The sequence below is a fragment of the Desulfuribacillus alkaliarsenatis genome, assembly GCF_001730225.1.
Lineage (GTDB): Bacteria > Bacillota > Bacilli > Desulfuribacillales > Desulfuribacillaceae > Desulfuribacillus > Desulfuribacillus alkaliarsenatis.
This window is the reverse complement of sequence record NZ_MIJE01000035.1, coordinates 56,990-114,660: the sequence shown is the minus strand read 5'-3', so window position 1 is coordinate 114,660 and position 57,671 is coordinate 56,990. Positions and strand designations below refer to the sequence as shown.

General features: G+C 39.3%; 61 protein-coding genes (1 of these 61 cut by a window edge). 4 read left to right on the top strand and 57 right to left on the bottom strand.

Annotated features, from left to right (window positions below):
- The 15 genes from BHF68_RS14320 to nadA form a co-directional block, all read right to left on the bottom strand.
- Nucleotides 1-133 carry the 5' end (the start) of a hypothetical protein gene (locus tag BHF68_RS14320; protein ID WP_069644356.1) on the bottom strand. The gene continues 203 nt to the left of window position 1, outside the view, so the window shows 133 of its 336 coding nt (coding positions 1-133); the start codon lies at nucleotides 131-133; the stop codon falls past the left edge of the window.
- Nucleotides 134-155: 22 nt separating this feature from the next.
- Nucleotides 156-398, bottom strand: a complete 243-nt coding sequence (locus tag BHF68_RS14315; RefSeq protein WP_069644355.1) for a hypothetical protein — start codon at nucleotides 396-398, stop codon at nucleotides 156-158.
- 12 nt (nucleotides 399-410) lie between these two features.
- Entirely contained in the window at nucleotides 411-944 is a 534-nt protein-coding gene (locus tag BHF68_RS14310; protein ID WP_069644354.1) for a hypothetical protein, read from the bottom strand.
- 223 nt (nucleotides 945-1,167) lie between these two features.
- Nucleotides 1,168-2,169 carry a hydrogenase expression/formation protein HypE gene (gene hypE, locus BHF68_RS14305; protein WP_069644353.1) on the bottom strand — a complete coding sequence of 334 codons (1,002 nt, stop codon included), beginning with the start codon at nucleotides 2,167-2,169 and terminating at the stop codon, nucleotides 1,168-1,170.
- Nucleotides 2,170-2,174: 5 nt separating this feature from the next.
- Nucleotides 2,175-3,290, bottom strand: a complete 1,116-nt coding sequence (hypD, locus tag BHF68_RS14300) for a hydrogenase formation protein HypD (RefSeq protein ID WP_069644352.1) — start codon at nucleotides 3,288-3,290, stop codon at nucleotides 2,175-2,177.
- A complete protein-coding gene (locus tag BHF68_RS14295; protein ID WP_069644351.1) occupies nucleotides 3,271-3,501 on the bottom strand; it encodes a HypC/HybG/HupF family hydrogenase formation chaperone in 231 nt (76 codons plus the stop codon). Before BHF68_RS14295 ends, hypD begins: the two co-directional genes overlap by 20 nt.
- Before the next feature lie 33 nt (nucleotides 3,502-3,534).
- The gene (gene hypF / locus BHF68_RS14290; protein WP_069644350.1) at nucleotides 3,535-5,895 is read right to left on the bottom strand and encodes a carbamoyltransferase HypF; all 2,361 of its coding nucleotides are present in this window, start codon (nucleotides 5,893-5,895) and stop codon (nucleotides 3,535-3,537) included.
- Entirely contained in the window at nucleotides 5,868-6,521 is a 654-nt protein-coding gene (gene hypB / locus BHF68_RS14285; protein WP_069644374.1) for a hydrogenase nickel incorporation protein HypB, read from the bottom strand. The genes hypF and hypB overlap by 28 nt, the downstream gene beginning before the upstream one ends.
- The gene (gene hypA, locus BHF68_RS14280) at nucleotides 6,511-6,873 is read right to left on the bottom strand and encodes a hydrogenase maturation nickel metallochaperone HypA (RefSeq protein WP_069644349.1); all 363 of its coding nucleotides are present in this window, start codon (nucleotides 6,871-6,873) and stop codon (nucleotides 6,511-6,513) included. Before hypA ends, hypB begins: the two co-directional genes overlap by 11 nt.
- Before the next feature lie 24 nt (nucleotides 6,874-6,897).
- On the bottom strand, nucleotides 6,898-7,329 hold the full coding sequence (locus tag BHF68_RS14275; protein WP_069644348.1) for a Rieske (2Fe-2S) protein: 432 nt from the start codon (nucleotides 7,327-7,329) through the stop codon (nucleotides 6,898-6,900).
- Between the two features lie 191 nt (nucleotides 7,330-7,520).
- Nucleotides 7,521-7,772 (bottom strand): glutaredoxin 3, encoded by a 252-nt coding sequence (grxC, locus tag BHF68_RS14270; RefSeq protein WP_069644347.1) that lies wholly within the window; start codon nucleotides 7,770-7,772, stop codon nucleotides 7,521-7,523.
- Nucleotides 7,773-7,786: 14 nt separating this feature from the next.
- Nucleotides 7,787-8,575 (bottom strand): type III pantothenate kinase, encoded by a 789-nt coding sequence (locus BHF68_RS14265; RefSeq protein WP_069644346.1) that lies wholly within the window; start codon nucleotides 8,573-8,575, stop codon nucleotides 7,787-7,789.
- Nucleotides 8,576-8,636: 61 nt separating this feature from the next.
- Nucleotides 8,637-9,452 carry a carboxylating nicotinate-nucleotide diphosphorylase gene (gene nadC, locus BHF68_RS14260; protein WP_069644373.1) on the bottom strand — a complete coding sequence of 272 codons (816 nt, stop codon included), beginning with the start codon at nucleotides 9,450-9,452 and terminating at the stop codon, nucleotides 8,637-8,639.
- A 10-nt stretch (nucleotides 9,453-9,462) separates the two neighbouring features.
- A complete protein-coding gene (nadB, locus tag BHF68_RS14255) occupies nucleotides 9,463-11,076 on the bottom strand; it encodes an L-aspartate oxidase (RefSeq protein WP_069644345.1) in 1,614 nt (537 codons plus the stop codon).
- 1 nt (nucleotide 11,077) lies between these two features.
- Nucleotides 11,078-11,992, bottom strand: coding sequence for a quinolinate synthase NadA (nadA, locus tag BHF68_RS14250; RefSeq protein ID WP_069644344.1), 915 nt, complete (start codon nucleotides 11,990-11,992; stop codon nucleotides 11,078-11,080).
- 154 nt (nucleotides 11,993-12,146) lie between these two features.
- Here nadA and BHF68_RS14245 point away from each other — a divergent pair, with 154 nt between their 5' ends.
- Entirely contained in the window at nucleotides 12,147-13,613 is a 1,467-nt protein-coding gene (locus BHF68_RS14245) for a CPBP family intramembrane glutamic endopeptidase (RefSeq protein WP_069644343.1), read from the top strand.
- Nucleotides 13,614-13,682: 69 nt separating this feature from the next.
- On the opposite strand, the gene BHF68_RS14240 is transcribed toward BHF68_RS14245, so the two are convergent.
- The 9 genes from BHF68_RS14240 to spoIIE form a co-directional block, all read right to left on the bottom strand.
- Nucleotides 13,683-15,353, bottom strand: a complete 1,671-nt coding sequence (locus BHF68_RS14240) for a formate--tetrahydrofolate ligase (RefSeq protein ID WP_069644372.1) — start codon at nucleotides 15,351-15,353, stop codon at nucleotides 13,683-13,685.
- Nucleotides 15,354-15,478: 125 nt separating this feature from the next.
- Nucleotides 15,479-17,500 (bottom strand): ATP-dependent zinc metalloprotease FtsH, encoded by a 2,022-nt coding sequence (gene ftsH / locus BHF68_RS14235; RefSeq protein WP_069644342.1) that lies wholly within the window; start codon nucleotides 17,498-17,500, stop codon nucleotides 15,479-15,481.
- A 90-nt stretch (nucleotides 17,501-17,590) separates the two neighbouring features.
- Nucleotides 17,591-18,133 (bottom strand): hypoxanthine phosphoribosyltransferase, encoded by a 543-nt coding sequence (gene hpt / locus BHF68_RS14230; protein ID WP_069644341.1) that lies wholly within the window; start codon nucleotides 18,131-18,133, stop codon nucleotides 17,591-17,593.
- 16 nt (nucleotides 18,134-18,149) lie between these two features.
- Complete coding sequence (gene tilS / locus BHF68_RS14225; protein WP_069644340.1) at nucleotides 18,150-19,544, bottom strand: tRNA lysidine(34) synthetase TilS; 1,395 nt, start codon at nucleotides 19,542-19,544, stop codon at nucleotides 18,150-18,152.
- Entirely contained in the window at nucleotides 19,510-19,977 is a 468-nt protein-coding gene (locus BHF68_RS14220; protein ID WP_069644339.1) for a threonine/serine exporter family protein, read from the bottom strand. The genes tilS and BHF68_RS14220 overlap by 35 nt, the downstream gene beginning before the upstream one ends.
- Nucleotides 19,978-20,002: 25 nt before the next feature.
- Nucleotides 20,003-20,776, bottom strand: coding sequence for a threonine/serine exporter family protein (locus BHF68_RS14215; RefSeq protein WP_069644338.1), 774 nt, complete (start codon nucleotides 20,774-20,776; stop codon nucleotides 20,003-20,005).
- Nucleotides 20,777-20,797: 21 nt separating this feature from the next.
- Nucleotides 20,798-21,796: a protein kinase domain-containing protein gene (locus tag BHF68_RS14210; RefSeq protein WP_069644337.1), complete on the bottom strand. Its 999-nt coding sequence runs from the start codon at nucleotides 21,794-21,796 to the stop codon at nucleotides 20,798-20,800.
- Nucleotides 21,786-22,478, bottom strand: coding sequence for a VWA domain-containing protein (locus BHF68_RS14205; protein ID WP_069644336.1), 693 nt, complete (start codon nucleotides 22,476-22,478; stop codon nucleotides 21,786-21,788). Before BHF68_RS14205 ends, BHF68_RS14210 begins: the two co-directional genes overlap by 11 nt.
- A gap of 115 nt (nucleotides 22,479-22,593) precedes the next feature.
- Nucleotides 22,594-25,032, bottom strand: coding sequence for a stage II sporulation protein E (gene spoIIE, locus BHF68_RS14200; protein WP_069644335.1), 2,439 nt, complete (start codon nucleotides 25,030-25,032; stop codon nucleotides 22,594-22,596).
- Between the two features lie 253 nt (nucleotides 25,033-25,285).
- On the opposite strand from spoIIE, the gene BHF68_RS14195 reads away from it, so the two are divergent.
- Nucleotides 25,286-25,732: a ComE operon protein 2 gene (locus BHF68_RS14195; RefSeq protein WP_069644334.1), complete on the top strand. Its 447-nt coding sequence runs from the start codon at nucleotides 25,286-25,288 to the stop codon at nucleotides 25,730-25,732.
- A gap of 55 nt (nucleotides 25,733-25,787) precedes the next feature.
- Here BHF68_RS14195 and BHF68_RS14190 read toward each other — a convergent pair whose 3' ends face one another.
- From BHF68_RS14190 to BHF68_RS14070, 25 genes are all read right to left on the bottom strand, one after another.
- Nucleotides 25,788-26,168 (bottom strand): S1 RNA-binding domain-containing protein, encoded by a 381-nt coding sequence (locus BHF68_RS14190; RefSeq protein WP_069644333.1) that lies wholly within the window; start codon nucleotides 26,166-26,168, stop codon nucleotides 25,788-25,790.
- Nucleotides 26,169-26,247: 79 nt separating this feature from the next.
- Complete coding sequence (locus BHF68_RS14185; RefSeq protein ID WP_069644332.1) at nucleotides 26,248-26,607, bottom strand: FtsB family cell division protein; 360 nt, start codon at nucleotides 26,605-26,607, stop codon at nucleotides 26,248-26,250.
- 14 nt (nucleotides 26,608-26,621) lie between these two features.
- Nucleotides 26,622-27,140 (bottom strand): spore cortex biosynthesis protein YabQ, encoded by a 519-nt coding sequence (yabQ, locus tag BHF68_RS14180; RefSeq protein ID WP_069644331.1) that lies wholly within the window; start codon nucleotides 27,138-27,140, stop codon nucleotides 26,622-26,624.
- 13 nt (nucleotides 27,141-27,153) lie between these two features.
- Nucleotides 27,154-27,456, bottom strand: a complete 303-nt coding sequence (gene yabP / locus BHF68_RS14175; RefSeq protein ID WP_069644330.1) for a sporulation protein YabP — start codon at nucleotides 27,454-27,456, stop codon at nucleotides 27,154-27,156.
- 88 nt (nucleotides 27,457-27,544) lie between these two features.
- Nucleotides 27,545-27,832, bottom strand: coding sequence for an RNA-binding S4 domain-containing protein (locus BHF68_RS14170; RefSeq protein WP_069644329.1), 288 nt, complete (start codon nucleotides 27,830-27,832; stop codon nucleotides 27,545-27,547).
- Between the two features lie 2 nt (nucleotides 27,833-27,834).
- Nucleotides 27,835-28,107: an HU family DNA-binding protein gene (locus tag BHF68_RS14165; protein ID WP_069644328.1), complete on the bottom strand. Its 273-nt coding sequence runs from the start codon at nucleotides 28,105-28,107 to the stop codon at nucleotides 27,835-27,837.
- A gap of 143 nt (nucleotides 28,108-28,250) precedes the next feature.
- The gene (yabN, locus tag BHF68_RS14160; RefSeq protein ID WP_069644327.1) at nucleotides 28,251-29,723 is read right to left on the bottom strand and encodes a bifunctional methyltransferase/pyrophosphohydrolase YabN; all 1,473 of its coding nucleotides are present in this window, start codon (nucleotides 29,721-29,723) and stop codon (nucleotides 28,251-28,253) included.
- Between the two features lie 10 nt (nucleotides 29,724-29,733).
- Nucleotides 29,734-31,371 carry a putative polysaccharide biosynthesis protein gene (locus BHF68_RS14155; protein ID WP_069644326.1) on the bottom strand — a complete coding sequence of 546 codons (1,638 nt, stop codon included), beginning with the start codon at nucleotides 31,369-31,371 and terminating at the stop codon, nucleotides 29,734-29,736.
- A gap of 161 nt (nucleotides 31,372-31,532) precedes the next feature.
- Nucleotides 31,533-32,075, bottom strand: a complete 543-nt coding sequence (gene spoVT / locus BHF68_RS14150; RefSeq protein ID WP_069644325.1) for a stage V sporulation protein T — start codon at nucleotides 32,073-32,075, stop codon at nucleotides 31,533-31,535.
- 197 nt (nucleotides 32,076-32,272) lie between these two features.
- On the bottom strand, nucleotides 32,273-33,205 hold the full coding sequence (locus BHF68_RS14145) for a peptidylprolyl isomerase (RefSeq protein ID WP_069644324.1): 933 nt from the start codon (nucleotides 33,203-33,205) through the stop codon (nucleotides 32,273-32,275).
- Between the two features lies 1 nt (nucleotide 33,206).
- Nucleotides 33,207-36,722: a transcription-repair coupling factor gene (mfd, locus tag BHF68_RS14140; RefSeq protein WP_069644323.1), complete on the bottom strand. Its 3,516-nt coding sequence runs from the start codon at nucleotides 36,720-36,722 to the stop codon at nucleotides 33,207-33,209.
- Nucleotides 36,723-36,778: 56 nt separating this feature from the next.
- The gene (locus BHF68_RS14135) at nucleotides 36,779-37,012 is read right to left on the bottom strand and encodes an anti-sigma-F factor Fin (protein WP_069644322.1); all 234 of its coding nucleotides are present in this window, start codon (nucleotides 37,010-37,012) and stop codon (nucleotides 36,779-36,781) included.
- 110 nt (nucleotides 37,013-37,122) lie between these two features.
- A complete protein-coding gene (pth, locus tag BHF68_RS14130; RefSeq protein WP_069644321.1) occupies nucleotides 37,123-37,680 on the bottom strand; it encodes an aminoacyl-tRNA hydrolase in 558 nt (185 codons plus the stop codon).
- 101 nt (nucleotides 37,681-37,781) lie between these two features.
- Nucleotides 37,782-38,735, bottom strand: coding sequence for a ribose-phosphate diphosphokinase (locus BHF68_RS14125; RefSeq protein ID WP_069644320.1), 954 nt, complete (start codon nucleotides 38,733-38,735; stop codon nucleotides 37,782-37,784).
- Between the two features lie 57 nt (nucleotides 38,736-38,792).
- Nucleotides 38,793-40,157, bottom strand: a complete 1,365-nt coding sequence (gene glmU, locus BHF68_RS14120; protein ID WP_069644319.1) for a bifunctional UDP-N-acetylglucosamine diphosphorylase/glucosamine-1-phosphate N-acetyltransferase GlmU — start codon at nucleotides 40,155-40,157, stop codon at nucleotides 38,793-38,795.
- 120 nt (nucleotides 40,158-40,277) lie between these two features.
- The gene (spoVG, locus tag BHF68_RS14115; RefSeq protein ID WP_069644318.1) at nucleotides 40,278-40,571 is read right to left on the bottom strand and encodes a septation regulator SpoVG; all 294 of its coding nucleotides are present in this window, start codon (nucleotides 40,569-40,571) and stop codon (nucleotides 40,278-40,280) included.
- Between the two features lie 110 nt (nucleotides 40,572-40,681).
- Nucleotides 40,682-41,497 (bottom strand): pur operon repressor, encoded by an 816-nt coding sequence (gene purR / locus BHF68_RS14110; protein WP_436796444.1) that lies wholly within the window; start codon nucleotides 41,495-41,497, stop codon nucleotides 40,682-40,684.
- A 69-nt stretch (nucleotides 41,498-41,566) separates the two neighbouring features.
- Nucleotides 41,567-42,421: a 4-(cytidine 5'-diphospho)-2-C-methyl-D-erythritol kinase gene (ispE, locus tag BHF68_RS14105; protein WP_069644316.1), complete on the bottom strand. Its 855-nt coding sequence runs from the start codon at nucleotides 42,419-42,421 to the stop codon at nucleotides 41,567-41,569.
- Between the two features lie 118 nt (nucleotides 42,422-42,539).
- A complete protein-coding gene (gene veg, locus BHF68_RS14100; RefSeq protein WP_069644315.1) occupies nucleotides 42,540-42,815 on the bottom strand; it encodes a biofilm formation stimulator Veg in 276 nt (91 codons plus the stop codon).
- 103 nt (nucleotides 42,816-42,918) lie between these two features.
- Nucleotides 42,919-43,845 (bottom strand): 16S rRNA (adenine(1518)-N(6)/adenine(1519)-N(6))-dimethyltransferase RsmA, encoded by a 927-nt coding sequence (rsmA, locus tag BHF68_RS14095; RefSeq protein ID WP_069644314.1) that lies wholly within the window; start codon nucleotides 43,843-43,845, stop codon nucleotides 42,919-42,921.
- Nucleotides 43,838-44,431: a ribonuclease M5 gene (gene rnmV / locus BHF68_RS14090; RefSeq protein ID WP_069644313.1), complete on the bottom strand. Its 594-nt coding sequence runs from the start codon at nucleotides 44,429-44,431 to the stop codon at nucleotides 43,838-43,840. Before rnmV ends, rsmA begins: the two co-directional genes overlap by 8 nt.
- A 168-nt stretch (nucleotides 44,432-44,599) precedes the next feature.
- The gene (locus BHF68_RS14085; RefSeq protein ID WP_069644312.1) at nucleotides 44,600-45,517 is read right to left on the bottom strand and encodes a resuscitation-promoting factor; all 918 of its coding nucleotides are present in this window, start codon (nucleotides 45,515-45,517) and stop codon (nucleotides 44,600-44,602) included.
- 32 nt (nucleotides 45,518-45,549) lie between these two features.
- Complete coding sequence (locus BHF68_RS14080; protein WP_069644311.1) at nucleotides 45,550-46,323, bottom strand: TatD family hydrolase; 774 nt, start codon at nucleotides 46,321-46,323, stop codon at nucleotides 45,550-45,552.
- A 1-nt stretch (nucleotide 46,324) separates the two neighbouring features.
- Nucleotides 46,325-48,328, bottom strand: a complete 2,004-nt coding sequence (gene metG, locus BHF68_RS14075; protein ID WP_069644310.1) for a methionine--tRNA ligase — start codon at nucleotides 48,326-48,328, stop codon at nucleotides 46,325-46,327.
- A gap of 114 nt (nucleotides 48,329-48,442) precedes the next feature.
- Complete coding sequence (locus BHF68_RS14070) at nucleotides 48,443-49,696, bottom strand: EAL domain-containing protein (RefSeq protein WP_084019484.1); 1,254 nt, start codon at nucleotides 49,694-49,696, stop codon at nucleotides 48,443-48,445.
- A 214-nt stretch (nucleotides 49,697-49,910) separates the two neighbouring features.
- Between BHF68_RS14070 and BHF68_RS14065 the strand changes: the two genes are divergently transcribed.
- Nucleotides 49,911-50,150: an AbrB/MazE/SpoVT family DNA-binding domain-containing protein gene (locus BHF68_RS14065; RefSeq protein ID WP_069644309.1), complete on the top strand. Its 240-nt coding sequence runs from the start codon at nucleotides 49,911-49,913 to the stop codon at nucleotides 50,148-50,150.
- A gap of 88 nt (nucleotides 50,151-50,238) precedes the next feature.
- Here the strand turns inward: BHF68_RS14065 and rsmI are convergent, their stop codons facing one another.
- From rsmI to BHF68_RS14025, 8 genes are read right to left on the bottom strand one after another with little or no spacing between them, the layout of a single operon-like run.
- Nucleotides 50,239-51,150, bottom strand: coding sequence for a 16S rRNA (cytidine(1402)-2'-O)-methyltransferase (gene rsmI / locus BHF68_RS14060; protein WP_069644308.1), 912 nt, complete (start codon nucleotides 51,148-51,150; stop codon nucleotides 50,239-50,241).
- 9 nt (nucleotides 51,151-51,159) lie between these two features.
- Nucleotides 51,160-51,921 carry a tRNA1(Val) (adenine(37)-N6)-methyltransferase gene (locus BHF68_RS14055; RefSeq protein ID WP_069644307.1) on the bottom strand — a complete coding sequence of 254 codons (762 nt, stop codon included), beginning with the start codon at nucleotides 51,919-51,921 and terminating at the stop codon, nucleotides 51,160-51,162.
- A 7-nt stretch (nucleotides 51,922-51,928) separates the two neighbouring features.
- The gene (gene yabA / locus BHF68_RS14050) at nucleotides 51,929-52,285 is read right to left on the bottom strand and encodes a DNA replication initiation control protein YabA (protein ID WP_069644306.1); all 357 of its coding nucleotides are present in this window, start codon (nucleotides 52,283-52,285) and stop codon (nucleotides 51,929-51,931) included.
- 24 nt (nucleotides 52,286-52,309) lie between these two features.
- Nucleotides 52,310-53,116 carry a PSP1 domain-containing protein gene (locus tag BHF68_RS14045; RefSeq protein ID WP_069644305.1) on the bottom strand — a complete coding sequence of 269 codons (807 nt, stop codon included), beginning with the start codon at nucleotides 53,114-53,116 and terminating at the stop codon, nucleotides 52,310-52,312.
- The gene (gene holB, locus BHF68_RS14040; protein WP_069644304.1) at nucleotides 53,104-54,057 is read right to left on the bottom strand and encodes a DNA polymerase III subunit delta'; all 954 of its coding nucleotides are present in this window, start codon (nucleotides 54,055-54,057) and stop codon (nucleotides 53,104-53,106) included. The genes BHF68_RS14045 and holB overlap by 13 nt, the downstream gene beginning before the upstream one ends.
- Nucleotides 54,054-54,710 carry a dTMP kinase gene (tmk, locus tag BHF68_RS14035; protein WP_069644303.1) on the bottom strand — a complete coding sequence of 219 codons (657 nt, stop codon included), beginning with the start codon at nucleotides 54,708-54,710 and terminating at the stop codon, nucleotides 54,054-54,056. The genes holB and tmk overlap by 4 nt, the downstream gene beginning before the upstream one ends.
- Before the next feature lie 2 nt (nucleotides 54,711-54,712).
- A complete protein-coding gene (locus BHF68_RS14030; RefSeq protein WP_069644302.1) occupies nucleotides 54,713-56,212 on the bottom strand; it encodes an aminotransferase class I/II-fold pyridoxal phosphate-dependent enzyme in 1,500 nt (499 codons plus the stop codon).
- Nucleotides 56,206-56,964: a hypothetical protein gene (locus tag BHF68_RS14025; RefSeq protein ID WP_069644301.1), complete on the bottom strand. Its 759-nt coding sequence runs from the start codon at nucleotides 56,962-56,964 to the stop codon at nucleotides 56,206-56,208. The genes BHF68_RS14030 and BHF68_RS14025 overlap by 7 nt, the downstream gene beginning before the upstream one ends.
- 82 nt (nucleotides 56,965-57,046) lie before the next feature.
- Here BHF68_RS14025 and BHF68_RS14020 point away from each other — a divergent pair, with 82 nt between their 5' ends.
- Nucleotides 57,047-57,610: a DUF3267 domain-containing protein gene (locus BHF68_RS14020; protein ID WP_069644300.1), complete on the top strand. Its 564-nt coding sequence runs from the start codon at nucleotides 57,047-57,049 to the stop codon at nucleotides 57,608-57,610.
- Nucleotides 57,611-57,671: the final 61 nt, after the last annotated feature.

Genomic DNA, 57,671 nt, shown 5'->3' with positions numbered 1-57,671 from the left:
CCAGTGTGAAAACCATAATAGCTACAGAATTTTTATGTTCATGGATTCCAGTTGCAATCATTATTATGCTCGTTGCTAGCACTGGCAACCCATAACCAATCAGTAAGTATAAAAGCTTCGCTTTATTCATCATGCACTCTTACTCCTTATATATATCAATTTTCTAAATCATTGAGCGGTACCTCTGACAGCTTCGTCTCTCCATAATACCTATCACATGCCTTTATCAATCGTATATTTACGGTAGACATGATAAGCAACGCTAATATAGCAATCTTATGCATGTTATAATCCCAAAATATCGTCCCAAAAATATATACAGCAAGTGCCAGGCCTATTAAATTGCAAAGGACGGTAAATGCACTAAATGTCTTTTTCCATTTCAATACCAAATCCATAACAGAGCTCCCCTAGTCAAAATCTTGTTTCATCTTACGTATTTTATACCTTTTTATAAAACCGCTTGTGTAAGCACTAATTAAACCTATAGACAATAAAATCTGAAGAGGTAGCGGAAAGACTGATAAGTTTCCCATCCTATTGTGTTCCTCGATTGTTAGTTCTTGAGTACTAATTTCAACATGATATGTGCCAGTGAAATGCCTGAATTGTCTTCTTATCGATGTATCTTCATAAAACGGACTATAGGAATGCAATATACTATGGTCATTTAAAGCATATCGATTACTGATTAGACCTTTTGGGAAAAAAATATATCGACACATTGAGTCTGTTCTAAAAACAAATACTTTATTGCCATTCAAATCCCATTCGTTAACTATTTCTGCAGTTGGCCAAATCTCCTCTATAGCTGCCTCTAAATCCGCATACTCAAGTCTATATTCCTTGAAATAAAAAATGGTTACATTAAATAGAGAGCCAATGATTAATAAACATAAAAAGAAATTTAACCCTTCCAAGGTATATATGCCTATGCTCCTCATTTCACACCTCCGTCGAAATGATTTATCATAAATTTAGTTGCACACCCAAACTTTAACATATTCTGTTTGGGTGTTTTGTCGTTTTGTGTCGAAATGCAAGAAAACAGTATATTTTTCCTATTAAAAAAGCACCCTAAGATTGGCTCTTCAGCGTCCAATCAATAGGGTCCTATTAAAAAATCGTTCTTTAATTATATTAACTCACGTCACGTCATGTCTGTTCTTAACAAATCCTTGGCAACGGTGCTCCCGCTAATAAATCAATAATCTTCTTGCCGCCGAAGGCAGTTTGTAGGAATACTTGTCCATTTCCTTCGCCTACTGTTGCAATTTGCTTAGAACCTATGCCCTCTGGTAAGGAGCTCATGATTTCTAGGGCAGTTTCTACTTTATCCTGTGGAACAAATATTAGCACCTTGCCTTCATTTGCTAAATACAGCGGATCTAATCCCAATAAGTCTACAGCACCCATAAGCTCATCACTCACAGGCAGGGATTCTTCTTCAATAGTTATATTTAAGCCTGTATCTGTGGCAATCTCTTTAAGTGTAGTTGCTACGCCACCACGGGTTGGGTCACGCATGAATTTAACCTCAGGCACGTGCTCCATTAGCTTCTCTATAAAATTATTAAGGGCTTGGCAATCACTTTTCACTGGGCTAGAGAAGTTTAATCCTGAACGTTCAGACATTATTGCCATCCCATGTTCACCGATATTACCGTTGATTAGTACCGCATCACCAGGAGCTATTTCTTTATAGGATAAGGTGCGATTTTCAGGTACAAATCCTATTCCCGAGGTGTTAATAAATACACCGTCACCTTTATTCTTCTCAACTACCTTAGTGTCTCCCGTTACTATTGCTACGCCTGCCTCTTTCGCCGTCTTTGCCATCGATTCAACAATCTTTTCTAGGTCTGCAATCAGAAAACCCTCTTCGATGATAAAGCCACAGCTAATATATTTCGGAACTGCCCCTACTACTGCTAAATCATTAACCGTTCCCGCTATAGCAATTTTGCCGATATCCCCACCTTTAAAGAATAGTGGGTTAACTACAAAGGTATCCGTTGTAAAGGCAATCTTGCCTGGCTCTTTGTCTGCCACAAAAGCATCTGGCAACGCGTTATTGTCTACATAAAAGTGTTTTACAAAAACGTTATCTATAAGGTCATGGGTAAGCTTACCTCCATCACCATGGGCTAAGAGTATTTTCTCAGTCATACCAGTTACACCTTCCTCTCATACTTAAAGTAGGTAGCACACGTTCCTTCATAGGAAACCATGCATGGCCCTACTGGGCTTACTGGCGTACAGGATCTTCCAAAGTGCCCACAGTCTGTCGGTTTAATGTGGCCTGATAGTACTTCGCCACAGCGACAGCCCCTAGTATTTGATGATTCTGGTATCGTTATGTCATAGAGATTTCTCGCATCATACTTCTGGTACTCTGGCTTTAATACTAATCCACTGCCTTCAATAGAACCAATTCCACGCCAATTAGAGCTAGCTGCTTCAAAATATTTCGCAATCATATCGAGAGCTGCCTTATTGCCCTCCTCAGTAACAACCCTTAGATATTGGTTAGTTACCTTAGCTTCACCTTGGTTAAGCATGCGAATGATATCATACATGCCTGCTAGCACATCCAACGGCTCAAAGCCAGCTATGGAGCTAGGCACCTTAAATTCTGTAGCAATAAAATCAAGTGCCTTACGACCTACTATTGCTGATACATGGCCTGGAAGTAACAAGCCATCAATCTTTAGCTTCGGATCGTTAAATAATAGTTCAACAACAGGCGGACAGATTTTATGAACAGTGAACACATAATAGTTGTCTATTTCACGTTTCTCTGCCATGTCAATTGTTGCTGCTATTGCTGGTGTCGTTGTTTCAAAACCAACAGCCAAGAAGATTACCTTTTTGTCAGGCTGCTCTTCAGCAATATCTAGTGCTTCTAACGGAGAATACAGGACACGGATATCATGCCCATTAGCTTTTTCTTCTGCAAGTGAAGAATGAGAGCCAGGAACGCGCATCATATCGCCAAAGGTACATATAATTACCTCTGGCTGTTTCGCAAGCTCTATCATGTAATCAATATCCTCATGGCTGGTTACACAAACTGGACATCCTGGTCCACTAATTAATTCGATATCATCACGGAACACATCACGTAGTCCTGCCTTTGATACGGAAACCGTATGGGTTCCACAGACCTCCATTAGGTTTACCTTGCGTCCGTTTTTTTCTTGAAATATTTTCGCCTGCTTTTTTATTGCCTGTATAAGCTCTTTACCTAGGACGGGATCACGATATACATTAGTCTTCATGCTGCTCATGCTTTATCATCTCTTTCCATAGTTCTTGACTTTCCATAGCGTATTTCTCATCAACTATTTCAATGACAAAGCCAGCGTGTACCATTACGTAGTCGCCGATTTTTGTTTCTGGTTTTAAAGTTAAACCTACTTTTCTTGTATTGCCGAAGCATTCAACCTCGGCTAAATACCCATCAATTGCAATAACCTTAGCTGGAATTGCTAAACACATATTATTTTCCCCCTTCAGCTTTCTATTTTTCATCTAACTTGTTGAACGTATTTTATCTATTTTAGCTGCCGCAATCATAGCTTGCCCTAGGGCTATTCCACTATCATTTGTTGGCACTTGCTCATGGAAATAAATCTTCAAACCTGCTTCATTAACCGCATTGACTACCTCAGTTAATAACAACTCGTTATGCCAAGTGCCACCGCTTAATACTACTTGCTTAAGCGAATAGTTTTTAGTAATGTCAATAATTAAATCAACCATAATTTTAGCAATTGTCATATGAAACTTATATGCAATAAGCTCTGGCGAAACTTTATTTAGTTTGTCTGTAATTATTTCGTCAATCATAGCTAGCCAATCGATAATTTTCGTTGCTTCCGTTGTTTCTTCAGTGAGCTTTACGGTATATGTGCTATTGACTTTAAATCTTTCGGCATAGCTCGCAAGTCTGATTGCCGCTTCCCCTTCATAGGTGCTGATATCGCAAATTCCTAGCAAAGCTGAAATACCATCGAATAACCTACCCATTCCTGAACTATATACAATCTGTATTTGCTTTTCGAGCATCTGACCTAACAAGTCTATTTCCTTATGTCTGTCTGGCCATATTTCACTTGCTAGCCTTAAGCCCTGCTCACCTTTGGATAGATGCAGTAGTGAAACTGCCATTCTCCATGGCTCTTCAATAGCCTTTTCTCCACCTACAACAGGCAAGAGCTTTCCATGGGCAATCCGTGTAAATTGCTTATAATCCCCGAGCAATAATTCTGATCCCCAGAGGGTTTGATCATCGCCATAGCCCGTACCGTCTAAAATAACACCTAATGTAGTGCCCGTTAAGCCATGCTCGGCCATACAGCTAGCCATATGTGCATGATGGTGCTGAATTTCAACCTTCGAATCATAGGGTAATAGCTTCGCTACCTCGGTCACTTGGTAGGATGGATGCTTGTCATACGCAACAATATCTGGCTCTAAATCAAACAGTCGCTCAAAGTGACCAACATTCCTGATAAAATTCTGCCTTCCTTCCCAGGAATCAATCTCACCGATATACTGACTTAATATTACCTGGTCTTTCTTCATATAGGCGAAAATATTCTTCATCTCTCCGCCCACAGCTAAAATCGTTTTATCTGAATTAATAGGTAACTTTATGCGTTCTGGCGTGTATCCTCGAGATCTGCGAATCATTACTGGCTTCTTTAGAATAATGCGTACTAGGGAATCATCACAGCGTTGTTCAATTTCACGGTCATGGAGCAAGAAGTAATCGACATAGCTATTTAGCTCTGTTAATGCTTCCTCGTTATCTATTGTTATCGGCATATTACTCGGATTCGCGCTTGTCATTACTAGCCAGTCCAATTCATCTGTAGCAAATAACAGCAAGTGAATTGGAGCATAGGGTAGCATGACTCCAACGGTGTTAATCCCAGGTGCAACTAGGGAAAAATCCGCTGTGTCTTTCTTATCTAAAATAACAATCGGTGCCTGTGTGCTGATAAGGATTTGCTCTTCTATTGCGCTCACACGACAACGGTCTTTAATTAATTGTTCGTTCCTTGCCATTACAGCCAAGGGTTTATATGGACGCTTCTTTCGTGCCCTTAATTTTCTGACAGCCTCACTATCGTTCGCGTTACATACAAAATGAAATCCCCCTAGACCCTTAACTGCTATAATCTTACCCTCTAACAGTAGCTTGCGTGCTTGTGCAAAGAGCGCACGTAGCTCAGTGCTAGCACTAGCAACTGCTAGTGTTTCTCCTGCCTGAGTAATTAGTTTAGTCTTCGGTCCACAGTCAGGACATGCCGTCGGTTGAGCATGAAAGCGCCTATCTAGTGGCTCCATATACTCCACTTCGCATGCTGAACACATCTTAAACGGTTCCATAGTTGTCATCTGTCGATCATATGGTACATCTTTAATTACAGTAAAGCGTGGTCCACAGTTTGTGCAGTTTGTTAACGGATAATAATAATGTCTATCAGCCTGGTCAAGGATCTCTCGCTGGCAATCCTCACATACTTTTATATCTGTTGGTATTCGAACATCACCTTTGACCTGAGTATGGCTAGTGACAATCTGGAATTGACTGTCTTGCCCAGTAATTGGCAGCTCCGAAGCATCTACAGAGTCTATCTCCGCTAATGCCGGAAGCTCTCCATGCATGCGTTCACTAAAGCGCTTAAGCTGTCCTCGCGTCCCTTCTAGCTCAATTTCTACGCCCTTACTAGTATTGCGGACAAATCCAGTTAAGGCTTCTTCACGGGCAATTCGATATATAAACGGGCGAAAACCCACACCCTGAACAACTCCCTTTACCAGCAGACGTTCTCTTGCAACGGTATCTACTTTATCTACTTGTGCAGATGATCCTTTAGCCATTGACACCAAGCCTCCATGTTTTCACCTGTGGTTGCTGACAATTCAAAGAATTCAATTCCTGGTTTAATGGCAAATAAGTCGTCCTTCACTATGTCTACATTGAATTGAATATATGGAATTAAATCTATCTTATTAAGGATAACTGCATCTGCTTTGCGGAACATTGTTGGATATTTTGCGACTTTATCCGCTCCTTCTGTAACGGATAAAACGACGGCACGTTTATGCTCTCCTAAGTCCCATGACGACGGGCAGACTAAATTCCCAACGTTTTCAATGATAAGTAAATCTAGTTTATCTAAGTCAAATTCATCTAGCACTTTCCTAATCATATGGGAATCCATATGGCAGCCGCCATCGGTATTAATCTGCACACATTGAATGCCCTTTGCTCGTATACGGTCTGCATCGCGCTCCGTAGCAAGGTCGCCTTCAATGATTCCCATTTTAATGTCATCTCCAATAACCTCTGATAGCTTTTCTAATAAGGTTGTCTTGCCAGACCCTGGAGAGCTCATCAGATTCAATGCAAAGATGCCTTTTTCCTTAAGTAGTTGTCGATTAAGCTCTGCCTGCTCGTTATTTTTTTGCATAGGACTTTTCTTTACTTCAATTTTAGTTGTCATCTATTTTATCCCCCTCAAAAAAATCAACATACAATTGTTCACCTGCTATTATTTCTGTATGCAAACCTTTACACTCCGGACAGGTGAAAATATAACCTTCCTCAGGCTGAAACTGATGATTGCATTCATGGCATTTAACCTGTGTCTTCACCGTTTCTATTTCTAAAATTGCATCTTCAATAAATGGTCCATCATCCCTTAGCATATCGAACGCCATTCTTAAGGAGTCAGGTATAGCATTAGACATTTGACCTACGATTAATTTTACTTTGCGAATTTTATGGATATTGTTTTCTTTGGCGCTAGTATTTATAACATCGATAATACCAGCCATTACTGATAGTTCATGCATAACAGCCCTCCTGATATTTTTTAATCAATCAACCCTCAATTGAATTGCTTCATCGTGTAATCTTGCAGGGTATGTTGTCAGTGACAGGTTTTCGTCCTGTTGACAGGAACCATCTAGGTTATATACTGAGCCACAGCTTGGACAGTAAAACTGCTTCGAATGCGCTCGCCAAAATATCAGTTGTTTATCCTCTGGGCAAATTCCTTGAAAGCCTAAATACTTGCCGTCTACCCGTAGCAAATACACCGACTTACCTTGAAACATAATCTGCTTTGGCCTGTCATCGGTGAGATCACGATCATTAGCGACTGTTTCCCACTTATATTCCTTAAGTGTTTCTGAAATATCTGCTAGACTTCCAGCAGCACGGCTAGTAGTCTTTAATGAAGCGTCTTTTGTTTTCGTAAAAGCCTGCTTAAACCATTCGCGTCGATTCATTTTAATATAATCAGACATGGAATCCCCCTTATCTATTTCCCCTTGTAAATCAAGCGTACCCATAAACTAAATTAAGTATAGCAAAAGTATCTAATGAATAACAATGTCATTTGCCACGTTGACTAAGAGAAATTGTGAAAACAGACACATTTAGCGAAATGTGTCTGTTCCTATTTAATACTCTTAATACTCTTATGCTTTTTGTCTAATTATTTTAATTTAGCATCTAGCTGGCCTGTTGAATCTAAGGCGTGTACATCATCGCAGCCACCGACAAATTCATCGCCGATAAAAATCTGTGGAACAGTGCGACTGCCCGTCTGCTCTTTTATTTTTTCGAATAGCTCTGGTTCTTCCATAGCATCTACGATTTTCAGCTCTACGCCCTTACTCTCTAATAACGCCAACGCTTTTTTGCAATATGGGCAATAGCTTTTAATGTATATTGTCACTTCCTTCATTTCATTACACCTCCTCAATCCTTATTATTTAATTTTTCGTTGTTTTTTTCGTATAAAATACGCAAGCCCTTTAAAGTTAAAAATTCATCAATGATGTCAACGGTTTCGCAATTTACTGCTATAAGCTCAGCTAGTCCACCTGTTGCTACTACCTTAACTGCATCATAGCCCATTTCCGTCTTCATGCGTCTGACGATGCCATCTAGCTGTCCTATATAACCGTTTATGATTCCTGACTGCATAGACGCAACTGTATTTTTGCCAATCACTTTACTTGGTCGTACTAATTCTATCCTCGGCAGCTTAGCTGCACGGGCAAATAACGCTTCCGTAGAAATTCTAATACCTGGGGCAATAGCTCCACCTAAGTAACTGCCTTTGTCATCTATGGCGCAAAATGTAGTTGCCGTTCCAAAGTCTACAACAATTAACGGTGCACCATATTCATGAATTGCTGCTACTGCATTTACAATTCGGTCAGCCCCAACCTCACGCGGATTATCTATATTGATATTAAGGCTTGTTCTAATCCCAGGACCTACTACAATTGGCTCTAGCTTTAAATATATTTCTACCATCCGCTCTAATGCAAACATTAACGGCGGCACAACAGAAGAAATGATTACTGCTTTTATTTGCTTTAACTCTAGCCCTTTATCCCCTAGTAGGTTTTTAATAAGAATGCCGTATTCATCCTCTGTTTTTTCACGACTGGTAGCAATGCGCCAATGATAGCGCAGCTCTTTTCCTTCATACATACCTAGAACTATATTGGTATTCCCGACGTCCATCACTAATAGCATAGTTATATTACACCTACAATCTAACAAAATAGAGTACTAATAATGCGTTATTATTTATCTACTATATGATTACTTTCTTTTCGTATAAATCCAAGCTGATATCTAGACTTTCAATGGAATGTGTTAGACTACCTAATGATATATAATTTACACCTGTGTTTGCAATTTCTACGATGTTATTTTCATTTACTCCACCAGATGCTTCTACAATTGCCTTACCCGCAATCCGCTTCACGGCTGCTTCCATCATATTTACATCCATATTGTCTAGCATGATAATATCACACTTGGACTCTATAGCTTCCTCAACCTGCTGTAAATTCTCTACCTCTACTTCAATTTTCATAGTATGGGGAATTTGCTTGCGTGCCGATTGTACTGCATTCATAATTCCACCAGCGGCTTTGATGTGGTTGTCCTTAATCATTACTGCATCGTAGAGCCCAAAGCGGTGGTTTTTTCCTCCACCATCGCGCACAGCTTGTTTTTCAAGAATACGCAGTAGAGGCGTTGTCTTGCGTGTATCTACTACTGTACAGGGATAATCTTGTATAAGTGTTACCATTAGGTGGGTTTTCGTTGCAATGCCAGACATGCGCTGCAAAAAGTTTAATGCCACACGCTCTCCAGTAAGTATTGAACGTAAAGAGCCTGTTATTTCTATTACTGCCTGTCCTTTTTTAACGTGTGTACCATCGGTTGCTTTTAATTTAATCTCAAGGTTTGCATCTACCTGCTTAAATACTTCTTCAGCAACCTTTATGCCTGAGATAACCCCATCTGCTTTCATATAAATGATTCCGTTACCAAGGGCAGTTTCAGGAATTGTCGTAATCGATGAAATGTCACCAGTGAATACATCCTCCACTAAAGCCATTTCAATAATTTTAGATTGTGTTAGCACTAACGATTACCCCCCTTTCCTTATGTATCGATATCGTTCTGTGCCAATCGCTATCAGTCTGTGGAAAATCTGTCCGATAGTGCGCACCCCGGCTTTCCTCCCTAGCAAGGGCCGAGTGCGTTAACAATGTAGCGCATGTAAGCATATTCATAAACTCATATTCACTTAGTTCGCTATAGGCATAGCCTTCCATAGGTGAATATTTTTTAAACTCTTCTAAGGCCGATTCAAGACCTTCCTTGTTTCTTCTTAGTCCAACATAGCGTAGCATAACCTTTTGCAGGCGTAGTCTACGTTCGTTAATATATTGTAGCCGACTGACTGGCTTATGTAATAGGTATGGAAGCTGGTATGGAATTGCCGAATTAGTTGCCACGTATGCAAATGCAGTATTTGCAATTCTTTTACCATAAACTAGTGCTTCCGATAAAGAGTTGCTCGCTAATCGATTGGCACCATGAACCTGGGTACAGGCAACTTCACCACAGGCAAAAAGCCCTTTAACCTCAGTCTCGCCCCATTCATTCGTGCGTACCCCACCCATGGCGTAATGTGCTGCTGGCGCTACTGGTATCCAGTCACTACTAATGTCTAGACCGTATTGCAGGCACTTCTGATATATCGTCGGAAACCGCTCCTGCAAAGTTTCAGGTTTTTCGTGGGTTATATCTAAAAACACGTATGTAGCTTTCGTCTTATCCATTTCTTCAACAATGCTACGGGAGACAACGTCCCTAGGAGCTAGCTCCGCCATTTCATGTTTATCAAGCATAAAGCGCTCACCGTGAATGTTGCGTAATACAGCACCTTCACCGCGTACTGCCTCTGAAATTAAAAATCTCGGCGCACCAGGATAACTTAGAACTGTAGGATGGAATTGGTAGAATTCCAAGCTGGTAATGAGCGCCCCAGCACGATAAGCCATCGCTACCCCATCACCTGTGGCGATGTCTGGATTTGTTGTATAGCGAAAAAGCTGTCCCATCCCACCTGATGCTAATACAACTATTGACGTGCGATAGAAAAATTGCTCGCCGACATCATTTTGCAATAGCACACCTTTACATGTGTTCCCTTCTGTTATTACGTCTATGGCAAAATGATAATCTAACTTATCTATTTTAGAGTTTTTACTGACTACGTTCAAAAGGGCTCGTACTATTTCAGCACCTGTTGCATCACCTTGAGCCCTTAAGATACGACGGCAGCTATGGGCCCCTTCCTTAGCTAGTGCTAGTCCTGTTTCCGTACGATCGAATTTAGCACCTAAATCAATGAGTTCTTGAATTCTATCTGGGCCTTCGTTCACCAAAACGGCAACGGCCTCTTCATTACATAAACCTGCCCCAGCATATACAGTATCCTGCTGATGTAGCTCAGGTGAATCAGACTCAGAGATAGCCGCCGCAATCCCTCCCTGAGCGTAATTGGTGTTACTTTCTTTGAGGTGTTGTTTTGTCACTAAGGTAATCTTATCAAATTGCTCGCATAGGGAATACGCTGTGTATAGACCAGCAATACCTGAACCTATCACTACCGCATCTGTGTCGATTACTTGGATATTTTTATTTAGGTTGACTAAATACCTGCCCTGCATGTTACTGCACCTCTAGCATGCGTTCTAATGATTTTTTTGCCCTAGTGGCAATTTCTGCATCTACTTCAATCTTCGGCTCTAATGTTTCAAGGGCTCTGTGAGCCTTTTTCAAATTGTTCACCTTCATATTCGGGCATATTAACAGCTTTGATGCAAAATGAAACTGCTTGTTTGGACTTTCTTTCTTCAGCATATACTCTATGCCCATTTCTGTTCCTATAATAAATTCTTGGCTGTCTGTCTCACGGCAAAACTTCAATATACCTGCAGTGCTAGCTACATGGTCAGCTAATTCGACAACCTCTGGCCTACACTCAGGATGAACCACTACAGGTGCTTCTGGATGCTTTGCTTTCATGTCGATGATGTCCTGTGCCCTTATATTGTCATGGGTGTTACAGTAACCTTCCCAAAGAATGATTTTCTTGTCCGTAAACTGACTAACATAATGACCTAGATTCTTATCTGGGACCCATATAATCTCGTCAGCATCTATTGATTGGATTACCTTAACCGCATTTGAAGAGGTGCAGCAAATATCTGTCTCCGCCTTTACCTCCGCTGACGTATTAACGTAGGCAACTACCTTAGCATTTGGATGCTTCGCCTTAAGGGCACGCAGACCATCTGCATCAACCATATCAGCCATCGGACAGCCTGCCCGCTCGTCTGGTATTAAAACCGTTTTATCTGGCGAGAGAATTTTCGCACTTTCCCCCATAAAATGCACACCACAAAAAAGTATAACCTTTGCATCTGTTTCGGCCGCTTGCTTCGCTAACCCAAATGAGTCGCCTATATAATCCGCAATCTCTTGTAGCTCTGCCCTTTGATAATAGTGTGCTAGAATTATTGCGTTCCTCTGTTTCTTTAGATCTAATATTTTTTGCTTTAGTTCTTCATTTATATTATTCATGTAAATTTGCCTCCTATTATTTACATTTCAAAAAACAAGCAGGAATTTATAAAAATATTGTCGAATAATGGCATGTACAGTTTAAATATTTATACCTAATAATACATGAATTATTGTCAGATTTCACTACTATAATGAATTTTTGGGGGACATCATGCTTCAACGATTACAATCTATATTTCAAAATACATTTTTCACAGCCTTCGTATTGTTTGTTATTCTAGTTATTAGCTTAGCCTCAGCAATTTCTGCAGTAATCTTATTGCCTACAAGCATTGGCGAAGAACCGCAAACATTATTCTTAGATGAAATGTATTATTTTTCTTCATTAGAACTCGGCACTTTTGATTACTTAGACATTGAGTATACACAAGGTGGCTTTATTGTTCCAGCTTATACACGTTCAGGAAGCGTTAAGGGCGTGTCACTGATTGGCGATGCCTCGTACTACTTTTATCCAGACGACTCTGGTTTTCGTGACCAAGGAGAATTAACAGAGCTGTATATGCCTATTAATGAAGAGCAGCTTGCAATGCTGCTACTCCGAACTGAATTTACTGAGATTACAAGTCGAAACCAGCTTATAAGCGCCGATAATGAGACCATATCATTAGAGGAAAGTGCTGACTTATTTGATGACATTAGACATCAAGCCTCTGCTTTGATGCTACAAAAGCCTGAGATGTATATATCTATTCATTTGTTTGGTTATAAGAGACTTTATCTCCCTGACGCTAACATAGCTATGGCTATGCTTATTACATCTGAAGGAGATAGGCTAGTTTATAACGAGAATAGTACGATTACTCTTTATGATTCCCAGACTAGTGAGCAGTTATTTCAAAGCACTCACCCTTTTATTGAATATGGTTATCCCCCTGATAATCTTCTGTTGTATGCTTTAATAACTCTATCACTACTTCTATTCTCAGCAATTATTGTGGTCTGGCTACTGACTGTAGATTTAGATGAACACAAACGAGTTCAAGAGCTAGTAAAGCACATTGAGTATCCACATTGGCTTATCGCCTTAGCTTTGTTGCTTTATTTTATAACACAATTTCTAATAATGCCTTATAGCATAAGTGATTATTGGGTACCAGTACTGATTGCCTGCAACTACTTACTAATTATTCTTGTGTTTTGCAAGAATTCTTATGAAAGGGAATATATAGGCTTAACGTTTAAGCATTGGGGCCATGCAATAAGTTCAGCCCTATTGCTTGGGTTTTTCTTTCAAATGTTAGGTAGCTTTAATATTCCTACAAGCTTTAATATTGAAAGCTACACAGATTTATTGAGTATGTTCTTAATTGCCTTCTTTTTCTACGCTTTAATTAATGAAATTATATTTAGAGGAATCATCCAAAATTATATAGAACGCTTAACTACAACCTGGATAGCAATAATCGGAACGGCAGGGATTGTAGCTTTGATTAATTATATTATTAACCAATACATCTATAATATGGCCCATATTGAAGTGCTTTTACAATCATTTTTAATTGCGCCTGTAGGTTCTGTGGTTTTAAGCTTACTGTATGTGCGTACTAGAAGCTTGCTGGCTTCAAGCTTACTAGCAACCTTGTTAATTATTTTGCCAAGGATTTTAGTGTTTTAACGAATTTTCAAACTCTAACCCATAAAAAACCCATCCTTTCTCGGATGGGTTTTTACCTATAAATTAAGTTTAGAACAGCCCTGTAATCTTGCCTTTAGCGTCAATATCCATGTTCACTGCCGATGGAACCTTAGGTAATCCAGGCATAGTTAGCATCTGTCCTGTCAGGACGACGATAAAGCCTGCACCAATTGACGCACGTATCTCACGCACGTTAAGGCGGAAATTAGTAGGTCTGCCGATTTTTAGCGGATCATCGCTTAAGGATGATTGCGTTTTTGCCATGCAAATTGGCAGCCTTCTATGACCCTGCTGCTCAAGCTCTTTGATTTGCTTCTTAGCGTTCGGCGAATAGTCAACGCCATCAGCGCCGTAAATGCGAGTTGCAATAATATCAATCTTCTCTTTAAGGGATAAGCAGTCAGAATACAGGGTATGGAAGTAGCTTTGACGGTTTTCCGTAAGTTGAACTATCTTCTCAGCAAGCTCAACTCCCCCTTCGCCACCTTTGCTCCATACTTCAGATAGGGCCACTTCCACACCATGCAGACGGCAAAGCTCTGCAACCTTGTCTAATTCTGCTTCGGTGTCAGTCGGGAACCGATTTATTGCTACAACTAATGGGACTTCAAATTGCTTTACGTTCTCTATATGCTTAGCAAGGTTTTCAAAACCCTGTTCTAAAGCAGCTATGTTCTCCGTTTTTAATTCCTGTCTGTTTACTCCTCCATGCATTTTTAAAGCACGAACGGTAGCAACAATTACTGTCGCATCAGGCTTAAGCCCACTTAAGCGACATTTGATATTGAAAAACTTCTCTGCCCCTAAGTCTGCACCAAAGCCCGCCTCAGTTACTGTATAATCTGACATCTTCAATGCCATCTTTGTTGCCATTACACTATTACAGCCATGTGCTATATTAGCAAATGGTCCACCATGGATTATCGCTGGCGTATTTTCCAGCGTCTGTACCAGGTTTGGTTTAATTGCGTCTTTAAGTAGCAAAGCCATAGCTCCAGCTGCTTTAAGGTCTGCTGCCGTTACTGGCTGGTTGTCGTATGTATACGCCACAACAATACGGCTTATGCGCTCCTTTAAATCCATTAGGTTATCAGCTAGACAGAGAATTGCCATAACTTCAGAGGCAACTGTAATATCAAAGCCGTCTTCCCTTGGCACACCCTGGACTGGTCCACCAAGACCAACTACAATATTACGTAGTGCTCGGTCATTTAAGTCAATTACACGTTTCCAAAGGATTTTCCTCGGGTCAATCTGTAATTCATTTCCTTGATGTAAGTGGTTATCTAACATTGCTGATAAAAGATTGTGAGCTGATGTTATTGCATGGAAATCACCTGTAAAATGTAGGTTTATATCCTCCATTGGTATAACCTGCGAATAGCCCCCACCAGCTGCGCCGCCCTTAATTCCAAAGCTAGGACCCAAGGATGGTTCACGTAATGCGATTATTGCCTTCTTACCAATTCTATTAAGTGCTTGTCCAAGACCAACCGTTGTAGTCGATTTACCTTCACCTGCAGGTGTTGGATTTATAGAGGTAACTAATATCAGCTTGCCGTTTGGCTTATCTTTAATCTTCTCATATAGATCCATTGAGAGCTTAGCTTTATATTTACCATGTAATTCAATATCGTTTTCCTCTAAACCTATCGTAGCTGCAACATCTACTATTGGCTGTATCACTGCTTCCTGTGCAATTTCTATATCTGTCTTCACTATTAACATTCCTTCCATAATAAAAAAATAAAAAGTTATTAACTGAGAAAAGCAGCCCTTACGGACCACTTTTCTCTATACTCTATATAATTCTTAAATTTAATTAAATCATTCGCCACTACAGGTTATTTCTCGTTTTTCTTCGAGTCTTCATTATCCTGAGTGTCTTCACCAGCTTGGCTAGGCTCCTGGTTAGGTTCTTCCTTAGTAGAAGATTCCTGCTCTGATGTTTCTTTTTTAGGAGCTTCCTGCTCAGAAGCATTTTTCTTAGAATCCTTATGCTTCAGCTCATTGTCAACCTTTTTATCAGGATTCATGTTTATGTGAATTCTTACGCCTTCTTCGTCTTCAAGATAGCCTTTTTCAATAAGCATTTCAATCTCATTAGCCTCTAATGTTTCTCTTTCCATAAGACCTTTCGCTATCAGCTCAAGCTTATCGTAATTAGTTTGTAGAAGCTTCTTGGCGCTCTCGTAGCAGTCAGCGATAATTTCACGCATTTCGTTATCTATCTCATGGGCGACCACGTCACTGTAGTTTTTCTCTGTGTTAATATCTCTACCTAAGAAAACTTGTTCCTGGTGACGTCCATACTGCATTGGTCCGAGCTTACTCATACCGAATTCTGTTACCATACGACGGGCAATCTCAGTAGCACGCTGGAAGTCATTATGTGCACCTGTTGATACTTCTTTAAGCACAATTTCTTCTGCTACACGTCCTGCAAGTAATCCAGTAATACGGTCTAATAGCTCTGACCTTGTCATGAAGTAACGGTCTTCCTTAGGTAGCATAACGGTATAACCGCCCGCACCTCCACGAGGAACTACTGATACCTTGTGAACTGCGTCAGCATGCTTCAAATAATAACCAACAATCGTATGTCCTGCTTCGTGATAGGCAACGATTTTCTTCTCAAATTCGCTAATTACTCTGCTCTTCTTTGATGGTCCAGCAATTACACGGTCAATTGCCTCTTCTACATCTGTACTAGCGATTTTATCCCTTCCCTTTCTAGCGGCCAAAAGTGCAGCCTCATTTAGAAGGTTCTCTAAATCAGCACCAGTAAATCCTGGTGTGCGTCGAGCAACAACGCCTAGTTCTATATCTGCGCCTAATGGCTTATTACGTGAATGAACCTTAAGGATTTCTTCCCTACCCTTTACATCAGGTTTACCAATTGTAATCTGACGGTCAAAACGTCCAGGACGTAATAATGCAGGGTCTAAAATATCAGGTCTGTTCGTTGCCGCCATGATAATAATACCGCTGTTTTCACCAAAGCCGTCCATTTCTACAAGTAACTGGTTAAGTGTTTGTTCACGCTCATCGTGACCACCACCAAGTCCAGCACCACGCTGACGACCAACGGCATCAATTTCATCAATAAAGATAATACATGGGGCATTTTTCTTTGCCGTATCGAATAAGTCCCTAACGCGGGAAGCACCAACTCCGACAAACATTTCTACGAAGTCGGAACCACTTATGCTATAGAATGGTACTCCAGCTTCACCAGCAACTGCACGGGCAATTAATGTCTTACCAGTTCCAGGTGGTCCGTATAATAATACACCCTTCGGAATTCTAGCTCCAACAGTTGTGAACTTGCTTGAATCTTTAAGGAAATCTACTATCTCCTCAAGCTCTGCTTTCTCTTCATCTGCACCTGCCACATCTTTAAATGTGACCTTCTTTTTCTCCTCAGTATAGAGTTTAGCTTTACTCTTACCGAAGTTCATTACCTTATTACCGCCACCCTGTGACTGGTTTAATAAGAAGAAGAACAGAACAAGAATTAGAATAAAAGGTATCATTCCCATTAGTAAGCTTACCCATGGGGATGGAGTTTCTTGTGGTTGAACATCAAAATCTACTACTTGCAAAAGCTCTTCAGGTATCCTCTCAGTCCACGGCAAATATACTACAAACTCTGTGCCATCAACTAGTGTACCTTCAGCTCTATAGGCTAATCCGTCAGGAATAATCGTAACATCTAAGATTTCGTCCTTATATAAATGCTCCCTAAAATCTGAGTATTTCAGATCCTCAATTACGGGCTCTTCCTTAGCAATTACGTTAATTATTCCTACCGTCAGCACTATAATTAGCAGATAGAAGCCTGTGCTGCGGACAAAACGGTTCATAGGGTGCCTCCTCTCTCATTTACGCATGTGAAACAAAAAAAGCATACAAACATTATATTACCATAGCATTACTATGTCGAGCAACTTATTCTAAGCTTTTGAATAAACTTCTGGCTTAGGTATAAATATATACGGAACGTTACGATACTTCTCTGCATAATCAAGCCCATATCCTACTATAAATGCATCTGGTATTTCAAATCCTTTATAGTCAATATTAATTTCGGCTTTTCTTCTGTGCGGCTTATCTAATAATGCAACAATTTTTAGTGAAGCACAATTTCTGCGATGTAGCATGTCACATAGGTATGATAATGTTAAGCCACTATCAATTATATCCTCTACTATGATTACATGTCTGCCTGCAACCTCTGTATCTAAATCCTTGACAATTCTTACTACGCCCGAGGATTCGGTTGAGGTTCCATAGGAAGAAACAGCCATAAAATCAATCTCTAGCGGTACCTCTATCTTTTTCAGAAGGTCACCCATAAACATTACGGCACCTTTAAGTACACAAATGATTAAGGGGTTTTTGTCCTTATAATCTTCACTTATTAACCTTCCTAGCTCTGCTGTCTTTTGTTGAATTTGTTCTTCTGTAAGTAATACCTCCAAAACGTCGTTGTGCATAATTGCCTCCTCAAAACTAGTTGTCTATGTATTGAATCATTACTACTTCCTTAGTCTTTGAAGTCACAGGCGCAACATTACTTCTTCTAACACCTGCTAACCAAAGAATTTCGTCTTCACTGACCACGACTGGAATCTGTTCGCGTTCATATGACGGAACCTTAGCATCAATTAAAATGTCCTTTACTTTTTTGCTGCCATTCATACCGAAAATTGTCATCCGATCGCCGTCTTTTCTACTTCTGCAGAAAAGTGAGCCTGCAGGCAGCTCGTTTTTATCGAAATACACTGTATTAACAGTATTTTTGTAGCGATTACCTGACTCGCATATGCTAACAGCTAGCTCTATTATGCTTCCATTTGAAAGAAGATTTTTTCCTAAGTTAAGTTTTTGCATTTTTAACGGAGTTAATTCTTCCCGCTCTTTATAGATAATTATTGATTCTGCTTCACGACTAACTAATATACCTGCAGGCAGCTGCATTAAGCCCCCTGATTCTTTAGCCGTTATCCAAGCGATGATACTATCTATATGCTTTTTTTGAAAGCGTGTTTCCTTTTTAAGATAATATAATATTAGTAGAAGTACTCGCCTTTGTAAAGCAATATGCATATTTACCATTTTGTAACGGTTTAAATGATACTGTTCATTTGCAATTACATTTACAAGTACGTTCTTAACTTCTTTTTCAGCTATTTTCTGAAAATATAAATCATCTTCCCTTGCTAAGTCTGACAGATTCAATAATGCTTGCTTAGTATTATCATTATATTCTTTAGTTAATTGTGGTAGTAAACAATTCCTGATTTTATTTCGCAAATAATGGTTGTCGGCATTTGACGCATCCAGCCTAGGTGTAATCCCAGCACTCACGCAATACTCTTCAAGCTGCTGTTTTTCTATATTTAGCAACGGTCTTATAATTATTATTCTATCTCGTTTTGTTCTTCCTTCTATGCCCGCTAGTCCTGCAGGAGAAGTTCCTCGAATTATACGCATAAGAACAGTTTCTATTTGATCATCTTGGTGATGTCCAAGCACAATGTAGGGAGTTTTGTATTCCTCGGATAATTCAGTAAACCATTGATAGCGTTGCTCCCGTGCTAATTCCTGAGCTGATCCATGCTCTTCTTGGACAATTTTTGGCATGTTTACTGCTTTCATTCGAAATATTAGTTCTCTTTCTTCAGCAAAGCGCTGTACATACGCAGCGTCGTCTTTGCTAACCTGTCCGCGAAAGCCATGCTCTAAATGTGCTACTATACAGGTTAAGTTTAATTCTGTGCGAAGTCGAGCCAAACAATCAAGTAATGCTATAGAATCTGGCCCACCGGAAACACCTACTATAAGTGTTTTGTCTTTTAATTCTAGTATGTTATTTCTGATGGTGGATAACAGATTTTGCTCCATGCTTCTCACCTCGATATTTAATAGCCCGTACAAGTGATCCAACAAACACTAGCCCAGCAGCAATAGCACCAGCAGCTAAGAATGTTTTAGTGCCTAATTCTAGTCCGCGGAAGTAGTCTCCTTCTGCAAGGCTATACATTGTCGAATACGCTAAGCTACCTGGAACTAAGGGCACAATCCCAGAAATAGCAAATACCGTCACTGGCACCTTATGTCTTCTTGCCATAATCTCACATGCCGTCGCTACTGTGATAGAAGCAAAGAATACCGTTAATACGTGCGGTACCTCCAGCATACTCAAGAGTCTAAAGACAATCCAGCCTAAGGTGCCAACGAATCCTGTACTAAGAACACAGGATCTCGGAGCCTGAAATAATATTGAAAAGCCTGCTGCGGCTAAAAACGCAAAGGTAGTCTCAATTATTAGCTCCATAGATAATCCTCCAATGTAATCTTCCTTAAATCACTAATGCCAATATGACAATGATACCAGCTGCTATTGCTGCTGCAATTAATACTGCCTCCGCTGCCCTCGTAACCCCCGACACTAAATCTCCAGCAATCATATCCCGAACTGCGTTAGTTAACGCAACCCCAGGAAGCAACGGCATAATTCCACCTATTACAATCGTATTCAACTGTTGCCCTATACCTACTGATACTGCTAGCACGGACAATAGCCCTGCATTTATAGCAGCTAAAAACGTTGCTAAAAATATACTCGCCTGATAACGCAGGAGATGATTTAGGATTATATTTACCATAGCACCTGTAAACCCAGCTATTATTACGTCAGGCAGGGTGCCTCCAAACAGATAAGCAAAGCTACCACTCGCAACTCCAGCCCACACGTTAATTACAGACTTAGAATAGCTTAATGGAGCGTTGAAAATTTCTTTTAGTTTTTCGTAGGCAGCCTGAGGATCAATTACTCCCGTTGATAACTCCCTAGAAACCCCATTAACCAAACTCACCTTGTTTAAGTCAATTGTTCGATGGTTAAGTCTAGTCATTGATGTTTGCGACTTCGCTCCATCATATAAGGTGATGAAAATGCCTGTCGGTGTAACGTAGCTCTCTGCATCTAGTCCGCAGGCATTGGCAACTCTAATAATAGTATCCTCGACTCGATAGGTTTCACCGCCTGAGTAGAGCATGATTTTCCCAGCTAACTGGCATAACTCCATGGTTTTATCAAAATCATATTTCTCTATAGTCGTGTTAATTGACATACCACATCACTCTACCTTGCATCATTTTAAAACCAAATAAATGCTACCAAGCATAAATGAAAAAGAAACCCAGAAGGCTATATCTATAATACCCACGAGCTTACCGATGCGCCCATAAAATCCAGTTCGCGATTTAAATTTATATGTATCAGATACAACAACCTTATTTTTTAAAGATAATGCCTTGCTAAAATCCCCCTGTAGCTCCTTAGCACTCCGATACTTTTCCGAAAAAATCTTAATACAAATTTGTTTGTATTTTGGTTCTAATTTCTTGTGTATTATATCATACAATGCATAAATTGGTAGCGGGTTTTTCTGTGCCGTCTGTAGTGATTCTTTACCAACAAATCCCTGTATCAATAATATCCCGACAGCGAATAAATCATAATTGATATCTGCCTTTCTGCTGCCCATTTTCCAGCTGCCGCGATCATATAGCACTGTATACTGTTTAACCATTCGACCCACAGGCACTACACCACCGAAGTCTACAAATTTCGCCCGCTTATCATCTGCATCTATAATGACATTCTCTGGCTTAAGATCACAAAAAATATGATTTTTTTTATGGAGCTTTGTGAGGTTTTCTATTATTTGATAAACACAGGTTAAATATTGATGCTGTTCAAGCTCGCACTTATTATGTGTAGTTAAGCTTTTATGTACGTTAAGGCTTTTGTGCCCATTAAGGCTTTCGCAATATGCTTTCAGACTTTCTCCTGTTATGTATTCCATAGTATAGTAATAAAGCTTTTGATTGCGTATTTGAACATCATCTAGTTCAAACAAAAGAGGTCCAAAGTGTCTGCTTTGAACCTTCCCCTGAATTTTTTCAAGCCTTTTATACTCAGCTGCTATGGACTGCATAGAGGCAGCTACCTTCATAGCACACAGCTGCCCATTATCTGTCTTTTCTACTAAATAGACAACACCAATTGCTCCTCGTCCCAATTCGTGGAGGACACGATAGGTATGCTTATGCCAGGCACCTGTTAGTAGCTCGCCTTTAGACAACATAGTCTTTAGCGCTGCTTAGAACACTATGCGCTTCCATCAAAGCAGGCCCCGTAGGCGTTGCGCCCCTCGCTTGTAGTGTAGAGCAAAGCTCTAGCATCAGGCCTGGCTCTTTCGTAAATTCCGATAGCGTCTTCGTATGCTCTTGGATACTTCCTGGAAATGCTAGAACTGCAATTTCGCTACTTCCACTGCGAGCCTGGAGGCTAAGTGAAAGATTATATATGGCCTCTTCAACATCCTTCATTTTTTGTTTCATGCTTGCACTTACATCTATTAGTAGGACAATCTTTAACGGTGTCTGCTCACTTAAATCCTCCATGTACTCAACAACTTCACTTCGTTTATCTGGTTCTAGTGCTTGAATACCTCTATTATCTCCGATTATCTGTGTTAGCTGCCGGTTAATAACATGTTCGATAGTTAGCTCAACCGCCTGCTGTGTGACCGCTTGAACGGTATAGCTTAAATCCTGGCTTTTTACAATCTCACATATACCATTACCAGCTGCAGCTATTGATTGTACTTCAGCGATTCCTTTCTGTCCAATCATTCCATGGTCGATAATCCCTATTACGTTTACCGTGATGTTCTCTCTAGCTAATTCCCTAGCAACATCTACTGGATCTTCGCCCACGTTAGAACAACCATCAGTTATTAATAATACCTGTTTCATCTCTGCCATTACTGAGACACCTCCAAGAAATACTTGCTTTGGTATCTCAGTTTTCCCAGAAATCTATTGATTATACCTCTAGTAATCTATTTAATAGATTGTAATTGCCTCCTTCTAATTTTACTTAAGCGGTTACCAGCTTCTTACTGTCAGGTATAGATATACTTGCCCATTCTGGCTGATATGGCATAATCTTCGCTACTAAAATAGTTGTATCATCAATCACCTCATTTTCATTAAATCTTAATACCTTCTCAACAATAACATCGGCGATTTCTTGCGGGTCGTCACAGCTTATCTGTAACAGAATACGCCTTAGCCAATCTTCTTTATCGTTAACATGGCGTATGGAGTCAAGAATTCCGTCCGATACCATTAATATATAATCACCCTGCTTTAATACTCTCTGCTCTAGGGAATATTGTATTTCATGCAATATTCCTACTGGCAAACTCCTTCCATTAACAATCTCAACATCCTTGCCTGTTTTTATAAAGCTTGGCGAAGAGCCAACCTTCATGAATTTAGTTTCTCCTGTAAATAGATTAATGAATGCCAAATCTAATGTAGCAAACATTTCTTCTGATGAGCGAAGCATTAAGGCTGCATTAATAGTCTTAATTGCAGTATCTTCTGTCAGCCCAGCTTGCAGCAAGGTTTTCAGCAGTTTTATAGCTGCCTGGCTTTCTTCCCGTGCCCTTTGCCCGTTACCCATTCCATCACTTATCGCTAAAACGTATTTTCCGTTCCCTAAATCTATCCCCTCGTAGCTGTCCCCAGATACGAAGGTCCCGCCCTTGCCAATTGAAACAAAACCGTATTCAACCTCATATACTGGCGCTGAAGCAATCGTTAGGATACACTCCTCGTTTGCACAGTTGCACCCACGCTTGTTTTTAGTTGATACGTTTTCACCGACTATATCCGTTATCATTGGCGCTAAAATTTTCTCACATTCATCACGTTGTCCGCAGCCGTTCTTCGTTACACGAATATCAATATTTCCTTTCTCAAGACTTACAATTTGTGCATGCTGAATCGATAAACCTAGCTTTTCCATTGCGCGACTTATCTCGACCTCTTGTTTAGAAAACTCTAACCCCTCCTTAGAAATTTCCACTGATAGCTGACCCATTACCTGTGATATACCTTTCAACTGTTCCGCTAATAACCCCCTACACTCTTCAACCTGTCCCTTCCAGTAATATTCTTTTTGAAAGGCTTTGAACTCCTGATACAATACCTCTAGCAATCTTTTCTTGTCTACACACTTAGCATTTAAGTCTTTAGGCAGACGCTGATGACTTACTGTTTCTCCTGACTCAAATCTGATAAAGATATCTACAAATCCTTGATATGTCTTATAAAATTCCGTTTGCCAGCAACGATTATAGCGATTACAGTTTTGGCAGCTAATATCGGCGACATGCTCTATTAGTTGTTGAAAATCAGCCTCCTGATTCCTTTTTATATTTTTTGTCTCAAATGTTGTAGCAAGCTCCCCAAGCATATATCCGTAGCGATCAACCTTACCCGAAACCAGCTCCTTTACCTTTTTCTTATATTCCTGTTGATTCCACATGTTAGCTGATGTGCCTGGAATTAAGCCCGTTATGTAATTCACAACTGATTTAGGTACTAATGAAAATAAGAAGAACACTGAAAATATTTCTACAAAAACAGGGTATAAATCTATTCCTGGCCGCATATAGATGGACAAGGTAATGTAGCCGATGAAGAAGCCTGCCATTACGTATACTTTTTTACCCTCTTTTAGTAGTCCTGCTAGTAAGCCAGCAAAGGCAAAAATAGCAATTTGACTCATAAGCAATGGGTTTGCTAGACTCATTATTAATCCTATAACTACACCAATCGCAGCACCGATTCCTGCCCCGCCTGCATAAGCAAGCAGGATGATAGCTAATCCGCCCATAATCTGATCCATGTGCACACCATACCAAACCCAATTACTCATTCCTATTAGTACGGAGGCTATTAATATAAACACACAGATAATCTCTTCATTTTTTAGAATTCTGGAGGTCATTCTCCCGAATAGAATTGGTACTGCTTGAACAAATATCAACGTTAATAACAATGCGAGTGCGCTCTCAAGACCTGCCATTACAAACGTATAATTTGTCAGCTCCGTTAACCAATAGAGCACTGCAACTTTAGATATGATGGTTGCAGCTAAGACCTGATAGGGTAGTAACGATACATCCTGCTGACCCTTTTTCTCTAAATAACCGTACGCTATCATTAGCAGTGAAATCGCTCCACCTATATAAATAGCATGCTGCCAGCTTACCGTTAAGGCCCCTAACGTTATAACTACTGCCAATATATTTGCAATTGCAGGCTTACGGAGTAGCATTACAGCGAAGAAGGCTATTGCAAACGGAGCTAAATCATTAAGGATAATAGCTTTTCCTAATAAAAATCCAACAACGTATATAAATAGTGCCCCTCCTGCTATAGCGCTTATGCTATTCTTCATGTTGGTAAATCCATCTTTCCACTTACTACTAAAGTTTACCCTTTCCAAAAATCTAGCTAGCATAATTACACCCCTCAATTTTTTTGTTGTATGTTTCATTATAGGGGCCTAGCACTTAAAAATTTGTCAGAATTCGTACCAATAGCTAGATTTTTTTACGACAAATATCACTAAAAGCTTTATAAAAAACATGCTTTTTAGGCTTTAATATGGTTAAATACTAATTAGTGCTAGTATTTATTAGCTTGTTTCTGTATCAATTCGTCGAAACTTAAATAAAAAAACTATTTTACATACAAGTCAGGGGGTTTTGCTTATGAGTAATCGTATATCTTGGGATGAATATTTCATGGCCCAGGCAAAAATCTTAGCATTGCGTAGTTCTTGTGAGCGCTTATCTGTTGGGGCCGTTTTAGTAAAGGATCGCCGCACAATAGCGGGAGGCTATAATGGCTCTATTACTGGGGACGAGCATTGTATCGATGTCGGCTGTAAAGTCGTGGATAACCATTGTGTCCGCACAATCCACGCCGAAATCAATGCCCTTTTACAATGTGCAAAATTCGGTGTATCTACAGAGGGAGCCGAGGCTTACGTAACCCATTTCCCGTGCTTACATTGTGCGAAAGCTTTAATACAAGCTGGCGTTAAAGCTGTCTATTGGGAAAATGATTATCGCAATTCGGAATATGCAATTGAGCTTTTTGAGAAATCTGGAGTAAAGCTAGGTAAGGTCGAAATAAAATCGTCACTACAATTGTAGTGACGATTTTATATACATAAATAAATTTATAAAAGCAACTATATAAAATAAGTTCTTAGCCCTTTCTTGGACCGCGACTTCCACGTTTAGAATCATAGCTTCTTTTTAAGGCAGCCATTTTCTCTTCACTGTCTTTGAAAAACTGATTGATCTTATCGTCCATCGATATTTGAGGAACTCTTCTCTGTTGAGGCTTTGGTTTGTTCACCGCCTGCTTAATGGATAAACCAATTTTCCCCTTCTCGTCAACATTAATAACTTTGACTAATACTTTGTCGTTAAGTTTTAAATGCTCATTAACATCTTTTACGTAATCTTCAGCTATTTCCGAAATATGGATAAGTCCTGTAATACCACCTGGCAATTCTACAAATGCCCCAAAGTTAGTAATACCAGTAACCTTACCTTCAACTTTGCTGCCTACTTCAATTGTCATAACTACAATGTTCCTCCTTAGAATCTTAGCAAATCAATCATATCTATTATACTTGAAGGTCGAAAAATCTGTCAATAAGTTATCTCCCTTGGGGAACAATAAACAATATCTCCCCTGGCTTTGATAGATAATAATTCTGGCGGGCAATTTCAGCTATGTAATCTTCATCATGTAAACGGTTATATCGGCTCTCTAACACTTCGTTTTCTGATTTAATAGCACTATATTCCTGCTGCAGAATCTCTAGTTCCTGCTGCTTTTCACTTATCGTTTGTTCCTGTGAATAAATCCCTTTGCCTATAAATAGTAAATACACCAAAAAAATTAACAATAATAGTTTTTTCCATTTTGCTAATTTTTTAGTACCACTTTTAGCATTAGTAAATTTTTCTCTTTTTGATTGGCTTGAGGTATTGTTTGACTCTATTGGACGGTACATTAGGTTCACCTAACTTATTTCTTAATTTTAAAGAGCTTTTTACCCCTTTGTAATGTCCAGTTTAGCATACCTCCTATGACGCCGACAAGTGTCGTTAGCATTAGCAATAAGAAAGACCAAACTTTTAATATTAATTGCCATATCATTTTAGCTATATACCATAGCAATAAAATTGGTTTAATAATTAAATAATATATAATAGTTTTACATATGTTAACAGTTACTGTAACTATTCTAATAACTGTATGCGTAACTCTAATCGTCACTCTTCTAATAAAATAATAATGAAAGATTGCCCCTAGTCCTAAAAAAACTAAGCTGTAAAAACGCAATTCCCCTCCAGCTTTAACAAACAAAATCGAAAAAACTAGCAGAGCAGCTACTACCCAAAAAACAAAGTCTAACAAATGCAGTAATAGCTTATGAAATTTATAAATATTATGACATTGTCTGTAGGACTCAAAGACTGCAGCAAGACCTGCACCTGTAAGAAACATGTACAGCAATAATTGATACTGAGCTTGAAATTCCACCATAACACCTCAATTATCTAAATAGTTTACTGAAAAAGCCCTTTGCTTTCTCTCCAGGTGTAATGCTTTCATCAATATAGCCCATATCAAATAAATTTCCTTGAATAGCTACTAAACCCTCTTCTAGGTTTAGGTTTTTGATATGTAGGTTGTCGCCTCTGACGGCTAAATATCCGCAGGTTGTTTCTAACAGGAATTCTTGGCTGTCAAAGCTTTCAATGTTTATAACTCCCGTCACCTCTAGTACTTTGCGATCTACAATCTTAATTTCGTGCTTTACTATTTTTTTGTCCAGCTTTTTTTGATAGGTTTCCATACGAAATTCCTCCCATTACAATTCTATTACTTTATATGTATGAGAGTTTGTCTAACTTAGAACAAAAAAACCCCTTTAATTAAAGAGGTTAATTGTTCTTCCAGAAATCATCTTCTGAACTTGGTATTGATTTTTCTTCAATAATTTCGCACATATCTGCAGCATCTGCTTTTTTGGCCGAATCTTGCAGCTTCAAAACTCTTACAATAAGTGTTTTTCTGGCAAAATTAATTGTAATAATATCTTGCTCTTTCACTTCTGTTCCAGCTTTTGCTGTACGACCATTTATATCAATTCTGCCACTATCACATACTTCTTTAGCTAGTGTTCTTCGTTTTATTAAACGAGAAACTTTTAAAAATTTGTCTAACCGCATTACTACTTAACTGCTTCTTTAAGTTTAGCTCCTGCTTTAAATGCTGGTACCTTAGCAGCTGGAATTGTGATAGCTTCTCCAGTTTGTGGGTTTCTACCAGAACGCGCAGCACGCTCACGAGTTTCGAAGGTTCCAAAACCTATTAACTGAACTTTGTCACCCTTTGCTAGTGCGTCAGTAACAGCGTCCATAAAGCTAGCTAAAGCTGCCTCTGCATCCTTTTTCTTAAGACCAGTGCTCTCTACCATTTGATTTACAAGTTCTACTTTATTCATAAAAGTATGCCTCCTTTAATTGTATCCATTTTTCATATTCGTTATTATAACTAAAATTCCTGCTTTTTAAACCAAAAAAAGTCTAAAATTCCATAAAAATTGCTATATTATTGTATTTGTTGTATTTTTATAGAATTTTTTTATCACTTTTTAACTTTTTTTGCATTCTGCCACTGAGTTTCCATCCACTCTAAATCTACATCTTTAAAGCTCAGACCTTCTTTTTTTAACTGCTCTTCAATATAGCGGAACCTGTGCTCAAACTTACGGCAAGTATTATGTAAAGCTTGTTCTGGGTCGATTTCCATAAATCTAGCTAGATTAACTATGGCATATAGTGCGTCCCCTAGTTCATCCGTTTTTTGAGCTGTTGTTTCAGCCTCTTCCAACTCTTTCAATTCCTCATGCAGCTTGTCCCAAACCTGTGACTCTAGGTCCCAATCAAAGCCAACTTTCGCTGCCTTTTTTTGTTGCTTATAGGCATACATTAGCATCGGAAGGCCTTTAGGGATACCATCTAGAATGCTTTCTACTTGCTCACCAGCTTGCTTGCAAGCCTTTTCCTGCTTTTTGATATCGTCCCAGTTCTCTAATACCTGCTCGACATTCTCAACCTTGTCACCTTGAAATACATGGGGATGACGACGAATCATTTTGCGTGCTATCGTCTCTATTACTTGGTAGATTGAGAATTCTCCTTCATCTTTAGCTATTTGCGCATGCATAACTACGTGCAGTAGCAAGTCCCCTAGCTCTTCCATTAAATTATCTACATCGCCACTATCAATAGCTTCTAGTACTTCATAAGTCTCCTCTATTAAATACCCCCTTAGCGAGTCATGTGTCTGCTCTTGGTCCCAAGGACAACCATCTGGACCTCGAAGGCGCTTAACAATATCAACTAGTTGTCCGAAGCTCTTCTGTTGTATTAGCTGGCTACCCTTAGGAATATATAAAGCCGTTAAGTGATCAATATCATTGATGTGGTCAATTTCATAAATTGGAATTGTCCATATACGCTCCAAATCTTTAACCCCTGCGGCTTTAATAACTGTTACCATTGTGTCTTCTGGATAATATTCCATTAATGCTAGCTTTGCTTCCGACATAACCTCTTGATTATACACCTGTGTAATAATTACATGCATGCGACTATCTAGCAATGTCTCATCAAAATCTAGTCCATCTAATAGGATAAATCCTTCATTAGGATCAATACATAAAGAGTTAAACATATCGTCTAAAAAACTGCTACTACTAACAAGCTCTATTTCTATCCCTGACGACTTTGCTTGCTCCCTTAGCTGTTTTACGCTACGTTCTGCTACCATCGGATGGCCTGGTACTGCATAAATGATTGGTGTGGTGCTATTCATTGTAATGTTTAGTAGCTGTTGAACTATCTCCACATATACTTGATCAAAATTTTCTGCTTCATCATACACATAATCAAAGCTCTTATAAGCTAGTCGCTCCTGATTTAGTAATTCAACAACAGGATGTCGCTCAGTGCGTAAATATATGGGGTAGCCTTTTTGTAAAAGTCTATACGCCTGTAATGTTAAAGCATCTAACGAGCCTGCCCCTAGTCCCATTATATACAACTTTCTCTCCATACAAACACCCCTATCCTTGTTTTATTTTAAGGCGAAGAAGTAACCGTTTTAATCTTGGACCAATCTTCGGTATTAATTCTAATTCGTCAATCGTTATCGATTTAGTAACTAATAGTGCTACTCCATAAACTACAATTCCAAGTAAGACCCCAGTAGCAGATACAGAGGCTTGGGCAAGCCTCATACCAAGAAATGCTTGATATAACGGTGTCGTTATAAGAACAGACGTATACACTACAATTGCCATTATGAAGGTAGCTAATAAGGGTTTAATTGCGATATCAAGCCATCTATATTCTACCCCAGTGTGTTTCTTAAGATCACGCATGTTTAGTGTCATTGCTATTAAGTATGCCACTATAGTTGCAATTGCCGCTCCAATTATACCAATCCAGATAATCAAGGCAATGTTTAATGTTACTTTAACTAAGAAACCAATAAATAGATTTATCGCTGGAGCCTTAGATTCTCCCATCCCTTGCAGTATTCCCGTTGTAGTAATTTCTAAGGTGCTAAAAACAGTTGCAAAGGCAAGTACCATAATTATGTCTGTACCAATTGTTTCGTTGTATAGCGCAATGTTTAGCGGCTCAGCAAGGATTGATAACCCAAAAGCAGCTGGCAAACCAACAATAACCGTTAAGCGAAGGGCAAATGATGTTCTCCGCTTGATAACATTATGCTGCTGCAGTGACTTTGCCTCAGAAATAGACGGGATTAACGCAAGTGATAAGGCAGTTGCAAACAATGCTGCTATCTGTACTAACGGTAGTGCCTTAGAATATACCCCAAAAATAACACGGGCATCTAGGCTTTCCATGCCGGACCAGGTTAATATATTAATAACTGTGTATGAGTCAGCAAGGTTAAATAACGGTAGCACCAGCATACCAAAGCATATCGGAAGTGCGTACACAGTCATCTTCTTCAATAGCGGCAGTAATGGCTCTTTATGCTTTTGCTCCTTAACATAATGTTCGTAATGACCTAGTAAGCGCTGTCTTTCATCAGCAACTACACTTCTATGTCGCCAAAAGTATAGGGCTAATATTATTATTGATAAACTCGCCCCTGTAAAAGCTCCCAAAACTGCACCTGCAGCGGCAAGCTCCACGGAAGTCTGAATAAATATGTATGATAAAACTAATATTGTAATTACCCTAACTATTTGCTCCGCTACCTGTGATACTGCTGTTGGCATCATTTCCTGCCAGCCTTGGAAGTATCCTCTAATTACAGCTATCATAGGCACTAGCAAAAGCGCAAACGAGATGCTTTTGATTGATAATACGGCTCCAGTGTCTCCCATAAGCCCAGCAAGTGTGTTTGCACCAAAAAACAGCACCGAGAAGCTAAGTAATCCCGTAATCATCATTATTACAAAGGCAATCCTAAAAACCCGTTCAGCACCTTCTATATCGCCCCTGGCAATACGCTCCGAAACAAATTTCGATACGGCAATCGGAAAGCCTGCTGTACTTATAACTAACAGGGTTGTATACATCGGGTATACCAGATTAAATAAAGCAAGTCCCTCGTTGCCTACAATATTCTGATAAGGTATGCGGTAAATGCCACCTAATGTTTTTGATATCAGTGCAGCTATGCCCAAAATAACAGCACCCTGTACGAATGATTTTTGCTTCAAGTTGTTACCCCTTCCTAATTACCTACAGCAATCATTATAGCACAGACGCTACCATTTATTACATTGTTGAAAAAATATCTTAAAAACATTACTCAAAATCTTTAAATAGAAAGACGACCATAAAACTTTTTAGGCCGTCTAAAAACTTGTTAGCTTTGTATTTAATTCTCCATTTGCTTTGCTAAGAATGCTGCACCTGTCTCAACTAACTTAACCTCTAGGTCGCCAACTTTTTTCCCATCCTTTTGACTTGCTAGCGCAATTGCACCAATCGGATCACCACCAGAGATAATTGGCGCCACTGCATAGGATGTATATGACTCCTGAACATTTTTTAATAGCTCAGCTTCATTTGCCGTAGTTTCTTTAACTACCTTCCTTTGGTCCATAGCATTCTCTATAATTTCTCCGACTTCTTTATCTATGAAATCTTTCTTTGCCGCTCCAGCTACTGCTATTACATGGTCACGATCACTAATCACTGCTATATGACCAGTACTTTCAAATAGCGCTTCGACATATTCCTTTGCAAAATCACCTAGTTCACCAATTGGAGAATATTTCTTTAATATTACTCCTCCATCACGGTCAACAAAAATTTCTAATGGATCACCTTCACGTATACGTAATGTCCTTCTTATTTCCTTTGGGATTACCACCCTCCCTAAGTCATCAATTCTACGTACGATTCCTGTTGCTTTCATTATATGGCCTCTCTTTCTTGTATGTTTTCATTTTGATTATGAATTGTACCAATAACTAATAACCCTATGAAGTTTTGTCAGCATTAGTATACTTCACCATAATTGTTTTATTCATGGATATTTAAGTGCTAAAAAATATATAAAAAACCCAGGATGGTTGATTACCAATCCTGGGCATTAACTTATATATTTTCCCTTTACAGGTTTACTGTTACCTTACCTTGAGCAGCATCTAGATACTCCATGAAAACTTCAGAAGCTCTGCTATCTTTAATCATACCCTCTACCTGCTCAAACGCCGTCACATTTCGTTCCTCAACGCGCATTACATGGTAGCCAAATTCTGTCCTTACTGGATCTCCAACGGTATTTAATTCAAATGTTAAAGCTGCTTCTTTAAACTCTGGAACCCAAAGCATTACTGGCTGATTTTCATACAAACCGCCTGCGTCCTGACTACCAGGATCTTCTGTGTATTCCTCAGCTAATTCCGCCATGTCCTCACCAGCACGGATGCGCTCAGTTAGGCTATTTGCTAGCTCTAAAGCCTCTTCTTCAGAGCGGCCTTCAAAAGCTATTAATATGTGGCGAACAGATGCTGTAGTGAACTCGCCTGGGTTTTCTTCATAGAAAGCCCGTGCATCTTCCTCTGAAACTTGGTCATTTAAATACTCAGTAATCGTAATATAGTGGTTTAATAAGCTCCTAAGCTTTGCTTGTTCCTGTTCCGTTAAGTCAGGATATTGTGCCAACACGTTTTGCATCTCTTCGTCTAATACTGTTTGGTCATACTGAAATCCTGCAGTTTCTGCTTCTTCAAATATTTGCTTGCGGATTACAAGCTGCTCTGCATAGCCTGCAAGCATGTCCATATCTTCTACTGCGTAGTCTGCAATACCTGGCTGTAATATATCTTCAGCTTCTAACTGTTCAAACATTTCCCCATATGTTAAGGTTGTACCTTCTAATTCTGCAATGACTTGGTTTGCATCAACGCTTGCTCTAAAAGCTTCAAAGTCCATTGTTGGCTCAGGCTCTACAGCATCTCTCTGCCCACATCCAACTACAAGTACTGCGACTAGTAGTACTGCTATTGCTAAAAACATAATGCGTTTGCTTTTATTATACAATCTATCCCACTCCTTTTTTTCTTACGGAATCAGTGTCTTGATGTTCAGATTCACAGACTCCTTGATAACTATACATCCATTTTTCTAAGATTTCAACTATTTCTTTCTGTGTTAACTTTTTAATATTAACAACAATACCTATGTATTGTCCAGCCTGTAATTGTATACGATTGTCAAATCTAGTTGCCCTTTCAAACAGCTTTTGCCCGTTTATTCTGCTATTCTCACTCGGATGTAATTTGATTACTATTATATCTCCTTGCTGTTCGATATGGGTAACCCGATAGGTATAGCAGTAGGATTTGATGCGTGTAACAGCTAGTAATAACTCAACCTCTTCTGGAAGTGGGCCAAAACGATCAAGCATCTCTTCCTCAATTTCATGTGCTTGCTCTATATCTCTAACCTTCGACATTTTCTTATACAATTCTACTTTCTGCATCGAGTCTTTAACATATGTGTCTGGCAGATAAGCGTTCACATTAATATCTATAATCGGCTCTACGGCTTCTTCAGTATTACCGTCTTGCTTGTTCTTTAGCTTCTCCACCGCTTCAGCTAGTAAATGATTATACATTTCAAATCCAACTGCAGCTATATGGCCATGCTGCTCCGCACCTAATAAATTACCCGCACCACGGATAGCTAGGTCACGCATAGCTATTTTGAATCCTGATCCTAGCTCAGTAAATTCGCGAATTGCCTGCAAACGCTTCTCTGCAACCTCAGTTAAGACTTTGTCCTTTTGGTAAGTAAAATATGCATACGCAACACGGTTAGACCTGCCTACACGCCCCCTGAGTTGGTATAGCTGAGATAGGCCCATCTTATCTGCATCATGTACTATTAAAGTATTAACATTCGGGATATCTAACCCCGTTTCAATGATTGTAGTACTTATGAGCACATCATATTGCCGATCTAAAAATTCTAGCATGACTTTCTCTAATCTCTGTTCGCCCATTTGTCCATGTCCAATTACAACCCGTAAATCTGGAATTAAAGCCCTGAGCTGCTCGGCAAGCCGCTCAATTCCCTCAATTTTATTATGCACAAAGTACACTTGCCCACCACGGCCAATTTCCCGCTCGATAACCTCACGGATAAATATAGGGTTATATTCCATAACAAAGGTCTCAACAGGAAAACGATTAGCAGGAGGTGTTTCAATCAAGCTTAAATCTCTAACCCCTAGCAAAGACATATGCAAGGTTCTTGGTATAGGTGTTGCTGTTAAGGTGAGTACATCTACATTCTTTTTTATATGTTTTATTTTTTCCTTATGGGTTACGCCAAAGCGTTGCTCCTCATCTATAATCAGTAAGCCTAAGTCGTTAAAGCTTACATCCTTAGACAATAATCGGTGCGTGCCGATAATAATATCAATTTCTCCACGCTTTAAAGCCTTTAAGCTGTCAGTAATCTCTTTGCGTGTTCGGAAGCGGCTTAATACGGCAATTCTGATTGGATAGCCTGCAAATCTTTCCTTGAAATTTTCAAAGTGCTGCTGGGCCAATATTGTCGTTGGAACTAATACACCTACCTGTTTGCCATCTAGGACAGCTTTAAAAGCAGCGCGGATAGCGACTTCTGTTTTGCCGTATCCAACATCTCCGCATAATAAACGGTCCATCGGATAAACCTTTTCCATATCTTCTTTTATCTCTCTTACTGAACGCAGCTGATCCTCTGTCTCCTCATACGGAAACATTGCTTCGAATTCCTTCTGCCACTCTGAATCCTTATTAAACGCAAATCCTTCACTCATTGTCCGAGTAGCATACAATTTTATAAGCTCGTCTGCAATATCTTGAACAGCCTTCTTAACTTTGCCCTTAGCACGCTTCCACTCCGTACCGCCTAAGGAATTTATTTTAGGCGCCTTGTCATCTCCGCCTATATATTTTTGGATAAGCTCCATTTGATCAATCGGGACAAATAGAGAATCGTTTTTCGCATATTGTACACGTAAATAATCGCGGTGAATATCGTTTACCTTAAGTGTTTCAATCCCTAGGTATCGACCAACCCCATGATTAATATGAACCACGTAATCCCCTGGCTGCAGATCCTGAAATGATTTAATTCGTTCGCTGTTAGCCTGTTTAGTTGCTTTTTTTACTTTTCGCTGTTTTCTGCCAAATATTTCAGTTTCGGTAAGTACTACTAGCTTATTAGATGGCAATTCAAAGCCCGCATGTAATTGGCCTATATGCACATTCGCAGCTTTAATCTCATAATCTTCAAATATGCGAAGGACTCGTTCGCGGCGCTCGTTATTAGCAACTAATACGTATATTTGATACTGACATCCCTGCCAGCGGCCCATCTCTTGTTGCAATAAGTGCATTTGTCCATGGAACTCTTGAGCAGATTTGGCGACAAAGCTAACTATATTCTTAGGCTGAACTATAGAAAACTTTCTTAGCAGCATCGGCAGGAGAATTTTTTGGTGCTTTGTTTGAAAGACATAATCCCCCTGGTACATTGGAAAAGTCTCAGGTAATAAGCTACCGGCTTCCATCATGGACGTAATCCACTCGGCAAACTCTTTTTCTGTTTCTTTATTTTTTTCTAAAATACGCCCAGGCTCATCTATCACTATAATTGTGTCGTCAGTAATATAATCTAGTAGTGTATAGTTTTTATCATATACTAGATTAGTATACTTACTTATATGCTCAGGCAAAAGGCCCTCTTGAAGCAATTCAATATCAGGCACAATGTGTTCTTTGTACGGCTCTAGCTGATTCTTAGTTTTGTTCGCAGAAAACTCATCCAATGCTAGCTGCAGTCGGTCGCCAAGCTCTTTTAATTGTACTTTTGAAACAGGCCATTCAGTGCATGGAGTGATAGTAATCTTCTCCTGCGATTTATTTGACCGTTGTGTTAATGGGTCATATTGGCGAATAGACTCAACTTCCACATCAAACATTTCAATTCGACACGGCTCAGATTCCGTCAATGGGAATATATCAATTATCCCACCACGGACACTAAATTGACCTGGCTTCTCAACTTTTTCTTCTCGCTCGTAGCCTGTTTCGATTAACCAGCTAGTAAGCTCACCTATATCGATTTCAGTGTTTGTAATTAAGTCACGAAAGCATACCTCCATGACTTCTGGCGGTGAAATTGGTTTTATTGCAGCATAAATAGGCGCAATTATAATTTGCGCTTTGTTAGCCAAGATTGCTTGTATTGTTGTTAGTCTCTGAGCAACTTCATTCTCGCTTTGTTGAATATAGTCCATCATAAAAAAGTCGTTGCCAGGATATAGATATACACCATCATTATGCAACTCTAGTAAATCATCATAAAGCTTTTGTGCCTGCGCCATAGTATGTGCGATAACAACTACGGGGCGATTTATATCCTGCTGCAGCGAACCAATACAGATAGACTTTAGCGACCCAGTCATACCTGTAGCTACTTGGGTATCTAGCTTCATATCAATCCCTTTTATTAAAGATTGATAATCTGCATCCCTGCATAGCTCTTCTCTTAAAAATTGCATCTGTGCACCTCTTCTGAAGCTAATGCTTACTTTTTACGTTTAGTTTTTTTATACTACTAATGCAAAGGCTTCCCTATTAAAAAAAGCTCTGGATTAGCCTTTAGCGCTTCATAGCAGTAATCACATAGCGTCTTAACATACATACTCTGTGATTGTTGATTATATGCCATAAGTTCTGCTTGTTCTTCTGGAGTTAAATCCGATAATCCTAGTTTTTTAATTGTTTCCTGGTCAGCCTCTATTTCATCAATAATAGTACGACAGTGCTTACAGTGGTAAATATATTTCATCGGACTCATCCTTCAACTTTCATACTAGCTACACGATTCTAGATAGTGATTCTAGGTAGCCGCAGTCTCTCTATAGTATGACCAGTTGCGTTAGGATTATCCATATTTAATCAATTATATTGGTTCATTACTTCTAGAATATCTGAACCTTTTATAAACTCCTTGATACCTTTAATTCCATAGCTAATTTTTTCATCAATAATATCTCGCTCTTCGCTAGAAAACTTGGTTAATACATGATTTACAACATCTCCGTGTACTGGACGTCCAATTCCAATCTTCAGTCTTGAGTATTGTTCTGTACCTAAATGGGCTGTTAGTGATTTAATTCCATTATGTCCTCCAGCCCCACCCTTAGGACGAAAGCGTAGCTTACCAACCTCTAAATCTAAATCATCATATACAACTAGTATATCTTGCTCATCTAATTTATACCAATCCATTGCTGCCCGGACCGATTCGCCACTTAGATTCATATATGTCATTGGTTTAAGTAGCGCGACTTTTCCACCTTCAAGGCGACCTTCTCCAACAAGTCCTTTAAACTTAGACTGCTCTACCTTTATACCAAGTTCATTAGCTAGTTCATCGACGAGCATAAAGCCAACATTATGTCGTGTATCTTTATACTGCTGCCCTGGATTTCCTAAGCCCACAATTAGCTTCATTATTTTCATCTCCTTAACAGTGTCGCTCTTTCCACTCTTCCTATTCTGAAAACGGAAAAAAATAGAAGGCTCCAACCTTCTATTTATATTACTATTATATTCTAATCAAACAACTTGCTTATCGATAGGCGCTCATGAATTCTGATAATAGCTTCTCCTATGAGTGGAGCCACTGATAAAATTTTAATTTTAGGTATTAGCTTTTCTGTAGGCAAGGCTATAGTATCTGACACTATTAACTCCTCAATCTCAGATGCTTGAAGTCTTTCAATTGCAGGACCTGATAATACAGGATGCGTGCAGGCTGCGTAGACTGCCTTCGCACCTTTTTCTTTTAAAGCCGCTGCAGCTAGTGTAATTGTTCCGGCTGTGTCTATAATGTCATCAATCATCAAGCAGGTTTTGCCTTCAACATCACCGATAATATTCATAACCTCTGCAACATTTGCCTTTGGTCTGCGTTTGTCAATAATTGCTATAGGAACATTAAGCTTCTGTGCTAAATTCCTTGACCTAGTTACACCACCATGATCAGGTGCTACAACTACAACGTCACTAAGCCCCTTATTCATAAAGTATTCCGCGAATATAGGCATGCTAATCAGGTGATCTAATGGTATATCGAAAAATCCTTGAATTTGACCCGCATGCAAGTCCATACAGATTATACGGTCGGCTCCCGATTTCTCAATTAAATTAGCTATTAATTTAGCTGTTATCGGGTCCCTTGCGCGAGCTTTACGGTCCTGACGGGCATATCCATAATATGGTACAACCAAGTTAATGCTTTTAGCTGATGCACGCTTTAATGCGTCAACCATAATTAACATTTCCATAATGTGCTCATTAGCAGGGCTACTGGTAGATTGAACTACAAATGTATCAGCACCCCTAACACTTTCCTCAATGTTAATGTTAATCTCTCCATCACTAAACTTTACCACTTCTGAACGACCTAGTGGAATACCTGTGCATTCACTGATAGCCTTTGCTAAATTCGGATTCGAATTACAGGAAAACAATTTCATTTTGGTTGTATCGCAATTTTCCCACATTTTTTGACTTACCTCCATAATTATTTAATCAGTAGTTTTTCAATCTTAATCAATTACTTAATCTTTTCTATAGTTAAGCTTGTTCGTCTGTCGGCTTCTAGCGAATGCTAGGGAGTTTTCAGGAACATCCTTAGTAATCGTAGATCCTGCAGCTACAAAAGCATTCTGTTTAACAGTAACTGGTGCAATTAAGTTTGAATTACAGCCTATAAAAGCACCGTCATCTATAGTAGTTTGATGTTTGTTTTTGCCATCGTAGTTCACAGTAATTGAACCACAGCCTACGTTTACATCATTACCAATTACAGCATCTCCGATATAGCTTAAGTGTGATACCTTTGAGCTATTCCCAATTTTCGAGTTCTTAATCTCTACAAAATCACCGATTTTAACGTCATCACCAATCTGACTACCTGGTCTGATATAGGCAAAAGGCCCAACATGCGTTGACTTCCCAATATCAGATTTGAGCACTACACTCTGCTTAATAATTGATGCTGCGCCTACTGTACAATCTTCAATCTCTGTATTAGGACCAATGCTGCAATCATCTGCCACCTTTGTTAGACCACGTAGATATGTTCCTGGATATATCACTATATCCTGCCCTAATTCCACCAAGCTATCAATATATGTGTTGTTAGGATCTATAATTGTAACCCCTGCACGCATCCAGTACTGCAGGATTCGTCTACGTAAAATTTCATTAGCCTTTGCCAGTGCAACGCGGTCATTAACACCGACTATTTCATCGAAATCTTCTGCTACACAAGGCAAAATTGTTTGGTTATCGCCATTTAATATTTCGATTACATCAGTCAGATAATATTCGTTCTGAGCATTATTATCTGTGATACGCTCAAGGGCATTAAATAGCTTCTGATTATCAAAGCAATATATACCTGAGTTAACTTCTTTAACTCCTCTTTCCTTTTCCGAAGCGTCCTTTTGTTCAACAATCTTTATTACTTTGCCATCCTGGTCTCGGATAATCCTACCATAGCCTGTTGGATTATCTGCTATTGCAGTTAATATTGTACATGCTGCTTTATTAGCTGTATGTAAATCTATCACTTTGCTTAGGGTAGCAGTTGTTAATAGTGGTGTATCGCCACACAAAACTAATGTTGTCCCTTGTTTGTCAGCAAGCCAGTCCTTTGCCACTTTAACTGCATGTCCTGTGCCTAACTGTTCCTTCTGTTCTATATATCTATAGCTTGAATCAAGAGCACTAATAACCTGTTCATGTTGATGACCAACAACGATACCTATCTGATGGATTGACATTCTTTTTAATTGCAGGATAACCTGTTCAATCATCGATAGTCCACACACCGGGTGGAGCACTTTATTCAGTTTACTCTTCATCCTAGTACCTTTTCCCGCTGCTAGGATAAGAGCATAAATTTCTTTAGACACCATGTCACCTCCATCTATGATTTATGGTCTCATAAAAAATATATCTTAAATTGGTCAGAGTTTCAAGCAAACAAAAAAAGGAGCCACGCTCCCCTTTGTATGTATATACATATAATTCCTTGCTTATACACCTTCCGCCACTGGCTGTAGCACTGGTTCTTCTGCTTCTTGTTCATTGTAGACCGTTAATACAGCCTCTTGAATTTTTTCTCTAGTTGTAGCAGAGATTGGATGTGCAATATCACGGAATTCACCATCTGGCGTACGCTTGCTCGGCATTGCAACAAACATTCCGTTATTCCCGTCAATAACTCGGATATCATGAACAACAAATTCACTATCAATTGTAATTGATGCGATTGCTTTCATACGTCCATCAGTATTGACTCGTCTAAGCCTAACGTCTGTAATCTCCATCTATGTTCACCACCTTTGAAAAATAGCTAATATGCTATCTTTCAACATTCAATTGAAAATTCCTGCTAATAATTAGAAGTTTTTTTTAATTATTTTGCAAAAATTCAAAATTAAATGAAAAAACTGCCCAATTCTGCAAAAATTCGTTTATTTAATTCATCTACCTTGGTTAACTTTGCCAAGGATATATAATCCGAGACTAACTTATTAGATGGTTCTGACATTTCCATTAATACGCCAACCCCAACACATTCCGATTGAAATTCCTGCAGCAGGTTTATCATACCTTTTGTCGTTCCGCCTGCTTTCATGAAATCATCTAAAATAATCGCCTTGCGATATTGTCCTATTGAACGCCGTGCCAATGACATAGTTTGGATTCTATGGCTGGTACCAGAAACATAGTTCACACTAACTGTTGTTCCCTCAGTTACTTTACTATCCCTTCTGGCAACAACGACAGGTATGTTTAAATACTTTGCCGTTGCAAGAGCAATAGGAATACCCTTTGTCTCAACGGTCAAAATCATGTCCGCTCCTGAGTCTGCAAAAGCTTCTGAAAAGATTCTCCCAACCCCACTGATAAAGGCTGGTTCACCAAGCAGGTCTGACATATACAGGTACCCTCCAGGTAAAATCCGCTCTGCAACCGCAAGCTTTTCAAGGGCTGTTAGCATCCATTTTCGTGCTTCTTCCACCCGCATACGAGGTATGTACTTTACACCACCAGCAGCCCCAGCACTGGATACAATACTCCCTAGTCCTTGCTCCTCGAAGTATTCTTCTAAAATTGTTATATCTTCACTAACAGATGATTTTGCTACCTGAAATTTATCTGAAAAAAATGATAGCTGATATGTAGTCCTTGGATTTTCTATGAAAATTCTCGTTAGTTCGGCAATTCGATTACTTCTCTTGTATTTTATCAATAATCGCACCTCATTCATCTAGAAAACCGAATATTATTAGGGAAAATATATCATTTAATACGGGTTTTAGCAAGTCCTGACTAGGAAAACTTCATTGCAAAATCCCCTTAGGGCATTAAAAATTTTAGTCGCCCTTTTTTCCTTTAGCACAATTCCGTATACAGTTGGCCCACTACCTGACATTAATACTCCATCTGCCCCAAAGCTTAGCATCTGTTGTTTCAGGCGTTGTACTTCAGGATGCATGCTAAAGGTAACGGTCTCTAATACATTACTCAGGTTATCACAAATTGCTTTCTGATCTTGCTCGTTTATAGCCTCAAGCATAGCCTTTGTATTTGGTCGAGCTTTAACTAATTCACTCCGATAATTCTGGTAAACTACAGCTGTCGATACGCTTATCTGTGGCTTCACCAACAAAATTGTCATCGGTGGCGCTTTGGGAATGCGCTCAATTATCTCGCCTCTGCCTCTAGCGATTGCTGTTCCGCTACCGTATACGCAAAAGGCTACATCGGAGCCAATCTCTGCCGCTATCTCCACCATTTCTTCGGTCGTTAGATTAAGCTCCCAAAGCTGATTTAAGCCCCTTAAGGTTGCCGCTGCATTGCTGCTTCCACCTGCAAGCCCTGCAGAAACAGGAATTTTCTTATGTAGCATAATGTGTACACCTTTATTGACAGAAAAACGATCCTGTAACAGTTTTGCAGCTTTATATGCAAGGTTTCGCTCATCTGTAGGCACATAGCTTACATCACATTCAATCGTTATATCTGTTCCTTGTCTCAGTGTAAAAATCATTTGATCTGTAAGATCAACGGTCTGCATCATCATCTCTACTTCATGATACCCATCTGATCGTTTACCTAGAATATCTAGTGTTAAGTTAATCTTTGCCTTCGCCAATTCAGTAATTTTCATTGGAATGACCCTCTCTCTCGAACGTAAATACCCTCTTTACTAAACAATACGATACAACGATTAATGCTATGAGTCAAAAAAATTTTTATGTACAAAAAAATAGCTTGTATCAAACAAGCTACTCTTGGTAAGTGATTCTGATTTGATCTTCATTTCGGAAAACTGTCAGCTCAACTGATTCCGTTAAAATGTCTGCATAACTGTAAGATACTCTCTTGAAGGCGTGCTGCTCTTGATCCAGCTTAACTATAAACACGGAAGGATAAACCTCTTCCAAAACCCCACTACGCTCAATCGTCTTTCTGCGACCTCCATTAGCTCGGAGTTTAATCTTTTCTCCTATATAACCTTCCAGACTGCGCTTAATATCACGCAATGCATTCTTCGCCGCCATTTAACCACCTCACAAGGAATAGTATATCACAGGACACAAAGCTTGTCAACTTAAGTCAACAATTATAGCAACTAACCTATAGTATTGTCAACTATTGAATTTATTATTTATTGAGGAGGTTTCGATTTATTTCGTTGCCTAACCTCGCGTATTCTTCAATAGTCAACGTTTCTCCTCTTCTTTTCTCATCTACTAATGCTGCCGCAAAGATTGCACGCATTTCGTCCTGCGATAACCGCTGATCAAAGGCCTTAAAATTGTTCCATAGCGTCTTGCGACGATTAGCAAAACCAGCTTTAATGGCTTTAAAAAACACTTCCTCTTTATCTACCTGCACAACAGGTTTTTCTAAAAGCGATAGCCTTATTACTGCTGAATCGACATTAGGCTCTGGAATAAATACTGTTCTCGGAACAACACTAACAATCTCTGGCTTTGCGTAATACTGTGCCGCTATACTTAGTGCCCCATAGTCCTTAGTGCCTGGTATGGCTTGAATTCGTTCCGCCACTTCTTTCTGAATCATTACCACGATGTTGAACAGATTTAAGCGTTCCTCCAACAAGCGCATAATAATTGGTGTAGTCACATAATAAGGCAGGTTCGCAACCACATGTATACGCTTTATAGCAGTTTCGTTATCGACAATTTGTGTATTGCTATTTGAAAATATCTGTTCACTGATTAATTTGCTAAAATCTATCTCTAACGCATCACCATGTATAACGCTGACGTGGTTAAGATGACGAAAGTTATCTGTTAACACAGGGATGAATCGCTGGTCTAGTTCAACAGCTATAACCTTTCCTGCGTGTTTAGCTAACTGTTGTGTCAATGTCCCTATCCCTGGCCCTATCTCAATCACTGCTGAATTCTTATCAATTGCAGCCGCATCCACTATGCCATCTAATATATTTTTGTCTGTCAAGAAATTTTGACCTAAGCTTTTCTTAAAGTGTAAACCATGGTTATCCATGATTTCTCGGATTACGCGTTTCGAATATAGCTGTTTATCTTCCATGCTAGTCACTCGCTCCCCTAACCTTTGTGATACCCGCTATCGTCATTGCATCCAGTATTTCCTTATAGCTAATTCGTAGAGCATTCAAGCGATTCCAAAACTGTTTACCATTTGCATAACCAATCTGCAAAGCGTCCGCTAAGGCAATCCTCCGAGCCTTAGAGTCACTCTGACCAACTAGTCCATAATCGAGCATGAATGCCCAAGGTATTAGTTCTTCGTTCTCTCCAGTCACTTGTTTAGTACTTAATTTGCCACCTCGTACTTTATCTAATGCCTCAATAATTGCTTTTGGAGAAGCATTTTCTATGCCTATATCTCCTTCTTTGGTCGCTAATGCACGCGGCAAAAATGCATGCCTTGCTTCAGGCACGCGCTGTGTTATTTGTTTGCGCAAACGCTCGCCCACGTAATCTGGGTCTGTAAATACGATTACCCCGCGTGTCTTCTGTGCACGCTCTATCATCTTTAGTGTCTGTTCACTAAGGGTTGAGCCTTGGGTCATTATACAATCTGCTATAACTGCCCTATCAATCGCCTGCTTATCATGAATCCCTTCGACAACAATTACTTCTTTTACTACTTTTTTATTCAAAATAATCCCTTCAATCTCTATCTTAATGAGGCGTTCTTTATCCCAAAAAATATATCACAAAAACGGTTGTGTTTCAAAAGATTCGCTATTTTTCCTAAGGAATTTTTCAAAAGAAAAAGCGCAGGCTAGTTCCTGCACTATATTTATGCCTATCCACTATGGCAATTTCTATTGCCTTGGATCATTTGGCCCAATTACCCAAATTTTCACATCACGTTTTAAGCCAAAGGCATGGACAAAGTCGTTATCATCGAAATAAATATCGACGCGCTTATTCCTAACGGCACTACCTGTGTCTTCTGCACGTCTAAAGCCGTAGCCTTCAATGTACATCCACCAGCCTAATGGTATTACCTTCGGATCAACGGCTACTGTCCGTCCCTCCTTTACCTCTGTTCCAGTAAAGGTCATTCCATACCAATAATCTCCAGGGTTTTTGCCAGTATGCTCAAAACCAGCTGCGTAAGCAGTAAGTTCAGCATCTTCAAAAAAGTTAGTGAAGCTAAAGGTTACTCCATCCTTTGTAACGATATCCTTAATACCCATCGCTACAACTTTATTTTTTGGCTCCTGAAGTACTGTTTCTGCTACGACAATGCGTTCAAACTCTTCACCGTTTACATAACGAATTTCAACTGTCTGCTCAATAATACCTTCCCGACCTTGGTCAAGAACAATCTGGCGGCCAATTTCTAAATCTGTTCGATCCTCATAATCTGTTGCTATTTCAACATTCTTTACTTCTGTAATTACTTCTGTCGTGACCCTTAGAATTTCTATGAAACTAGCATTTTCTAGTGAAGCATCCAAGCCAGGCCTTACAATATCATCTTGACCTAAGAATATCCCAAGCTCATTGATAACTCCCTCTACATTAACTGCTCTAGAGTTAATTTCTAGCTCCATACCATCAACCGCTACTGTTACAGCAGTTCTTTCTACAGCTAATAAATCTGCAAAAAGGCTATCTGCCGTATTTGCCTTCGGTGCAAAAACTAGTAAACTAGCAACTAATAAAACTCCGAAAGCAATTAGTAGAAACCGTTGACGATTTCTCCTAAGTAAATCATTAACATCTAAACTCATAAATACCTCCAATATTCTTTTTGAAACATTCCCTATAAGCGTAACTTCGGAAGCGCTTTTAAAGCATTATCGGAAGTAGCTCTTGCAAGTGCTTTATATTCCATTTCTCGTAATTCTGCAATCGTTTCTGCCACATAGCGGACATTGGCTGGTTCATTTCTCTTGCCGCGATGAGGCTCTGGCGTCAAATATGGGCTATCTGTCTCTATCAACAAATACTCTAATGGAATGTTCCTACCTACATCTTTAACATTTTTCGCGTTTTTAAACGTCACTGGTCCTGCTAAAGATATAAAAAAATTTAATTCTATGAATCGCTGTGCCATTTCATAGCTTCCAGAATAGCAGTGCATGATGCCCCCAACATCCTTGGCACCCTCTTCTCGAAGAGCGTCATAAACGTCTTGATGGGCGTCTCTGTTATGAATGATTATCGGTAGCCCCACTTCCTTGGCGATATGAATTTGCTTGCGAAACACTTTCAGTTGCACATCGCGAGGAGAATTATCATAATAATAATCCAGCCCTATCTCGCCGATAGCAACTACTTCTGGGTCCCCAGACCATAACCTCAGCTGCTCATAGCCAGCTTCATCGGCTAATTTAGCATCGTGAGGGTGATACCCCACAGCGCACTGAATCCAATCATAGGTCTTTGCGAGTTCTAATGAACGCTCAGACGATTGTAGATTATATCCAACATTAATCACTTTGGCAACTTTTTCTGTTTTTATTCGTTGACAAACCTCTTCAAAATCAGCTTGAAAACGCTTGTCATCAAGATGTGCATGGGTATCTATTAACATGTTATTTCACCTTAGCCCCTAATGGTATGTCTCCTGCAACGGTTGTAAGAACTAATGCATCCCCAGCACTTGCGGCTAAAATCATGCCCTGGGACTCAACCCCACGAAGTTTAACTGACTTTAAGTTAGCCACCATTATAATCTTAAGACCAACCAATTCTTCTGGTTTATAGTATTTAGCTATACCAGCTACAACCTGGCGTTTTTCATAGCCTAAGTCTAATTGAATTCTTAGAAGTTTATCTGCTTTTGGAACTGGTTCAGCTTCGATAATCTTAGCTACACGCAAATCGACTTTAGTAAAGTCATCAATTGCAATCTCAGCTATCCCCTCTGGCTTTTGAACAGCCTGATCTGCTGATTCTGATAATCCTTCGCCTGCTTGCTTTTGCTTGTTTTGCTCAGCCTGCTGCCTTGCGGCTTTTGTAGACTCATCGATTTTTGCTATTTCCTTTTCTAGCTCTAAGCGCGGGAAGATTGCATCACCTTTTTGCACCTGTAGCCCTGGTGCAAGAGTTCCCCAAGCACCTAAGCTCCCCCAACTGAGTTGAGCTTGCTGTCCTACTAGCCCCATTTGCTGCCAAATTTTTTCTGGAGTCTGCGTCATGAATGGTTGAATCATTATTGAAATCATGCGGATTGCTTCTGACAAATTGTACAACACATTAGCTAGCCTTTGCTGTTTGTCAGCGTCTTTAGCTAATACCCACGGTGTCGTTTCATCAATATATTTGTTCGTCCGGCCAATCAAGTTCCATATAGAAGTTAAAGCATTACTAAATTGCATGCGATCCATATTACTCTCTACATCGCCGAATGTTTTTGCAGCTAATTGTTGTAAATCATTATCTACTTCTTCTGTAGCATCAGCACTTGGTGTTGGAATTTTCCCATCGAAATACTTCTCAACCATAGCCACAGTTCGACTAATCAGATTGCCTAAATCGTTAGCTAAATCGAAATTCAGCCGTTGGATAAACACCTCTGGCGTGAATATCCCGTCTGCACCAAAGGCAATTTCACGCAATAAGAAATAGCGAATTGAGTCAGAGCCATATTCTTCAATTAAAAATTTAGGGTCTATAACATTACCTTTAGATTTTGACATCTTTCCGTCTGGCATTAGTAGCCATCCATGCCCGAATACCTGTTTAGGAAGCTTCTCACCAATAGCCATTAAGATTATCGGCCAATATATCGTGTGGAAACGCAAAATATCTTTACCAATCATATGTACATCTGCTGGCCAATATGACCGATATTTTTCATCATCTTCTGAAAGATAACCAAGGGCGGTAATATAATTAGCTAAAGCATCAATCCATACATATATCACATGTTTAGGATTATTCGGTACCTTTATTCCCCAATCAAATGTAGTCCGCGATACACATAGATCTTCCAATCCAGGCTTCAAGAAATTATTAACCATTTCATTGCGGCGTGATTCAGGCTGAATAAACTCAGGATGCTCTTCAATGTGCTTCAGTAAGCGCTCCTGGTATTTAGACATCCTAAAGAAATAGCTTTCTTCCTTAACAAGCTCTACAGGGCGACCACAGTCTGGACACTTATTGCCCTCTGCTTGACGCTCCGTCCAAAAAGCTTCACATGGGGTACAGTACAAACCTTCATATTCTGATAGGTAAATGTCCCCCTGCTCTTCTAATTTCTGAAATATCTTCTGCACTACGAGCTTATGTCTATCCTCTGTTGTGCGAATAAAATCATCATATGATACATCTAGGCGTTTCCATAAATCTTGAATCCAATCTACGACAGGATTTATAAACTCAAGCGGTTTTTTACCTTCTTCAGCAGCACGTTTTTGTAGTTTTTGTCCATGTTCATCAGTACCTGTTAGAAAATAGACATCAAATCCCCGTAGTCTTTTGTATCTTGCCATTGCATCACATGCTATAGTAGTATAGGCATTTCCAATATGTAGCTTATTACTCGGGTAATAAATTGGAGTCGTTATATAAAATGTGTTTTTCTTTTCCATCAATCAAACCGCCCCTTCAACAAGTTGATATATAGTTTAACCATATTATATTTTTTTTGTCAAGAAAACACCAACAGAGGAAGATGTTTATCACTTGTCATTAATGACTAAATATTAAGTATATCTTTGCGGGTATAAATCAACACATAGAATGTACTTTTCAGCTTTTAGGCCAGTGAATCCAGTTGATATTGTTACACATAGGTTGCCCGAAGCTAACGACACGTATGAATCTGTTATATATTTATTTTGCCCTGTGCTTAGGGCCAGGTAATATCTTTTAATAGAATGGTCTGTACCTTTCAACGCCGCTTTATATACATGGTTATGATGCTCAGTTATTCTTTGCTCAGCAAATATGGTGCTACTTACCTGAACGCCTTGGGCATTTAGAATATACATACACTCGAGGTTTAAGAAAACTTGTGTAAACTCTCGCAATATATCATCAAACTTATCTTCATCTGTCGATTCTAGCCCATCGATAACCTGTGTTACTATGAAATCATATGTTTCATATTCTATGCGTTTTGATCGCAGCTTTTTCATCATGGCCTTTCTAAAGGCTTCACCTGTCTGTTCTATCTGCATAGTTGTAGGTAAATAAAGCTCTTTTATATCTTCTTGAGGACGAGAAAAATAATATCCTTGCAGCATATCTGCCCCCAATTCAAGGGCCGCGATTGCCTGCTCTAGCGTTTCAATCCCTTCTGCCACCACTAAAGAACCTAGCTTTTTCGCTAGTCTTGAAAGTGATCGGAACACTTCTTGCTTATAAAATTCCCCATCCAATCCGTCTATTAAGCCTTTGTCTATCTTTATAATGTCAGGCTTTAACATTGGTATTCTATCTAAATTAGAATAGCCCGACCCTACATCGTCTAGGGCAATTAAGAAGCCCTTCTCCCTATGAATTGTAACAAACCTTTTTAGGGCTTCTATATCTTGCACCTGCGATTCGAGTATTTCTAAAACAATATTTTGTGGCTTTAACGCTAATGAACTTACACTCTGCGCTAAATATCCTGATCCAACAATCCCCTTATCTATTATGCTGATATCTATATTGACAAATAATAATGACTGGCCAATGACAGCTTCGTTATAACGATAAAATTCACAATAGCACTTTAAAGATAAATCACGACACAGACGGTCTAACTCAACCGCCCTACTCATTCGATGTGCCTCAAGAAATAACTGATTAGGAGAAATAATATGGTCCTTGTTATCTAGACACCTCCCCCTTGAAAGTGCTTCAAATCCTACAATCTCCCCTTTTAATACGGATACAATCGGCTGGTAATGACTTATTATGCTTTTATTCTTGATTACACCCTCTATGTCTATCGACATTTTTCCCATCATTTTCGCCAGCTCCCCACTTTATATTAACTTTTATTTTATACGTAACAAGCCTGCTTGTTAAGAATAATCAAGCAACATAATCTCAAAAAAATCCAGCAAAATATTGTTAAAAAAACAAATGACATAAGTATTGACTGCTATGGGATATAATGGTATAGTATGTTCGTGACGAAATTTGTCGAAAATTGTAGAAATAGAGGAGGAGCCATTTATAATGAAATCTACGGGTATCGTTAGAAAAATTGACGAGTTAGGACGTGTTGTAATTCCTATAGAGCTTCGACGCACTTTAGGTATTGGGGAAAAAGATGCACTTGAAATTTATGTAGATAGTGATCGCATTGTATTTAAAAAGTACGAGCCTGCTTGTACTTTCTGTGATAACGCTGACAACATTGTGCATTTCAAAGGAAAAAATATTTGTCAATCTTGCATTGATGAGATGAAATCCTAATCATAACTATCTATCGTTAATAGTATAAATAAGCCATAAACCGCTAGTTTTAAACTAGTAATTTATGGCTTTAGCTATTAGGCTTAGTCTAACTATTATTATCATTTAAGCTATGATATTCCTGATACACATCGCGTTTAGGCAGACTGCGATCATTAGCAGCTAGCTTAATTGCCTCTTTACTTGAATTCCCTTGTGATATGTAGTTTTCAACATGCTCTGTGATAGATTGTCCTTCCCACCACTGATTATTTGTCAATACCTGCTCTAGCTCTTCTTTAGAAATTCCCTCTACCACAATCGTAAACTCCCCTAGGAGCTTTTGTTGTTCTAAAGCCTCTAAACAAAATGTGATTTTACCACGTATAAATTGTTCAAATTTCTTAGTCAGCTCTCGTCCAATACTTACCCGTCGATCCCCAAGCACCAAGTGCATATCCGTTAAACAGTCCTTTACCCGATGTGGAGATTCATAAAAAATCAATGTATAAGGAAGTGCCTTAAGCCCTTCTAACTCTTTCTTCCTTTTGCTTCTTTGTCGGTTAAGAAAGCCATAAAATACGAACCTATCTGTATTAATCCCAGATGCCGTTAACGCCGTAAGACTAGCACTAGCACCTGGTATAGGGATAACTGGTATGCTTGCTGAAATCGCTAAATCTGCAATATCTGCACCTGGGTCAGAAATTCCAGGTAAACCTGCGTCCGAGACAATGGCTATATTGCTTCCAGCTTGAAGCTGCTCAAGCAAATATTGGCCTTGTTGCTCTTTATTATGCTCATGATAACTTACTAATTTAGTATGTATATCAAAGGCACTTAATAGCTTGCGTGTCTGCCTAGTATCCTCGGCTGCTATCATATCAACATCTTTCAAAACCTCAATAGCTCTGGCAGTCATATCACCTAGATTGCCAATTGGTGTTGCAACAAGATACAAAGAACCTTGTTCTTGGCTGCTAAAGCTATTCTGAATAAAACCATCATTAAACTTTTCCATAGCTTACTCCTAACTTGGACTAGTTGGATTCATAGACAATAGCTCGTCTGTGTATTTCCCTTCTTCATTATAGACGGCCAGTGTTGGTTCAATACGCAATCCTGGCTTCCCATTTTTAATAGCCTCTAATAATACAATATTCGGCTCTTTATCTATTCTTGGCGCAACCAGCCGCATCCTTTTCGGTTCCAAATTGTTGTTTCGTAGCTCTGATATCAATTCCGCTAGCCTAATAGACCGATAAACATAAAACGCCTTTCCGCCAGATTTTAAAAGTTGACTTGAGACCTGACAAATTTGCTCTAAGCTGCAATGTATTTCATGCCTAGCAATTGCCTTGTATTGGTTAGGATTTTGTTCACCTATACCTTTTTCCATATAGGGGGGATTTGATACAAGGGCGTCAAACGACCCATGACCAAACTCTTCAACAGCTTGCCGCAAATCACCATGGACGATGTTTATGCTGTTTGCACTAATATTCCCATGCTGAACGTTATACAAAACAGAGCGTCTCGACATATCTGCAAGACGCTCTTGTATTTCTAATCCTGTAAAATAAGTCTTAGGGTACCTTTTCGCTAATAGTAAGGGTATAAGGCCAGTCCCAGTTCCTAAGTCAATTACCTTTCTGACATTCGCATCTAGCCTAGTAAAGCTTGCCAATAAAACAGCGTCTGTAGAAAATGAGAATACATCCTTGCACTGGATAATCTTCATTCCATCAGATAGTTCATCTAATCTTTCTTGATTGGTCGTCAAAAAGAGCACCTCGCAATTATTGAGAATCTACATGCTTCAAAAATGTAAGGCAAAATAGACAGTCACCATCGGTGCGTAAACCACCATAATGAACATTACAGATATGAAATCCTTCTTGATAAAGTCTGGCTAAGTTATCATAGCCCTCACCTGGAGGTGCTTCCTGCCGCTTTAGATTGTTAGAGTTAGGTTCTTGAACGTATTTTCTTTCTCTATCATTACGCTCTCTAAGGTGTTTATTCTCAATCATTAGGTTATTATTCTCTTCTATTAGAGCGACTATTTGTTGCTTTAGTAGTCCAATCTCTTGATAAAGACTCCCTACATTCTCTTCGATTTGGGCTACTTGCTTGAATATATCCTGTTTATCCATACGCCCCACCCTTTTACTAACAGATTATCTAATTTCTATTTCCTTTATTTCGCTTAATGATAATTCTTTAACCTGTAAATCTTCTAGTTCTACCTGAACAATTTTCTCTAGTATATTTAAGCCTATGACCTTACCTACACCAAATTCCGTTTCGACATAACCACCTATATCTGGAAGGGAGTCCCTAGCCTCTTCGTAAGAATCAGTTTCATACTTAAGGCAGCACATTAGTCTTCCACATATGCCAGATATTTTCGCTGGATTTAGTGATAAATTCTGATCCTTAGCCATGCGAATCGATACTGGGTCAAATTCTCCCAGAAAGCTAGCACAGCAAAGAGGTCGCCCACAGGGACCAATCCCACCTAGCATCTTAGCCTCGTCCCTGACTCCAATTTGCCGAAGTTCAATTCGAGTCCGAAATACGGCAGCTAAATCCTTAACAAGTTCACGAAAATCAACTCGTCCATCCGCTGTAAAATAAAAAATAATCTTGTTTCGATCAAATGTATATTCAACATCAACAAGCTTCATCTCTAGCTTGTGATTAATGACCTGCTCCTGACAAACAGCTAATGCCTCTTCAGCCTTTTTGTTATTTTCTTCTACGTTCTTTTTATCTTCATCCGTAGCCAATCTTAGTACGGTTTTTAATGGTAGTACTAGATCTTCTTCGGATACCTGCTTCTTCCCTACTACAACTTCACCGAATTCAACACCTCTAGCAGTTTCCACAATTACATGCTGACCTTTATCTATCGCAAAATCCAATGGATCAAAATAATATATTTTTCCAGCTTTTTTAAAACGTACTCCAACTACCCAGTGCACATTAATTCCTCCTGCATCCTTAATAGCATCGCTTCTAAGGCGAGCTGTATATTAATATTATAGCGCAAATTCACCTTTAGCTTCATTATATCAGAAATCCATTTTTCTAGTATATCCACAGAGAATCGATAACGATATGGCTTTAAATCTTCTGCAGGAAATATTGATTTCGACTCCAGCCCCAGCTCCATTAATAATAGATCGCGGAACCAATATAACATATAATCAACTAGATATTCTGTATCAGACATAGAAGGCTTCTTGGAAAACCATTCCGTTTCCAACAACAACATGTACTGATGCTTATCTTTCAATAAATCTTCCGTTAATTGTACCACTATTTTTTGAATAGTTGCAAACTTTTCCGATTCAGCCATTTGTACAATATGATTAGCATCCTGCCAAATGCGACTAGCCACTTTTGCTAATTTCGGCTCTAGCCCGCTTGACGCTAATTCCTGTTCTATTATCAATTCACTTGGTGATGAAAATTTCACAAGCTGGCACCTAGATATTATCGTTGGTAATAGTCGCTCTGGCTGCTCTGACAATAGAATCGCTACTGTATTACCAGTAGGTTCTTCTAAGAATTTCAACAAACTATTTGCTGCTTCCACTGTCATTTTATCTGCTTCTTCAATGATATAAACTTGATAAAGTCCTGTAATGCCTTTATATGAAATGACCTTCTGTAATTCTTTAATCTGTTGAATTTTGATTGTAGCCCCATCTGGCCTTATCGTCAGTAAAGATGGCTGATTATCATTATCTATGCGCTGACACTCAATGCATTCCAGGCAGCCGCCTGGTTTTTTATTTGCACAAAGTAGGGTTTTTGCAAAATATAACGCTGCTTTATCTTTCTCAGAGCCATGTGGGCCTGCAAACAGGTAGGCGTGCTGTATTTTTTGACTCTCTATTATTCGCTGCAAAACCTTCATAGCGAATTCTCCATTTGCAAGAAGTCTTTCCAAATATCCTGTTCAATAGCACCTATGTCCTGTGTCGCATCTATTAGTGTAACTCTTTCTGGCTGAGTATTAGCAATTTGCAAAAAACCGCTTCGCACTTTACGATGATATTCAATCGCTTTGCTTTCAATTCTATCTAAGCCGATGGCTCTTAAATCTTCGTTATGACCGCGTTTTTCAGCGATACGCTGCATTCCAATTTCCACTGGCAAATCCAGCATATAAGTCCTATTTGGCACAAGCTCTCCAGTAGCTAGGGAGTTTACAAGTAAAATCTTTTCAATAGACAACCCCATTCCATAACCCTGATAAGCTATGCTTGCATCTATAAATCTATCGCATACTACAATTTTCCCTTGCTCTAGTGCTGGCTTAATCACCTCTACCGCATGCTGAGCGCGAGAAGCTGCATAGAGTAGCATTTCTGTCATGCCATCCATCAGATTGTTTTCTGGGTCTAATAATATAGCCCTTATTTTTTCACTTATCAGTGTTCCACCAGGCTCCCGTGTTTGGACTACATTATAGCCTTCTGCTGTCAACTTCTCTACAAACAACTTTACCTGTGTGGATTTTCCTCCACCTTCTGTGCCTTCAAAAGTAATAAAAAGTCCCTTAGACATTTCTATAGCAACTCCTTCAAATAGCATTTTAGGCTATTAAGTGTAGTATCCGTTACCCCTTGAAAATGAATGTCAGCTTTCTTTGCCTTGTAAATATAGTCTATATGTTCTTTCGTAATCTGCTCTCCTGGGCACAGCAGGGGAATACCTGGTGGATAGGGAATTACAAATTCCGCTATTACATTTCCTATGCACTGCTCTAACAGCACCCTGTGTGTCGATTCCTGATATATTTCCTGGGAAATACGGGAAAAGGGCACAGCAACAATAGGTGACTGTTGTGGTAGCTGAGGATAGTCTGTTGTGCATATCTTTGAATTGTTTGCCTTTGGATTGTTTAACTTTGGATTGTCTGCCCTCGAACTGTCGATTAGCTTAATAAGTGCATTAAGCAAGCGCTCATCTGCTGCCTGTTCCATTCCTAAACCTAGTAGCAATAAAATATGGTCTGCGCTTACTAGCTCGATGTATATTTGCTCACTCGCCAATATTTGTTCCAGCATTTTTCCATTTATATTATTAGTAGGTATTGTTAATTTCAATGGATCAATAGCTAGCCCCGACTGCTCCCAATGAGAGTCCCACGGTACAATGCCTATTTGCTGAAGCTGCTTACACAGCTGTTGTTTTCTTGTAATAGCTTTATCTATAGCAGCTTCACCTGCATGCACTCCCCAATGCCTTGCAAAATCCAAGGACGCCATCACAACATAAGAAGGACTTGTCGTTTGAAAGACGCTAATATAATAGTCAAGACGTTCCATATCTATCTTGCCAAGCGCTCTGGTATTAACATGCAGTATAGAGCCCATGGTCAGCGCTGGGAGTGTTTTGTGGAAGCTCTGTACGACAATATCAGCTCCACTGCGCAGGGCCGAATAAGGCTTGAGCTGTGGATGGAAGTTATAGTGAGCTCCATGTGCTTCATCTACGATAAGCAATTTATTACATTCGTGACAAAGCTTAGATAGCGATGCTACTTCTGCCGCATGACCGTAAAAGGTCGGACTGGTTATAATTACACCCTTTGCTTCTGGGTATCTATCAAGGGCTGTTTTAAGTATGCTAGGTGTTACCACGCTCGCTATTGTCTCTGGCTCAATTGGCTCTGGCATTAAATACTGCGGCTCTAATCCTAATAGCATTAATGCATTATATATAGATTTGTGAGCATTACGTTGAACAAGCACAGTATCTCCCCGCCTGAACAACCCGTGGATACTCGCTAGCAGCCCACTACTTGTGCCGTTGACTAAAAAGTATGATTTCCCAGCATCATAAGCTTTCGCAGCTAGCTGTTGAGCTTCTTTAATGACTGAATTAGGGGAGTGTAAGTCATCCATACCATAAATCTCGGTAACGTCCCACTTAGCAATTTCTTGCCAGCTCGCAAGTTCATACATAGCCCCACCAGCATGTCCAGGAATATGGTATCTGACTGTTTGTTCATCAGTATGCTTCCTTAAATGTTCGTATAGTGGTCGACTTTGTTGATTTAGCAATACACTAACCTCGCACCTAGTTTCTCAATTTCAGCTAATTCATATATATAACAGGTATCAATAATAACCTTTTCGTTCATACGCTCTAGGACAGGCTGCATTGATATACCTCTAACCTTATCGCAATCGTTTAAAATTATTAGCCCATCAGCATCCTCTACGCTATTAATTAACTGTGATCGCTTATTATTCGTATCTATTGCTATAGCCTGCACCTGCACGCCTTTTTCTTGTAATTTTTCTATTAACTGCTCATCTGTACCCCAGATTGTTAACTTTTTCCCGTTAACATCATCATAAATTTCTGCCAATAACGACATCAATGCTGTTAATTTTTGTTCGCTTATATACGTTTTTTTACTAGAATTATTTAGCTGTAGCAGCTTGTAAGATCCAATTGTAATAAAGGCTTTGCGCATTAAGGATACGTTTATTTTTTGTTTATTTTCTGTAGCTATCTGAAACCAAAATTCTTTCTGCAGATCAATAAACTTTTCCCATGAGTGTATAAAATGACCAAAATCCTCATTAGATAAGTACAAACACGGTTCAGCAAAGATATCCCAAAGCGCTTCTTCTGCTTTTGCTTCAGGGAAATCCTTTGTGTTTTTTTTGAATACCGTTACAACCTTTGCGTCAAGCCCATCAACGTAACAGATTACCGGCTTGTCCCAGACCTGTTTCTTTTTAGCGTGCCATTGCTCTGGCTCTTCTATTTCAACTACATTCCATGCTTTATATATAGGATTCATGTAAATTCCCTCCATTTGTACCTTTTGTCTTATGGTAATACCGAACTTCTGTAGTTATAATTTCATTAGGGTGATGCTATACATGAAAAACTTTGATGATTCTACATATTACCACTATAAGCTTATTTTTAACAGTAAAATTACGGCAAGAATTAAACTTTTTATGCGCCTATCTTTTTTACTATTCGTTATATTAATCAGCTTATTACTTTCACAATTATATACTTTTTACTCAGTGCCTACATTAAGTATTGAATTTATTTTAGTGCAATTTTTAGCTGGTGCTTTTCTAGCCCCTATTCTGCACCAAGTGTTACATGGTATTGCTTACTTCAGCTTAGGAATTGTCCCAGGTCTTCAAATCATACCTACTATCGGCCTGCCTACACCTAAGTGGCACTCTGAAAAAATGGTTATTAAAAGGAACTATATTTTTATATTATCTACGCCCTTAATATTGGGCACAGGCATGTTCGCAATGTTAATGGTTTTGTTGCCAACCTTTTGGTACTTCCTATCAGCGCTATTAGTAATAAATATATCTTTATCAGCTATCGATAGCTATTGGCTCTGGCAAATTCGCGGAATGCACCATGCTGTTACCATCCGCTCATCTAACCATGGGTTTAATGTTTATAAAGTTTAATATTAGCTTAAATTTAGTTCGAATAATAACACGTACATACATAATAATGAGCATGAAAAAA

What these genes read in the sequence shown, in the direction of transcription:
- BHF68_RS14315 (WP_069644355.1), bottom strand. Translation starts at nt 398, where the DNA reads ATGGATTTGGTATTGAAATGGAAAAAGACATTTAGTGCATTTACCGTC.
- BHF68_RS14310 (WP_069644354.1), bottom strand. Translation starts at nt 944, where the DNA reads ATGAGGAGCATAGGCATATATACCTTGGAAGGGTTAAATTTCTTTTTA.
- hypE (WP_069644353.1), bottom strand. Translation starts at nt 2,169, where the DNA reads ATGACTGAGAAAATACTCTTAGCCCATGGTGATGGAGGTAAGCTTACC.
- hypD (WP_069644352.1), bottom strand. Translation starts at nt 3,290, where the DNA reads ATGAGCAGCATGAAGACTAATGTATATCGTGATCCCGTCCTAGGTAAA.
- BHF68_RS14295 (WP_069644351.1), bottom strand. Translation starts at nt 3,501, where the DNA reads ATGTGTTTAGCAATTCCAGCTAAGGTTATTGCAATTGATGGGTATTTA.
- hypF (WP_069644350.1), bottom strand. Translation starts at nt 5,895, where the DNA reads ATGGCTAAAGGATCATCTGCACAAGTAGATAAAGTAGATACCGTTGCA.
- hypB (WP_069644374.1), bottom strand. Translation starts at nt 6,521, where the DNA reads ATGACAACTAAAATTGAAGTAAAGAAAAGTCCTATGCAAAAAAATAAC.
- hypA (WP_069644349.1), bottom strand. Translation starts at nt 6,873, where the DNA reads ATGCATGAACTATCAGTAATGGCTGGTATTATCGATGTTATAAATACT.
- BHF68_RS14275 (WP_069644348.1), bottom strand. Translation starts at nt 7,329, where the DNA reads ATGTCTGATTATATTAAAATGAATCGACGCGAATGGTTTAAGCAGGCT.
- grxC (WP_069644347.1), bottom strand. Translation starts at nt 7,772, where the DNA reads ATGAAGGAAGTGACAATATACATTAAAAGCTATTGCCCATATTGCAAA.
- BHF68_RS14265 (WP_069644346.1), bottom strand. Translation starts at nt 8,575, where the DNA reads ATGCTATTAGTGATGGACGTCGGGAATACCAATATAGTTCTAGGTATG.
- nadC (WP_069644373.1), bottom strand. Translation starts at nt 9,452, where the DNA reads ATGGCTTTAGTGGAGGATGTATTCACTGGTGACATTTCATCGATTACG.
- nadB (WP_069644345.1), bottom strand. Translation starts at nt 11,076, where the DNA reads ATGCAGGGCAGGTATTTAGTCAACCTAAATAAAAATATCCAAGTAATC.
- nadA (WP_069644344.1), bottom strand. Translation starts at nt 11,992, where the DNA reads ATGAATAATATAAATGAAGAACTAAAGCAAAAAATATTAGATCTAAAG.
- BHF68_RS14245 (WP_069644343.1), top strand. Translation starts at nt 12,147, where the DNA reads ATGCTTCAACGATTACAATCTATATTTCAAAATACATTTTTCACAGCC.
- ftsH (WP_069644342.1), bottom strand. Translation starts at nt 17,500, where the DNA reads ATGAACCGTTTTGTCCGCAGCACAGGCTTCTATCTGCTAATTATAGTG.
- hpt (WP_069644341.1), bottom strand. Translation starts at nt 18,133, where the DNA reads ATGCACAACGACGTTTTGGAGGTATTACTTACAGAAGAACAAATTCAA.
- tilS (WP_069644340.1), bottom strand. Translation starts at nt 19,544, where the DNA reads ATGGAGCAAAATCTGTTATCCACCATCAGAAATAACATACTAGAATTA.
- BHF68_RS14220 (WP_069644339.1), bottom strand. Translation starts at nt 19,977, where the DNA reads ATGGAGCTAATAATTGAGACTACCTTTGCGTTTTTAGCCGCAGCAGGC.
- BHF68_RS14215 (WP_069644338.1), bottom strand. Translation starts at nt 20,776, where the DNA reads ATGTCAATTAACACGACTATAGAGAAATATGATTTTGATAAAACCATG.
- BHF68_RS14210 (WP_069644337.1), bottom strand. Translation starts at nt 21,796, where the DNA reads ATGTTGTCTAAAGGCGAGCTACTAACAGGTGCCTGGCATAAGCATACC.
- BHF68_RS14205 (WP_069644336.1), bottom strand. Translation starts at nt 22,478, where the DNA reads ATGGCAGAGATGAAACAGGTATTATTAATAACTGATGGTTGTTCTAAC.
- spoIIE (WP_069644335.1), bottom strand. Translation starts at nt 25,032, where the DNA reads ATGCTAGCTAGATTTTTGGAAAGGGTAAACTTTAGTAGTAAGTGGAAA.
- BHF68_RS14195 (WP_069644334.1), top strand. Translation starts at nt 25,286, where the DNA reads ATGAGTAATCGTATATCTTGGGATGAATATTTCATGGCCCAGGCAAAA.
- BHF68_RS14190 (WP_069644333.1), bottom strand. Translation starts at nt 26,168, where the DNA reads ATGACAATTGAAGTAGGCAGCAAAGTTGAAGGTAAGGTTACTGGTATT.
- BHF68_RS14185 (WP_069644332.1), bottom strand. Translation starts at nt 26,607, where the DNA reads ATGTACCGTCCAATAGAGTCAAACAATACCTCAAGCCAATCAAAAAGA.
- yabP (WP_069644330.1), bottom strand. Translation starts at nt 27,456, where the DNA reads ATGGAAACCTATCAAAAAAAGCTGGACAAAAAAATAGTAAAGCACGAA.
- BHF68_RS14170 (WP_069644329.1), bottom strand. Translation starts at nt 27,832, where the DNA reads ATGCGGTTAGACAAATTTTTAAAAGTTTCTCGTTTAATAAAACGAAGA.
- BHF68_RS14165 (WP_069644328.1), bottom strand. Translation starts at nt 28,107, where the DNA reads ATGAATAAAGTAGAACTTGTAAATCAAATGGTAGAGAGCACTGGTCTT.
- yabN (WP_069644327.1), bottom strand. Translation starts at nt 29,723, where the DNA reads ATGGAGAGAAAGTTGTATATAATGGGACTAGGGGCAGGCTCGTTAGAT.
- spoVT (WP_069644325.1), bottom strand. Translation starts at nt 32,075, where the DNA reads ATGAAAGCAACAGGAATCGTACGTAGAATTGATGACTTAGGGAGGGTG.
- mfd (WP_069644323.1), bottom strand. Translation starts at nt 36,722, where the DNA reads ATGCAATTTTTAAGAGAAGAGCTATGCAGGGATGCAGATTATCAATCT.
- BHF68_RS14135 (WP_069644322.1), bottom strand. Translation starts at nt 37,012, where the DNA reads ATGAAATATATTTACCACTGTAAGCACTGTCGTACTATTATTGATGAA.
- pth (WP_069644321.1), bottom strand. Translation starts at nt 37,680, where the DNA reads ATGAAGCTAATTGTGGGCTTAGGAAATCCAGGGCAGCAGTATAAAGAT.
- BHF68_RS14125 (WP_069644320.1), bottom strand. Translation starts at nt 38,735, where the DNA reads ATGTGGGAAAATTGCGATACAACCAAAATGAAATTGTTTTCCTGTAAT.
- glmU (WP_069644319.1), bottom strand. Translation starts at nt 40,157, where the DNA reads ATGGTGTCTAAAGAAATTTATGCTCTTATCCTAGCAGCGGGAAAAGGT.
- spoVG (WP_069644318.1), bottom strand. Translation starts at nt 40,571, where the DNA reads ATGGAGATTACAGACGTTAGGCTTAGACGAGTCAATACTGATGGACGT.
- ispE (WP_069644316.1), bottom strand. Translation starts at nt 42,421, where the DNA reads ATGAAAATTACTGAATTGGCGAAGGCAAAGATTAACTTAACACTAGAT.
- veg (WP_069644315.1), bottom strand. Translation starts at nt 42,815, where the DNA reads ATGGCGGCGAAGAATGCATTGCGTGATATTAAGCGCAGTCTGGAAGGT.
- BHF68_RS14085 (WP_069644312.1), bottom strand. Translation starts at nt 45,517, where the DNA reads ATGAGTTTAGATGTTAATGATTTACTTAGGAGAAATCGTCAACGGTTT.
- BHF68_RS14080 (WP_069644311.1), bottom strand. Translation starts at nt 46,323, where the DNA reads ATGTTAATAGATACCCATGCACATCTTGATGACAAGCGTTTTCAAGCT.
- metG (WP_069644310.1), bottom strand. Translation starts at nt 48,328, where the DNA reads ATGGAAAAGAAAAACACATTTTATATAACGACTCCAATTTATTACCCG.
- BHF68_RS14070 (WP_084019484.1), bottom strand. Translation starts at nt 49,696, where the DNA reads ATGATGGGAAAAATGTCGATAGACATAGAGGGTGTAATCAAGAATAAA.
- BHF68_RS14065 (WP_069644309.1), top strand. Translation starts at nt 49,911, where the DNA reads ATGAAATCTACGGGTATCGTTAGAAAAATTGACGAGTTAGGACGTGTT.
- rsmI (WP_069644308.1), bottom strand. Translation starts at nt 51,150, where the DNA reads ATGGAAAAGTTTAATGATGGTTTTATTCAGAATAGCTTTAGCAGCCAA.
- yabA (WP_069644306.1), bottom strand. Translation starts at nt 52,285, where the DNA reads ATGGATAAACAGGATATATTCAAGCAAGTAGCCCAAATCGAAGAGAAT.
- holB (WP_069644304.1), bottom strand. Translation starts at nt 54,057, where the DNA reads ATGAAGGTTTTGCAGCGAATAATAGAGAGTCAAAAAATACAGCACGCC.
- tmk (WP_069644303.1), bottom strand. Translation starts at nt 54,710, where the DNA reads ATGTCTAAGGGACTTTTTATTACTTTTGAAGGCACAGAAGGTGGAGGA.
- BHF68_RS14025 (WP_069644301.1), bottom strand. Translation starts at nt 56,964, where the DNA reads ATGAATCCTATATATAAAGCATGGAATGTAGTTGAAATAGAAGAGCCA.
- BHF68_RS14020 (WP_069644300.1), top strand. Translation starts at nt 57,047, where the DNA reads ATGAAAAACTTTGATGATTCTACATATTACCACTATAAGCTTATTTTT.